Here is a 57078-nt window from a genome sequence, read left to right on the forward strand (position 1 = left end):
CAGCTACGCCGCCCGGCAACTGCGCGCCCTGTACCGCAGCCTCACCACCGCGCACGGCGAGCCCACCCCGCTGTTCGGCAGCTCCCGCCGCCGCTGGATCCGCCGCTTCCCGTACGCCGTCGCGCTGATCCTCCAGGTCCCGCTGATTTCCGCCGGGATCGCCTGCCTGCGCGGCTTCTACGACGTGGCCCTCCCGGTCGCCGCCGCGCTGACCCTCGCCCAGACCACGCCGCTGCTGCTCGCCATCACCCGGCCCCTGGCCGCCTGGTGGATCAGCGCGGCCACCCTGGTCACCACCGCCACCGTCACCGCCAGGCACCCGCACCTGATGGGCAGCTGGCCGTGGACGGCGCCGATGGTCATCGCGTACACCTTCGTGCTGCTCGCCCTCGGGCTGCGCGAGCGCCGGCCCACCGTGATCGCGGTCTGGTTCACCACCGTGCTGCTCACCGTCCTCACCGTCCTGCTCGGCCGGCCCCGGGCCGCGGACGGCACCGCCGTGCTGCTGATCGCGCTCAGCGGCGCCGCGCTGCTGCTCGGCTGGGCCGTGCGCGACCGCGCCGAGGCCCGGCGGCTGCTCAGCGAGCAGGAGCACATCAGCGAGGTCGAGCGCGAGCGGCGCACCCTGCTGGAGGAACGCACCCGCATCGCCCGGGAGTTGCACGACGTCGTCGCCCACCACATGTCGGTCATCGCGGTGCAGGCCGCCAGCGCGCCGTACCGGATCGAGGGCGTCCCGGCCGCGGTCGCCGAGGAGTTCACCGCCATCGCGGACGGCGCCCGCCAGTCCCTGTCCGAGATGCGCCGGCTGCTCGGCGTGCTGCGCAGCGAGGAGTCCGCCACCGAGAAGGCCCCGCAGCCCGGCCTGCCCCAACTCGCCCAGCTGGTCGAGACGGTGGCCCGGGCCGGGGTGCCCGCCGAACTCGCCGTCGAGGACGGGCTCGACGACCGGGTGCCGCAGGCCGCCGCCCTGTCCGCGTACCGGATCGTGCAGGAGGCGCTGGCCAACGTCGTGCGGCACGCGCCCGGGGCCCGCACCTGGGTGTCCCTGGCCTCCGACGGCCCGCAGCTGCGGGTGACCATCGTCAACGCGCCCCCCGCGGAGCGCACCGAGTCCCTGGAGGCCGCCGCCGAGGGCACCGGGCACGGGCTGGTCGGAATGGGCGAACGCGTCCGGCTGGCGGATGGCAGTCTGGACACCGGCCCGCTGCCGGACGGCGGCTTCAAGGTGGCCGCCGTCCTGCCGATCGAACCGCCCCGGGAGACAGCCGCATGACCATCCGCGTGATCATCGTCGACGACCAGGCCATGGTGCGGGCCGGCTTCGCCGCCCTGCTGAACGCCCAGAGCGACATCGACGTGGTGGGGGACGCGGCGGACGGCGCCGAGGCCCTGGAGGTCAGCGGCCGCACCCACCCGGACGTGGTGCTGATGGACGTGCGCATGCCCGTCATGGACGGCCTGGAGGCCGCCCGCCGGCTGCTCGACCCGGCGGTCCCTGGCACCCACCGGCCCAAGGTGCTGATGCTGACCACCTTCGACGTGGACGACTACGTGTACGAGGCCCTGCGCGCCGGGGCGAGCGGCTTCCTGCTCAAGGACGCCCCGCCCGCCGACCTGATCGCCGCCGTCCGGGTCGTCGCGGGCGGCGAGGCGCTGCTCGCCCCGAGCGTCACCCGCCGCCTGATAGAGGACTTCGCCCGCACCCGGCCCGCGAAGCGCCGCGACCCCAAGCTGCGGCTCAACGGCCTGACCCCGCGCGAGACGGAGGTGCTGGGGCTGATCGCCCGGGGCCTGTCCAACCAGGAGATCGCCGCGCAGCTGGTGCTCGCCGAGCAGACCGTCAAGACCCACATCGGGCGCATCCTCGCCAAGCTGGACCTGCGCGACCGGGCCCAGGCCGTCGTCCTCGCCTACGAGTCCGGCCTCGTGACGCCCGGCCAGTAGAGCCCCTCTGGCTCCCGGGTATCACCCCCGGCTTGGGCCCGCGGTGTGATGTCCGCGGGGGCGTCGCGTTCCTGCCTTCTTCCACGTCGCCGCAGGACGAACGGACGAGGGAGCACAGGGACATGGGGACGTATCGGGTCCGACGGGCCGTCGCCGCAGGAGCACTGGCGCTCGCCGCGGTGCTGGGCGCGGGCGGATGGACCGCCGCCGGCACCCAGTTCGTAGCCCCCGCGAGGTACCGGAGTCATACGCCGGGACTATGTCGTGCGGCGCGGGGTTCCCTTCGCCGGCATCGTCGAGCGACACCTTCGTCCTGGCCTACGACGAACACGACGCCAAGCCCTACCGCTGGACCTACGACGGCAGCCCACTCAAAGCCGCATGAACCCCCGAAGAATCAACGCGGCGCTGCACTAGATGTACTGACCACGGAGGTTGGTGACAGGGCTCACGGCGTGGTGATCTTGAAATGAGTGAGGGCCTTCTGGCTCGGTGTGGATTGCGACATCTGCACCTCAGCCAGAAAGGCCCTCATGCCACACCGTAACGCACCGCTGACCGAGACCGGACGCCTGCGCCTGGCCCGCTGCGTAGTCGACGACGGCTGGCCGTTGCGGCGGGCCGCCGAGCGCTTCCAGGTCTCGCCCACCACGGCCAAGCGCTGGGCGGACCGCTACCGCATGCTCGGCGAGGCCGGTATGAGCGACCTCTCCAGCCGCCCGCACCGCAGCCCTCGGCGGACCCCGTCGCGCACCGAGCGGCGGATCATCAAGGTCCGCGTCCTGCGCCGCTGGGGCCCGGCCCGCATCGCCTACCTGCTGAAGCTCAACCCAGCCACCGTGCACCGCGTCCTCACCCGCTACAGGCTCGCCCGCCTGGCCCACCTGGACCGCGCGACCGGCCGCGTGGTGCGGCGCTACGAGCACAGCGCGCCAGGCGAGTTGGTCCACGTCGACATCAAGAAGCTCGGCAACATCCCCGACGGCGGCGGCCACAAGATCCTGGGCCGTGAGGCCGGCCGCAACAACCGCTCCAAAGCCGGCTACAGCTACCTGCACAACGCCGTCGACGACCACTCCCGCCTGGCCTACAGCGAGATCCTGCCCGACGAACGCAAGGAGACCGCCACCGCCTTCTGGGCCCGGGCAAGCGAGTTCTTCGCCCGGGCAGGGATCACCGTCCAGCGCGTGCTGACCGACAACGGCTCCTGCTACCGCTCCCGGACCTGGCGCGATGCCCTCGCGGCCGAAGGCATCACGCACAAGCGAACCCGGCCCTACCGGCCCCAGACCAACGGCAAGGTCGAACGCTTCAATCGCACCCTGCTCGACGAATGGGCCTACGCCAGGCCCTACCGCACCGAACAGGAACGCCGCGACGCCTACCCCGCCTGGCTCCACACCTACAATCACCACCGCGGACACACCGCACTCGCAGGCAAACCACCCGCCAGCCGCGTCCCCAACCTCACGGGTCAGAACAACTAGATGGCGCAGTTGGCCGGCTCATGACCTCGTCCCCCCGGTCCAGCAACGGTTGCGGCGGCGGTGCGTCACTCCGATTCCGGTGAACGCGCCGCCGCCGCATGCTCGCCGGACGACCGGTGCTGCCTCTGAACCTCCTCGCCATCGGGAGTCAGGCTCGGCACGTGCGTCGGCGGAGGGGGTTCTACTCGTGGAACTCGAATCGCCAGGCCTGGCGCTGGTCCTCCGGCCGGTAGGGCCGCAGGGCGGTCCGGGGCGGGTAGATCAGCAGCAGGCTGAGGTCGAGGGCCAGCTCGATGCCGTCGATGGGGCCGCCGGGGACCACCACGTGGAAGGCGAAGGGCTCGGCGCTCTGGCGCAGGACCCACTCGGTGGGCGTGGGCCTGCCGACGACCGGCTTGTTGACCTGAGGAGCGCCCTCGTACCCCGCGTACGTGCCCTCCCGGAGGTTCTGGAGGGTGACGTTGCCGTTGGAGAGGCTCCGCAGACTCCACTCCTGAACGCCCGGCTCCCCGATGGGGGGCAGGACGATGACGGGGCCTTCGGGGGCCTCCAGGGTGAGGAGCTGGTCGCGCGGCTTGCTGATCGCGTAGACGCCCGGCGGGACGGGTGCGCGGAGGGTGCCGGCCGAGGGCTTGGCGGCGCCGGACGCCCCCATTGGCATCGGGTCGGGCGGCCGCGTCGTGGCAGCTTTGGCCGCTCCCGCGCTGAAGAGGGCAGCGGCGCCCGCTGCCGCTGCGGTGCCGAGCATTCGGCGTCGGCTCAGAGGTTCAGTCATGGAAGGATTGTGTGCGGACTGAGTCTTCGCCTGGGGGCAGCCAACTGGGAATGTCCCTCGGCCGGGTGACGCCGTGTCGCCTTGGGCCGCCCGAAGCGGCACCGGGTCGATCACCGCCCCACCCAGACCGTCGACGCTCAGTGGCCGGGCGCTGATATGGATACCGGCCTGAGGTCCTTGGCGTAGCAGATCTCCACGTACGGGCCGGTGCAGTACGGCGGGATCTCGGCGTAGCCGTGGCGGACGTACAGCGAACGGGCCTCGATCAGGTCGAGGCGGGTGTTGAGGACCATCCGGGAGGCGCCGAGCAGGCGTGCCTCGTGCTCCAGCAGCTCCAGCAGGAGGCCGGCGCCCTTCTTGCCACGGAAGGCGGGGCGCAGGTAGACGCGGGTGAGCTCGGCGCGCTCGGCGTCCAGCATCAGTACCCCGCCGCAGGCGGCGGCCTCGCCGTCGTACCGGCCGACGACGAACTGCCCCGTGGGCGGGGTGAGCAGCTCCACGCCGTCAGCGGTCAGGCCCTCGTCGATCTCCTCGGAGGTCGCGGGCCGCTTCCAGTAGCGGCTCGCGACCTCGTCGTAGTAGTCGCGGCGCAGGGCGGTCGCGTCGGGGGTGTCGAAGGCTTCGGGGGCGATGTGCCAGGTGGTCATAGGAGTTCTATAGCCGGGTGCGGCGCGCTCTGACCAGCGAATTCCGGCGGGGGAGCGGTCAGTCGACGCTCTGCTGGGCGGCGTACGCGACGAACTCGGCCCAGACGGTGGGGGAGAAGGCCAGCTGCGGGCCGTCCTTGTCCTTGGAGTCGCGGACGTGGATGGTGTTGGGGCAGGTGGCTACCTCGATGCAGGCGCCGCCTCCGGTGTCGCTGTGGCTGGACTTGTGCCAGGGGGCGGCGACCTCGATGCAGGCGCCGCCCTCGGTGCCGCTGTGGCTGGACTTGCGCCAGGAGACGGCGACTTCGATGCAGGCGCCGCCTTCGCCGTCACTGTAGCTGGACTTGCGCCACACCAGGTCGGTGCTCATAGTTCCTCCGACAACTTGCTGATGAATCGCGCTGATTCCTCAACGCTGAGGGCCTGCATGCGGATCATGCCATGGCGCTGAGTGAGGGCGCTGACCCTCTTCGGGTCACCGTATACTGCGCCCGACTCCGGGCCTTCGACATAAGCGAGTTGCTCATGATCGGAGGACTCCAGCAGGACGAACGGTCCACCCAGGCCGACTTGGATGGCCGTTTGAGTGGGAAGGACCTGGATCGAGACATTGCGCAACTCGCCTGTCTTCAACAGGTGCTGGAGCTGGCGCTTCATCGTTTCCGCTCCGCCCATCCCGGTTCGCAGGGCTGCCTCATAGATCACGAAGCTGAAGAGCGCTGGCGGCTTGCGCGTCAGCTTCTCCTGCCGCTGTAGCCGGGCTGCTACTCGTTCCTCGATGGTTTCATCGTCGAGGGGCGGGCAGAAGTCACTCATCAGGACTCGCGCGTACTCCTCCGTCTGTAGGAGGCCGGGGATCAGCACGGTCTCGTACCACTGCAGAGCGATCGCGTCGTCCTCTGCCGCCATGAACTCCTGCGTGCGGGCGGGAAACCTCTCCGGCTTCATGTAATCCGCCGCTGCGGCCAACAACCCGCCTGCGCCGCACATCTCGTCCGCGAGCTGAAGCACGCGCAGCATCGGCTTCCGCCGCCCCTGCTCCATCGACTTGATGGTCTCGTACTCGTACCCCGCAGCCTTGCCGAGCTCCTCGCGGGTCACGCCCGCCCGCTCGCGCCAGAGCTTGATCTGGTTGCCGCAGTACCGCCATGCCATCGGTGGCGGCGTTGCCTCGCTGGTCACCCGTGCCCCCTGTCCTCTCTCGGTACGACAACGGGGCGATCACGCTTTGTACCCACGTCGTGGCTCCTGAGGCTAAGGCCGCGAGGCGATCGTTAGAGGGCCGATCGAAGGAATCCACCCCTTCCGGATGACATCCGACGGCCCGTCCAGTGCCAGCCCGCAGTCCCGAGGACCCTGATGACCGTGCGCCCCGCCCCTCCCAGAGTTCCCGTCGCCGCGTCCCCGGAGGTCGCCGAATGGTGCCTGTCGCGTCACTTCCGCAGTGTCGGCCGCGCTCGCAGCCTGCTGCGCGACCAGGCCGCCACCTGGCAACTTCCTTCCGAGTCCGCCGAGATGGCGGTGCTGCTGCTCAGCGAGCTGATGACCAACGCCTGTTGGCACGCCCGTGTCCCCCAAGGCCGCCACATCACCGCCCGGTGCGTCCGGTACGCCGATCGTCTGCGGGTCGAGGTCTCCGACGCGAGCAGTGAGCTGCCCGAACCGCGCCAGGCGGCACCCGAGGACGAGTCGGGCAGGGGTCTCGCCCTGGTCGAGGCCCTCGCGGACGCCTGGGGCGCCCATCTTCGCGAGTGCGGCGTCGGCAAGACGGTCTGGTTCGAACTCGGGCTCCCGGCAGGCGAGTCGGGCTCCGCGTACCCGGTGGTGGACCGGTGATCCGCCCACCGGCCAAGGTCCGCCGGACGGCTCTCGCACTGGAGCGGCTGGCGGGCTACCGGGCCGCGATCACCTGGGCCCCGCGCCTGGGCTTCCGGATCACCGTCCAGGTCCCCCGGGATCTGGACGAGCCGCTCGCGCTGGTCGTACTCGCCGTCCTCGGCCAGGGCCGGCGCTACGGCCACCGGTACACGTCGACCCGGGAGACCGTCTGGACCGAACTGTCCCGCCACCCCGTCCTCGCCGCCGCCCGCCGACCGTCGGAGCACATCACCGACCCGAAGACCCCCGCCCAACGACTCGGCGGTGAGCGCCCGTTCAGCCCGGCTGTCAACCGTAGGACCCGAAAGCGCTGACCAGGGTCAACAGCTCAGCGCGCCATGACGGCGGCGTGCGGGGTGGCTCATCGGGTGCCCCGGCAGCAGAACAGGCACGAGCTGAAGTGATCGCGCGCCCGTGCAACCTGTCCGCCGGAGCGGGAGTACTTGTGGGTGGGAGAGGCGCCGCTCCCACGTTCATCCCTTACGCGAACGAGGAGAACCATGTCCCTGCCCAGTGGCAAGCGCTTCAGGACCGGCGCGGCGATCGCAGCGGTGATCACCCTGGCCGGCCTCGCCCTGAACGGCTCCGCCTCCGCCTCGACCACGCCCGCCCCCACGAAGACCGCCGCCGCACCGACCGTCGGCTCGCCCGCTCCGGTGGCGGCCGCGCCCACCGGCGGTGTGTCGAGGGTCGTCGGCGAGGGGGTGCTGGGCGGCACCGCCTGGTCCGTGTCGCTGACGTACTACCCGCACACCCCGGAGGACTTCGCCCCGGGTCACAATCCCGTGGGCCTGGTCTGCCTCAGCACGGTCGTCGGCGGTAAGAGCGTGAGCCCGTACGGCGACTGCTCGGGTGTGACCGGGCCCGGTGACAAGACCACGGCGCTCGGTATGTACGGGACCCGGACCCTCCCCGGCGGTGCCACCCTCTTCATCGCGCAGCCGAAGGAGAAGGTCGTCGCCGCCACCATGACCTATGCCGACGGTCACACCACCACGGTCGACAAGGTCACCATCCCCGATACCGCCTTCAGTGCCTACGTCATCCCCGTTCCCGCCGACCGGCACATGGCCGGCCTCGACGAGTACGACGCCCAGCACCACGTCGTCGCCCACCAGAACTTCTGACAGACGACCCCGACCCGGAGGATGCACATTCGTGCGCAGCGGTACGGAGCGCGGTCGGACGGTCCGAGGCAGCGACGACGCGGGCTTCAGCGAGTACGTCGCGGCTCGGTGGGGAGCGCTGGTGCAGACGGCCTATCTGCTCACCGGCGACTTCCACGAGGCTGAGGATCTCGTGCAGGTCACCCTCGCGAAGGCGTTTCCGCACTGGCGGCGGATACGTGAGGAGACGGTGACGAGTTACCTGCGCCGTGCGTTGGTGAACAACAACCGCAGCCGGGTACGGCGACGGCGGGTGACCCACCTGCTGATGCCCTTCCTACCGGACCGCCCGACGGCGTCGGCCGCCACCTGCCCCGGCGAGGACCGCGACCTGCTGGTCGTGGCCCTCGCCGGGCTGCCCGAGCGGCAGCGGGCCGTGGTGGTGCTGCGCTACTGGGAGGACCTGAGCGTCGAGGAGGTCGCCCACGAACTCGGTTGCAGTGTGGGCACGGTGAAGAGCCAGTCCTCCCGTGCCCTCGCCAAGCTCCGCGCCGATCCGGCCCTCATCGGGCACGCCGCCGAACTTCTGGGAGTCACCGCGTGACAGATCGCCTGGCGGCCGCACTCGCGCGTGCGGCGCAGCGGATCGAACCGTCGCCCGCCCCGCTCGAGGAGATCCTGCGGGCGGGCCGGTCCCGCCGCACCCGCCGCCGCGCGCTGCTGGGGACCGCGGGCGCCTGCGCCCTGGTCGCCGCAGTCGGCGTGCCCTGGGCCCTGCAGGCCGGGCCGGCGCCCTGGGCCGAGTACCTGCGACCGGCCGCGCCCACCGCCCCGGTGCTTCAGGGCGGTGTGTCGAGGGTCGTCGGCAAGGGGGTGCTGGGCGGTACCGCCTGGTCCGTGTCGCTGACGTACTACCCGCACACCCCGGAGGACTTCGCCCCGGGTCACAATCCCGCCGGTCTGGTCTGCCTCAGCACGGTCGTCGGCGGTAAGAGCGTGAGCCCGTACGGCGACTGCTCGGGTGTGACCGGGCCCGGTGACAAGACCACGGCGCTCGGTATGTACGGGACCCGGACCCTCCCCGGCGGTGCCACCCTCTTCATCGCGCAGCCGAAGGAGAAGGTCGTCGCCGCCACCATGACCTATGCCGACGGCCACACCACCACGGTCGACAAGGTCACCATCCCCGATACCGCCTTCAGCGCCTACGTCATCCCCGTTCCCGCCGACCGCCACATGGCCGGCCTCGACGAGTACGACGCCCAGCACCACGTCGTCGCCCACCAGAACTTCTGACAACGCCGCCCGCGTTACGCGGCGGCCTCGATGCCGAGCTCGGCGAGCAGGCCGCGGATGCGCTGCTCGATCTCGTCGCGGATCGGCCGGACGGCGTCCACGCCCTGGCCGGCCGGGTCCGCGAGCTTCCAGTCCAGGTACCGCTTGCCGGGGAAGTAGGGGCAGGCGTCGCCGCAGCCCATGGTGATCACCACGTCCGACGCCTGTACGGCCTCGGTGGTGAGGACCTTCGGCACCTCGGCGGAGATGTCGATGCCGACCTCGGCCATGGCCTGGACCACGGCGGGGTTGACGGTGTCGGCGGGGGCGGAGCCCGCCGAGCGGACCTCGACCCGCTCCCGGCCGAGGTGGGTGAGGAAGGCGGCGGCCATCTGGGATCGCCCGGCGTTGTGGACGCAGACGAACAGCACCGACGGCTTGGACTCAGACATGGGCGGGACCTTCGGGGACGGCGGCCGGTCGGCCGGTGACGGGCTGGGGGAAGAATCGGCGGGCGGCGAGGGCGACGTAGACGAGCCCGATGAGGACGGGGACCTCGATCAGGGGGCCGACGACTCCGGCGAGGGCCTGGCCGCTGGTGGCGCCGAAGGTGGCGATGGCGACCGCGATGGCGAGTTCGAAGTTGTTGCCCGCGGCGGTGAACGCGAGTGTGGTGGCCCGCGGGTAGTCCAGGCCCACCGCCCGGCCGAGCGCCAGGGAGCCGGCCCACATGAGGGCGAAGTAGACCAGCAGCGGCAGCGCGATCCGGGCGACCTGCCACGGCTGGGAGGTGATGGCCTCGCCCTGGAGGGCGAAGAGGATGACGATGGTGAACAGCAGCCCGTACAGGGCGAAGGGGCCGATGCGCGGCAGGAGCACGGCCTCGTACCAGGTGCGGCCCTTGGCCTTCTCGCCCAGACGCCGGGTCAGGTAGCCGGCGGCGAGCGCGATCGGCAGGGACACCCCGGTGACGGTCACCTTCGCCAGCGTGTCCCCCAGGCCGGGCACCAGACGTCCCAGCCCGAGGCCGAGGGCCATCGCGACCAGGATCCAGACCGCGAGGTAGCGGTCCGTGAACGACAGCCGGGCGGCCACCGGGGCGGACGCCCCAGCTTCGGTGCTCACGAGGCGGCCCCGGAGGGCGCGGGCAGCGGCTCACCCGCCGGGCGGGTGAGGATGCCGGCGAGGCGGTCGGTCATCTCGGAGACCAGCCAGTAGTACACCCAGGTGCCCCGGCGTTCGCAGTCGATCAGCCCGGCCTGCCGCAGCAGCTTCAGGTGGTGGGAGATCGTCGGCTGGGACAGCTCGAAGGCCGGGGTCAGGTCGCACACGCAGACCTCGCCACCGGCGCGGGAGGCGATCATCGACAGCAGTCGCAGCCGCACCGGATCACCCAGCGCCTTGAACACGCGCGCCAGCTCCACGGCCTGGTCCTCATCGAGCGGGGCGGTCAGCAGCCCTGGGCAGCACCCGTCCACGCCCTCGTCCTGGCCGAGCACCCGAAGTTCCTGATTCGACATGCTTCTATGTTGACGAACTTCGATCCAGGTCGCAAGGTTGCATCGACGGATATCGATCTAGGCTGTTGGAGGTCCCCGTGTCCCGTGTCCAGCTCGCCCTGCGCGTCGCCGACCTCGAAGGCTCCATCGCCTTCTACTCCAAGCTTTTCGGCGCCGAGCCCGCCAAGCGCCGCCCCGGCTACGCCAACTTCGCCATCACCGAACCGCCCCTGAAGCTCGTCCTCATCGAAGGCGAGAGCGGCGAGGACACCCGCCTCGACCACCTCGGCGTCGAGGTCGCGACCACCGAGCAGGTCGCCGCCGCGACCACCCGCCTCAAGGACGCCGGACTGGCCACCTTCGAGGAGAACGACACCTCCTGCTGCTACGCGCTCCAGGACAAGGTCTGGGTGACCGGCCCCGGCAAGGAGCCCTGGGAGGTCTACGTCGTCAAGGCCGACGCCGACGCTCTCGGCAAGAGCGCCGCCGTGCCGGCCGCCTGCTGTACGTCGGACGAGCAGGCCGCCGATCCGGTCGTCGAGTCGGCCGTCGAACCGGTCGTCGCTCTGGCCCGGAGTCGAGCTCAGAGTCCGGCCGAGGCGGAGGCCGTCACCGACTGCGCGTGCGGCAGCTGACGCTCGTCTCCGGCCCGGCGCCTCGCCAGGACCAGCCGGATCCAGAGCGGCGAATCCGCGCCCTCCGAAGACGGCATCCGCGCTCGGTGCGCCGCCCATGGCGCCGAATTCCCGCTGGGCGGAGGCGATTTCGCTTATCCACCTGTCGGAGGGGCCGCTCGTGAAAGCCCGAGGCTAAGCCCCCACGGGTTCCAGCCGCAGCCGCTGGATCGGCCAGGGCGGTGGCTCGGCCGGGCCGAACCAGACCCGGACGTCCTCCCCGGTGCGGACGGGCAGGAGGGGGTAGTCGTTATCGGCGTGCTCGGTGCGATGCAGCGCATGGACCGGGCCCAGGTTCCGGGCGGCGTAGGCGTCGAAGGCAGCCGCGTCGGTGGGGTGGCAGACGGTCGCGACCACCTCGCGGGTGCCCGGCCGCGGTGTGAAGCCGGGGCCGCGCAGCAGCAGGACGTCGTCACTGTCGACCATGGTGGCGTTGGCCGCGTCGCGGTGCTTCCGCCAGACCGGGCCCGTGTAGAACGCCTCCAGCGAGCGCCGACGCTGCGCCATGTCGGGGAACGCGCGCAGCCAGACGAAGCGGTCCGGGTCGTCCAGGTCACGGAAGCGGCCGCCGAGGGTGATGCCGACCGCCTGCTGGCCGGTCACGAACTCGCGCTCGAACAGGTCGATCAGCGTCTCCCGGGCTCCGGGGTGCAGGGTGTACTGCCGGAGTTCGACGATGGTCATGAGCCGGCCGCCCCGGTGTGGGTGAGGCCCACGGTCCAGTCACCGGTACCCCCGAACAGCGGCCGGTGGTCCGGAAAGTTCATCCGGGTGCCGGGGCCCGAGCCGAGCGGTGCGGCGGGACGGCGGTCGGCCATGTGCCAGGAGCCGTGCGGGATGTCGAAGTCGTCCATGCGCCGCAGGCTAGGGGCGCTCAACTGACATCTCCTGTCAGTGGATACTGAGCGGTATGCGAGCGAGTCGGCTGGTCACCCTGCTTCTCCTGCTCCAGAACCGGGGCCGGATGACGGCCCAGCAGCTGGCCGGGGAACTGGAAGTCTCCGTCCGCACGGTCTACCGGGACGTCGAGGCGCTCGCCGCCGCCGGTGTCCCGCTGTACGGCGAGGCCGGCCACGCGGGCGGCTACCGGCTGGTCGACGGCTACCGGACCCGGCTCACCGGACTCACCGCGGACGAGGCGCAGGCCGCGTTCCTCGCCGCACTCCCCGGCGCCGCCGCCGAGCTCGGCCTCGGCGAGGCGCTCGCCACCGCCCAGCTCAAGCTGCGGGCCGCCCTTCCGGCGGAGCTGCGCGAGCACGCCCGGCGGATCCAGGAACGTTTCCTGCTCGACGCCCCCGGCTGGTACGGCGAGGCCGACCGTACGCCGTACCTGGCCGCGGTCGCCGCCGCGCTGTGGGCACGGCGGGCGGTGGTCCTGGGCTACCGGCGCTGGCGGGCACCGGAGGAGATCGAGCGGCGGGTGGAGCCGTACGGGCTCGTACTCAAGTCCGGCCGCTGGTACCTGGTCGCCGGCGGCAGGACCGGGATCCGTACCTACCGGGTCGACCAGATCCTCGAACTCCGGCCGCTGGAGGAGGAGTTCGTCGTCCCGGACGGGTTCGAGCTGGCCGCGTACTGGAACGGCTATCTGGCCGACTTCCGGGCCCGGCTGCACACCGGGGAGGCCCTGGTACGGCTCACTCCGGAGGGCGCCCGCCGCCTCGGCGTGACACCCACGGGCGACGGATGGACGGAGGCGCGGGTGCCCATCGAGTCGATCGACCACGCCCACGGAGAGTTCCTGCGGCTGGGCGCCGATATCGAGGTCATGGCACCGGCCGAGCTCCGCGACCGGATCGCCCGGACGGCGCGGACCCTGGCCACCCGCTACGAGGACGACCCCGGCCGGAGGGCTCTCCCGACCGGGCAGCCGCCATCCGCAGGTCACAGCCCGGCCGACACCCGAGCACGTGTGTAGGGGCCGGTACGCCCCTTCGCCCGAGGGGTGCGGCTCTCTTGTGGAAGGCCGGACCGTCACCCGAACGGACCAGCGAACGTGGCGGCGCCAGTCGGCGGGCCTACGCTGTCAGGGCGGGCAGGGGAAAGGAAGGCGGGAATGCCCGAGGGGTCGGCGGGTGGGTGTGATGCCGTCAGGTCGCGGCTTTCACGGCTGCACCGCGCGGTACCCGCGTCCGTCGCACCCGGCAGGTGTTCGCCGCAGGATCCTCACCTCCCGCGAATGACCAGGGAACGGAGACACACCATGCGACGCATCGCAACGATTCCCGGCTCCGTCACACCCACCGCCGCCGCGCGCGGGGTCATGGTGACGAAGTAGCGGACGGTCTCCGCCCCCAAGCCGGCAGTGGGCCGGCTCGCGCTCGGCCGGGCGTTGTCCCGGCATGCGGTTCGGGCGACCCTGAGCCGGAGCGACGCCCACGGCGACGCGGCGGCGGCCCCGGCACGCATCCCTTCCCGGTTACGACTCTCCCAGAAACGCCGTCGGCTCATCAGCCGGCCACGGCAAGGGCCGTACCGCACCACCTCGGTGCACCTCGGCCCGCTGACCCGCCGAGCCCGCCACGGACCGCGTCCCTGCGACTCGGCGGGGGAAAACGACGAAACCGAAGGAGAGAACCATGAAGCGCTTCACCCTCGGCGTGGCCGCCCTCGGCGCAGCCGCCATGCTCACCGGAATCGCCGCGCCCACCATCAGCTACGCCGCGGAAACTCCCCCCGGGGTGAGCGTCTTCGTGTACGTGGACGGCGGCGGCAGACCCCACGCCATCAACCCCGCTGCCGGTCCGTGCTATCTGGCGAGCGGTTCCGGGGCCGCGATCAACGCAACGGATTACGACGCCTACACCTACCGGGCTTCGGACTGTCACGGAAGAGCTGACGTGATCCCGCACCGCAGCGCAGTCGGTTCCGTTCACTTCTCAAGCGTCAAGTTCGTCGGGCACTAGGCGGCGGCGCTCCCGATCACCGGCAGGCCCCGACCCGGGGCCTGCCGTCTCGCCTATTCAAATCCCCTCCGGACAGGCCGAGTTCGCGTCCCGGGTGGGACGCGGGTCACTCCGCCTCCGGCTTCTCCTCATCGTCGGCGTGGGCGTAGAGCTTCAGCACCGGAACACCCACCTTGTGACGGGCCCGGCTCGCCCAGTCCCGCTGGAAGAACTCCTCCACCAGGTGCGGAGCGGTCAGGACGATCACCTCGTCGGCATGCGTCTGCTCGACCACCGACCGCAGCAGATCCAGCGGGTGGGATTCGACGAGCTGGCCGACGGCCTCGCAGCCCGCCGCCCGCAGAAGCCTGAGCGAGTGCTCCAACGCGAGAGAAGCGGGCCGCAGGGCCTCCGCGCCTTCGGGCTCATCGCGCTCGTGGACCGCCTCCTCGAACTCGCCGAGTGCGACGTCGTCGACGGCACGCAGAAGCCGGTCCTGATCGCCCCGCGGCTGCATCAGGACGACGAAGGACATGTCGTCGTCGTGCAGGGTCGTGACGAAGTCGACGTCGGTCGCGGACAGCGGCTGCTCGATCAACAGGACGCTCGTGAACACCGTGGGCCCCTTACCGTCGACGCACCCCCGACGGGTGCGTACGGTGCGTAACCATAGCGGCACTTACTTTTCCGCCCCGTGCGGCCGCCCACTGAAGAGCACCGGGTTCGACGCGGGCGGCGCCGGGCGAGCACTCGGCGACGGTGCAGGTCGGTGCCGGCTTGGATCCTGGCCATGGCGCACAGCCGCTCACGGAGACCTTGGCCGGGTACCACCTTGTCGCACCCCTCCCCGTGGGCCGACCCGTTGGCGTGACGGCCGGTCAGCCGGTCAGGCGGTCAGCCGGTCAGGCGTTCCAGGAGTGCGGGATGGTCGGCGAGGGCCTGGCGAAGACGCTTCTGGCCCTGGGCGGCGTACTGGCCGGGGTTGGCGGCCTCCCAGTCGATCGGGCCGAACGGGGGGTGGGGGTCGTACTCGACGAACAGCTGGACCTTGCGCGCGATGTCCGGGCCGGCGAGCTCGCCGACCAGGTGGAGTGCCAGGTCGATGCCGGCCGACACCCCGGCGCAGGTGATGACGTTGCCGTCCTGGACCCAGCGCTCGGCCACCGGGAGCGCCCCGAACCTGGCCAGCAGGCTGCGGTACATCCAGTGCGAGTTGGCCCGGCGCCCTTCCAGGAGACCGGCGGCGGCGAGCAGCAGCGAGCCGGTGCACACGGAACCGACGATCTCGGACCGTGCGGCCGCGGTACGCAGCCTGTCCAGCAGCTTCTCGTCGGCCATCGCGGCGAGGGTGGGGGCTGTGCCACCGGGCACGATGAGCGCGTACGGATCGGGCATGGTCTCGAAGGTGTGGCTGGGAACCAGGGACAGCGGGGTGTCCGTGGCCATCGGTTCGATCCGCTCGCCGACCACGGCCGTGTCGTAGCCGGGGGCGAGATGGGACAGCTCGCTGAAGACCTGCAGTGGGCCGATGATGTCGAGCGGGGTGAGGCCCGGGTACTGGACGAAGGCGATGGTCTTCACCGGGGCTCTGTGCTGGGGGGCCGAGGATTCGGTCACGGGGGTGCTCCTGGTGGCTGAGCCGACCTGCGGGGGCTGTTGAGCTGCCCTCTCACCATGCGTGCTGCCGCGGACGGGGACAACAGGAGGGGCTGCGGAGTCCGAGCTCGGTGCTCTCGGTCTGGTTGGTAACGGTGTGCCGGCCGACGCCGGGCTGAAGCCTGGTCATGCATGACGCACGGTCACGAATGGAAACTTTGGTTTACATCCCATCGGGTGTTAACTAAAGTTGTCGCATGGATGCGACCGAGATCACCCCCGAGGAACGGATCGAGCTCGACAAGGCTCTCTACGATGCCCTCAATCCACTCGCATCGGCCCTGCGCTCCCGGGTGTCAGGGCTGTCCGAGGAGCGCATGTGGGGCGCGGATCCGACCGAAGTGGCCCTGTCCGTGCTGGCCGCATGGAAGGTGGTGGACGCGGAGGTCAAGCGGCTGACGGCGATCGCAGCGGGCACCGCCGGCTCCTACGGCGCGAGCTACGAACAGATGGGCGCGGTCTGGGGCATCACCCGGCAAGGCGCCCGCAAGAAGTGGCCCGATGCCGTCAACCGCTCGGCGAGCACGGCGGCACAGACGGGTCCCGCGCTCGAACTCTTCGGTGGGACGGCCGAGTTCGTGCAGGATCCCGCGTCCGGCGGCTGGAGGTGGACCGGCGACGGAGCCGACGGAACGCGTGGGGCGGCCGACGGTGACACCTGGTACGCGACCAGGGAAGAGGCCGCGGCCCACGCGGGGGTCTTCCTCAAGGAGCACGCCCTCGGCCGGCCATAGGGCCGGCGGCGCGCCCGGATGAGAATCGCGGCGAGGCGGGGTGCGGCCTGGAATGCGATGGCGAGCTTGGCGCATCACATCGCCACGCTGCAAACTCCTGGTGGTCGCTGATCGCCTGATCTGAGACCGACCGGGCCGGGCTCCCATGCCGGGGGCCCGGCCCTTCGACGTATCAGTCCGCGACCAGTACCGGCTCCGGCTCAGCAGGGACCACGACCGGCGTCCGCGACCACCACCAGGCGCCGGCCGACCCGCTGCAGGCGATCAGCACCAGCAGGCCGCCGCTGACGAGGAACGAGACCGCCGGGGCCCGTCCGGCCAGTGCGGGGATCACGAACATGGCCACGGTTCCGGCGGTGCGGATCACCGTCAGGTCGACCGTCATCAGCCGCAGTCGGGCGCCGGGCGCGAACGACGAGAGATGCGTGGACAGCGCCACCTGAAGGAACGGGTTCACAAGCCCGAGCACGACCGACAGGCCGAGCAGTGCCGGGACGGACCGGACGGTGCTGATCGCGGCGAGTACCAACCCGGAGGCCGCCCACAGGCCGCAGTACCAGCCGGGCAGGTTCCTCGGCAGCCGGACGTTGCCGGCGAAGCCGTTGCCGACCAGCGCGCCCAGCCCCGTGGCCGCCAGTGCCGCCGCATACGCCCCCGCCCCCGCATTCAGCCGCGAGGCCAGGAATGCCGGAAGTGCCAGGGCGACGGAGTGGGCGAAGATCCCCCCACCGTGAACCGCGATCGCCACTGCCGTGTCCGGCCGCGTCCGCAGCAGCACCCGCGCTCGAGGACGCATCCGTGAATCAGCGACGGCAGCCTGGTTCGGCCGTGCCGCGCGCCGTGCCGAGGGCAGCAGGAGCAGGGCCACGGCGGAGACGGCGAACGTGGCGGCGTCCAGCCAGAACAGCCCGGTCATCGGCATCACCGCGAGCAGCAGACCGGCGCTGCCCGGCCCGGCGAACCGGGCCACCCGTCCCGTCAGATCCATCAGGCCGTTGACGGCCTGGACCTCCTCCGGCCGCACCAGCTCGGGTACCAGAGCGCCCAGGTTCGGGTCGAAGAGCGCCCCGCCGATGCCGAGCAGCGCGGCGGACACCAGCAACCCCACAGCCCCGAATGCCTGCCAGGTCCACGGGAGCACGGCCACCAGCACCATCCGCACGACATCGACAAGAGCGAGGGCACGCAGCGCGGCGAACCGCTCCATGACCCTGCGGCCGACGGTGCCGAGCACGATGTACGGCACCGACTCGGCGACGGCCACCAGGCCCATCGCACCGGCGCCGGACTTCTCCCAGGCGATCCACATCACCGCCAAGGCATAGAGCCGGTCGCCGAAGACCGACAGCATCTGCGCGCCCCACAGGAGCAGCACCGGCCCCCGGTGCAGCAGCCGCACGTATCGCAAGATCGAACTCCGCCCGGAAAGACGAGGTCCCGGCGGCGAGATGCCATCGGTAACTCCCTTAACACTAGGGCAGGTTGAAGATCCTCTGTCGCAGACGCACCAGGCGACATCCATGGACCTGGACCCCGTGCCCCGTGCCGACGTCCGGCACGCTTCCGGCGGCGCGCCCGGAGGATTCCCGGGTCTCAGTGGAGCGCCTGGCCCGCCTGGGTCGCCACGCCGACCAGCTTGAGGATCGCCTGGCCCCACGGCGTCGCGGCGATCAGAACGCCGAACACGATGCAGCTGATCGCCGTCAGCTTCTCGTCCACCCGAGTACGGGCTTCCGTCCGCCGGGCCAGCCGGACCAGGATGATGATGCCGAGGAAGACCGAAGCGCTGACGGTGTACTGCAAGTCCCCACCCCTCGTGGACCGTTGGACAAGCACGAGGCCCCAGCAGCAGCCGGGGCCTCGTTCGTCTTGTCGAGCATGCCAGAACGCCGGGCTCGCGGGGCCCGGTTTCGCCAATCCCGAGTTCCAGGGAGGAACGCCGAGGCGACGCCGGGCCAGCGCCTCGGAACCCGTTCATCAGAACGGGTTACGGCTCAACGTCCGGCCCGCACAAGCCGAGTGACTGCTACCCGGGCCCGGCCCGCCCGGGGCGTCCTCATCCCGTCGTCTTCACGGCGGGCGGGACGGTGATCGTGCACAGTCGCTTGGTGGCCCGGGTGAGGGCGACGTACAGGTCGCGCTCGCCCCCGGGGCGGGCGGCGGTGATCCCGTCCGGGTCGACCACGACGACGGCGTCGAACTCCAGGCCGCGCGCCTGTGAGGCCGGCACCAGCCGGGCATGCTGCTCGATCCCCGCAGCCGCGAGCTCCTCCGTCCTGCCGTCGGCGCAGACCACCCCGGCCAACTCGCCCGGGTGCGCGGCGCCCTGCTCTCGCAGCTCCCGCACAAGGGCGGTGACGAGTGATTCAGGGGCCGCGGCAAGGGTTCGAGGCTCCTCGCCGCGCCGGATCGACCGGATCGGTGGCCGGTCCGGGGCGATCCGGGTGAGCAGGTCCTCTGTGACGGCGAGGATCTCCTGTGTGGTCCGATAGCTGACGGTCAGGGTGCGCAGGTCGAAGCGCCGTCCGAGGTGCGGGCCGAGTGCCTCCTGCCAGTCCCGGGCCGCCGTCGCCGGGCCTGCCTGGGCGAAGTCTCCGACCAGTGTCATCGACCTGCCCGGGCAACGGCGCACGATCATCCGCCACTGCATGGCGGTGAGCTCCTGTGCCTCGTCGACGACGACGTGCCCGAAGGCGTGCTCGGGCGGCCCGTCGACCAGGCTCGCCGCCTCGTCGAGAAGCGGCACATCGGCGTCCGTCCAGGGCGCACCAGGCGTTCGCCGCAGCAGGGCCCGCTGGTCGTCGGTGAACTGCCACAGGTACGCGGCCGGCGCGTCGCCGTCCGTCAGCAGGGCGCGGACCACGTCACCGGGCGTGAGCCGCGGCCACAGGCCCTCGACGGCCTGATCGAGCGAGGCATCGTCCAGGAGTTCGGCGCGCACGGCATCGGCGTCGAATTCGTCGGCACCTGTGGCGGGCGCGTCGTCAACACCGAGGCGGCGCAGGTCCGCTGCCGCGATCCGGTCGAGGTCGAGGCCGGTCAGTTGCGTGACCTGGGCGTCGATACGTTCAAGCGCCTCGGCACCGCTGCGGGCAAGCTCACGGACGAGGGCGTCGACCAGCAGCTCCTTGAACAGCCGACGCGCCCGGTTGTGCGCGAGACCACTGGTCTGCGCCGACTCCCGCGCCTGTGCGACATCCCCGTCCTGCAGATCGATCCACTCCTGCCCGACCCGGACGCCGAAGTCGCCGCCCGGGGCCTGCCGTGAGCGGACCACGGCGGCCAGCGCGTCGGCCAGTTCGGCACTCCCCTTCAGGCGCGCCACCTCGAAGGGGTCCGCGGCGCCCGGTACGACGCCGGCCAGTTCCTCGCAGGTCGCCAAGACGACGTCGTTCTCCCCGAGCGAGGGCAGGACCTGGCAGATGTAGTCGAGGAACCGCGCGTTCGGCCCCAGTACGAGCACACCGTGCTCGGCTGCCTTCGGGAACGCGTACAGCACATACGCGGCGCGGTGCAGCGCCACCACCGTCTTTCCGGTGCCCGGGCCACCCTGCACCACCGTCACCCCGCGGTGCGGCGACCGGACGATCGCGTCCTGCTCGGTCTGGAGCGTGGCGACCGCCGCACCCATCCGCCCCGTGCGCCTCTCCTGGAGCGCCGCCGTCAACGGACCGTCGCCGACCACGTCCTGTCCGGTGGGTGCGGAGCCGTCGAGCAGCTCATCGCTCAGCCCCACCACCGTGAGGCCCGACAGGCGCAGGTGGCGCCGCCGCCGCAGCCCCATGGGATGAACCGGTGTCGCCTCGTAGAAGGGCCGCGCGGCCTCGGCTCGCCAATCCACCAGCACCGGCAGCTCGTCCGAATCCCTTTGCAGCCCCAGGCGCCCGATCCGCAGGACGGTCCCGTCCGCCAGGTCGATCCGGCCGAAGACCAGCCCGCCCCTGGCCCCCTCCAGCCGACGGACCTCCCCCGCCAGCCGCCCGGCCGCCACTTCCCTCTCGTACGCCTCGCCCGCGCCGTCGGACGGCGACGCGAGCACGCGCGCCAGCTGCTCCCGCGCCCCGGCCAGCCGCTCGTCGAACAGCTCGCCTATGACGGAAACCTGAACTCGCTCAAGCTCCACCTCGCGCGCGGCGACATCGTTGATCTGAGACAAGAAAAGGCCCTCTCGGCTCGACCCACAAATATTTCGAGGCGTCACTATGCAGACGGATTCCGGAAAAGTAAATATTGACCGGACCCGGCGGAATGTGTCCTCCGATGCACCGCTGTTTCCTCAGCCCCGACGGCCGAAGCCCTCCGGGGTCTGAGCCGGTGCGGGCCGTGAACCGATCAACTCGTGACCACGGCGAGTTCGCGCGGCACCCGGCCTTTCGAAACCGCGCGGCAGGGGGTCAGCCGACCGATTCGAGCGCTGACGCCGGCGGGCTCGGGACGGCTTCCCCCATGGTGATCTCCGGTTGCACCGCCATGCCATCAGCACAGGGCCCAGCGGCCGAAGTCCCCGGCCCGCAGGGCGGACCGGGGACTTCGGCAGGGGCTTGCTCAGCGCGAGCGTGTCAGCACTCGATGACGTTGACCGCGAGCCCGCCGCGCGAGGTCTCCTTGTACTTGATCTTCATGTCGGCGCCGGTCTCCTTCATGGTCTTGATCGCCTTGTCGAGGGAGACGTGGTGGCGGCCGTCGCCGCGCAGGGCCATCCGGGCGGCGGTGACGGCCTTGACCGAGGCCATGCCGTTGCGCTCGATGCAGGGGATCTGGACCAGGCCGCCGACCGGGTCGCAGGTGAGGCCCAGGTTGTGCTCGATGCCGATCTCGGCGGCGTTCTCGACCTGCTCGGGGGTGCCGCCGAGGACCTCGGCCAGACCGCCGGCCGCCATCGAGCAGGCGGAGCCGACCTCGCCCTGGCAGCCGACCTCGGCGCCGGAGATGGAGGCGTTCTCCTTGAAGAGCATGCCGATCGCGCCCGCCGCCAGCAGGAAGCGGACGATGCCCTCGTCGTCGGCGCCCGGGATGAAGTTCAGGTAGTAGTGCAGGACGGCCGGGATGATGCCCGCCGCGCCGTTGGTGGGGGCGGTGACCACCCGCTGGCCGGAGGCGTTCTCCTCGTTGACGGCCATCGCGTAGAGGGTGACCCACTCCATCGCGTTCGCCGGGCCGATGCCCTCGGCGCGCAGCGCCCGCGCCCCGGCGGCCGCGCGCCGGCGGACCTTGAGCCCGCCCGGCAGGATGCCCTCGCGGGACATGCCGGCCGCGACGCACTCCTGCATCACGTGCCAGATCTCCAGCAGCCCGGCCCGGATCTCGGCCTCGGAGCGCCAGGCCTTCTCGTTCTCCAGCATCAGGCCGGAGATGGACAGGCCGGTCTCCCGGGTGAGGCGCAGCAGCTCCTCGCCGGTGCGGAAGGGGTAGCGCAGCACGGTGTCGTCCGGCTTGACCCGGTCCGCGCCGATCGCGTCCTCGTCCACCACGAAGCCGCCGCCGACCGAGTAGTAGGTCTTCTCCAGCAGCGGGACGCCATCGGAGTCGTACGCCGCCAGGGTCATGCCGTTGGCGTGGTACGGGAGGGAGCGGCGCCGGTGCAGGATCAGCTGGGTGTCGGGGTCGAAGGCGATCTCGTGGTCGCCCAGCACGCGCAGGCGCTTCTCGGCCTTTATCCGCTCCACGTCGAGGTCGGCCTGGTCGACGTCGACGGTGCGGGGGGAGTTGCCCTCCAGGCCGAGCAGCACGGCCTTGGGGGTGCCGTGGCCGTGGCCGGTGGCGCCGAGCGAGCCGAAGAGCTCCGCGCGGACCGAGGCCGTCTGGGCGAGCAGCCCCTCCGACTTCAGACGGCGCGCGAACATCCGGGCCGCCCGCATCGGGCCGACCGTGTGCGAGCTGGACGGGCCGATGCCGATGGAGAAGAGGTCGAAGACGCTGATGGCCACGGTGGACGTCCTTGTCTGGGTCTCGTGGAAGGACTTGCTGGCGGTACATGGTTCGGGGCACCGCGCTCACCGTCCAGTGTGCGCGGTGCCCCTTAACGTGAGGTGACGGCGGCGGAGTGAGGCCGGTCACCTCGGAGGGACTGCGGGTGGCTCCCCCGGGGGCTTACAGCTCCGGGTAGAGCGGGTACTTCACGGCCAGCGCGGTGACGCGGGCCTTGAGCGCGGTGGCCTTCTCCTCGTCGAAGGCGGGCAGCAGCGCCTCGGCGATGATGTCGGCGACCTCGCGGAAGTCCTCGGCCTGGAAGCCGCGGGTGGCCAGCGCCGGGGTGCCGATGCGCAGGCCGGAGGTGACCATCGGCGGGCGCGGGTCGTTCGGGACGGCGTTGCGGTTGACCGTGATGCCGACCTCGTGCAGCCGGTCCTCGGCGTCCTGGCCGTTCAGCTCGCTGTTGCGCAGGTCGACCAGGACCAGGTGGACGTCGGTGCCGCCGGAGAGGACGGAGACGCCGGCCGCGACGGTGTCGTCCTGGAGCAGGCGCTCGGCCAGGATCCGGGCACCCTCCAGGGTGCGGAGCTGGCGCTCCTTGAACTCCTCCGAGGCGGCGACCTTGAAGGACACGGCCTTGGCGGCGATCACGTGCTCCAGCGGGCCGCCCTGCTGGCCGGGGAAGACCGCGGAGTTGATCTTCTTGGCGTACTCGGCCTTGGAGAGGATCACACCGCCGCGCGGGCCGCCCAGGGTCTTGTGGGTGGTGGTGGTGACCACGTCCGCGTACGGGACCGGGGACGGGTGCAGGCCTGCGGCGACCAGACCGGCGAAGTGGGCCATGTCGACCATCAGCAGCGCGCCGACCTCGTCCGCGATCCGGCGGAACTCGGCGAAGTCCAGCTGGCGCGGGTAGGCGGACCAGCCGGCGATGATCAGCTTCGGCTGGTGCTCCTTGGCCAGGCGCTCGACCTCGGCCATGTCGACCAGACCGGTCTTCTCGTCCACGTGGTAGGCGGCCACGTTGTAGAGCTTGCCGGAGAAGTTGATCTTCATGCCGTGGGTCAGGTGGCCACCGTGGGCCAGGCTCAGGCCCAGGATGGTGTCGCCCGGCTGGATCAGCGCGAACATCGCGGCGGCGTTGGCCTGCGCGCCGGAGTGCGGCTGGACGTTGGCGTGCTCGGCGCCGAACAGCTCCTTGATCCGGTCGATGGCGATCTGCTCGACCACGTCGACGTGCTCGCAGCCGCCGTAGTAGCGCTTGCCGGGGTAGCCCTCGGCGTACTTGTTGGTGAGCACCGAGCCCTGGGCCTCCATGACCGCCACCGGGGCGAAGTTCTCGGAGGCGATCATTTCGAGGGTGGTCTGCTGGCGGTGCAGCTCGGCGTCGACCGCGGCGGCGATCTCGGGGTCGAGCGCGTGCAGGGACTGGTTCAGAACCGTCATGGAAATGGGTCTTCCTGTGGGGCGGGGCAGGGGACCTGAGGGGGTGCGGGCGGCCGCCGCGGTGCGGCCGCCCCAGGACCGGAGAGGTCAGGCGCCGATGAAGGTGTCGTACTCGGCGGCGGTGAGCAGCTCATCGGTCGCGGTGACCTTGACCTTGTACAGCCAGCCGCCGGTGAACGGCTCGCCGTTGACCAGCGCCGGGTCGTCTATCACGGCCTGGTTGGTCTCGACGACCTCGCCGGTGGCCGGCGAGAACAGGTCGCTGACCGACTTGGTGGACTCGAGCTCGCCACAGGACTCACCTGCGGTGACGGTGTCACCGACCTCCGGGAGCTGGACGTAGACGATGTCACCGAGCGCGGTGGCCGCGTGCTCGGTGATGCCGACGGTCGAGACACCGTTCTCGTCGGCGGCGGTCAGCCACTCGTGCTCCTTGCTGAACTGCAGGTGCGTGGGGTTGCTCATGGCGTCATTCTCCAGGATCGCAGGAGGGTAGGGCGAAGCCGTCCGCTGAGCGGACCGGACAGTCGGGGGATATGAGACGGCGGGGCCGGGCGCGGGCTCAGCGGGCGCGCTTGTAGAAGGGCAGCGCGACGACCTCGACCGGCTCGTGCTTGCCTCGGACGTCCACCGCGACCGCCGTACCGGGCGCGGCGTGTGCGGCGTCCAGGTACGCGATGGCGATCGGCTTGCCCAGGGTGGGGGAGGGAGCGCCGGAGGTGATCCGCCCGATCACCGTGCCCTCGGCGTCCACCACCGAGTACTCGGCGCGCGGCACCCGCTTGCCCTCGGAGACCAGGCCGACCAGCTTGCGCGGCGCCTTGGACTCGGCCTCGGCGGAGGCCTGCTCCAGCGCCTTGCGGCCGACGAACTCGCCGTTGTTGGTGGTCTTGTCGAAGCGGACCACCCGGCCGAGCCCGGCGTCGAAGGGGGTCAGCTCGGTGGAGAGCTCGTGCCCGTACAGCGGCATGCCCGCCTCCAGGCGCAGGGTGTCCCGGCAGGACAGGCCGCACGGGACCAGGCCCCGGTCGGCACCGGCCGCGCTCAGCGAGGTCCACAGGTGCTCGGCGTCCCCGGGGGTGCAGAAGATCTCGAAGCCGTCCTCGCCGGTGTAACCGGTGCGGGCCAGCCAGACCTGACGGTCGGCCACCGTGGCGGGCAGCAGCGCGTAGTACTTCAGGCCCGGCAGGTCGGCTTCGGTGAGCCCCGCCAGGATGCCGTTGGCCTCCGGCCCCTGGACGGCGAGCAGCGCGAAGGCGTCCCGGTCGTCGCGGACCACGGCGTCGAAGCCCTCCGCACGCTCGGTCAGCGCGTCCAGCACCACCTGGGCGTTGGAGGCGTTGGCGACCACCATGAACTCGTCCTCCGCCGTGCGGTAGACGATCAGGTCGTCCAGGATGCCGCCGTCCTCACGGCAGATCATGGTGTAGCGGGCGCGCAGCACGCCGAGCGCCGAGATGAAGCCGACCAGCGCGTGGTCGAGCATGTCGCCCGCCTGCGGCCCGGAGACGGTGATCTCGCCCATGTGCGAGAGGTCGAAGAGACCGGCCTTGGTGCGGACCGCGATGTGCTCCTCGCGCTCGCTGCCGTAGCGCAGCGGCATGTCCCAGCCGGCGAAGTCGGTCATGGTCGCACCGAGGGAGCGGTGCAGGGCGTCGAGCGCGGTGTGACGGAGGGACACGGCGGAACTCCTTGGCTGAGCACTCAGGGGCGCCCGTAACCTGCGTACGGGCACACGGGGGTGGAGTCTCCCCGTCTGTCGTCACAACCTGAGAGCTTCACCGCAACCAAGGATGGCGGCTTGCACCGTGGGTGGGCGCACGGCGCGGCCGTGTCCACTTTCCAGATCTGCCTCGCCCGTGCGGTAGGGGTGCCTGAGAGATTCCGGGGAGGACTTGCTCCTTCGGCGCCGGCCCGTGCCCGTGCGGGGCACTCCGGACTCTCCCGCGCGGGTTCGAACGGCCTGTATGAAGTTGGGCGCTGTGTATGCGGGCTCATCGTGACTCCTCCACCCCGCGAACGGGGCGGCTTCTCACTCGGCTCCACAGAGCCTCATGACGGCCAAGCCCTGACCGCTGCCCGAGAGCAGGGCCACAGCGTACTACGCCACTTCGCGTCTCAGGGGGGCAGATGACGTGTTCAGGCGTTCACCCTCGCGGTACAGGGGCGCATCGGGCACGGACCGCCGCCCGCTACCCTTCTGGCAGCGGTGAGACCGGGCGTCACTCGGTCAGGTTGGAGGAGCAGGGGCCGATGAGCTACCCCGCTGGCGAGACGCAGGCATGGGCAGAGCCCGGTACGGCCCCGGCGGGCAGCAGCTGGCCCGCCAACGAGCTGGAGCAGGTGCTCACCTCCGCACTCGGCGACCCGGGCGCGACCGCCAGGGTGGTCGAGGTGCTGGCCCGCAGTCAGGTGTGGATCCCGCTGCCGGCCGGCGCCGACCCGCAGGGCACCGCGCTGGACCTGCCGACCATCGAGCTGGCCGGTGCGCCGTACGTCCCGGTCTTCTCCTCGCAGGAGCTGTTCCTCCAGCACGCCCCGGGGATGCCGTTCGCCATCGCGCCGGTCTGGGAGTTCGCCCGGGGACTGCCGCTGGGTGTCGGGATCGCGGTCAACCCGGAGGCGCCGGTGGGCATCCCGATCCCGCCCGAGGGGGTCGGTGAGCTGCGGCGCGGCCCGCAGGGCGAGCGCTGGCAGGGGCAGCCGGACGGCGCCAAGGTGGCGCTGCGCGAACCCGGGCCGCACGAGGAGCCGTACGCCTTCCTGGCCGCCGCTGCCGCCGAACTCGCCGCACTTCCTGGTGTGTTGACGGCGCGCCGGGCCTGCGCCTCGGTGGAGGGGGAGGCCCCGGCGCTGTTCGTCGGGGTGCAGTTCGACCCGGGCCTGCCGACCGACCCGGCGCAGGCCAACGAGGCGCTCGGCCGCGCGCTGGGAACCGCCCCGCTGCCGTACGGCGTCCACCTGGTGCTGCTCGACCTGGTCGCCGACCCGGTGGTGGAGTGGCTGCTCGCCCGGGTGCAGCCGTTCTACGTCCGGGCCTGACCCGACCCGCCGGTGACCGGCGGTGGTGACAGGTCCGTCGGCGCCGCCCCATAGGCTGCTGCCCGGCAGCGGCGTACGGTCGGGTGAGCGGGCCGCCGGGGCAGTGGCAGTGCGTGACGGCGGCGGACGAGGACGGGGAGGACCCGACGTGAGCGAGCAGGGCATCGGGGCGACCGCCCCCCGCCCGGCGGCCGGGAGACACCCCCTGGCCGGGGTGAGGCAGCCGCGCGCTTCCGCCGCGCCCGGAGCGCTCGCCCCGCGGGTCCGGCCGGAGGCGGGCGAGTGAACGGCACAGCGGCGGACGGCGTACCGGACTGGGGGCCGCCCACGGCCGCGCGCCCCGCAGCCGACCCGGGCGCCATCGAGCACGCCCTTCGCGACGTCGGACCGGAGCGCTGGGAGGCGTACGAGAACCTGCTGCGCGCCCTGGCCGAGGGCCAGGTGTGGATGCTGCTCTGGCACGGCACGCCCGGCAGCCCCGACGCCCAGTACGGGAACATGGACATCGGCGGCCACGGCTACGCCCCCGCCGTCACCTCGCCCGAGCAGCTGACCGCGAGCGGCTGGGCCCGCGCCCATGAGGTGATCCCCGGGCTGGAGATCGCGAACGCGCTGTACCGCGCCCGCTGGGGCCTGTGGCTCAACCCCCATGTGCCGGGCGGCGGCGTCGGCGTCCCCTGGGCCGACCTGCGCCGGATCGCGGCCGGCCTGGACCGGCTGCCCGCGGGCCCGCTCCAGCTGGGCGAACCCCCGGTGCAGGCACCGCAGTTCTACGCGGTGCTGGAGCAGCAGGCCGGCGAGGTGCGCCCGCTGCGCTCGCTGCGCCAGGCCTGGGTGAGGCCGGCGCTCGGCGAGCCGTACCTGGCGATCGGCCTGGACCTGTACGACATGTCGCCACCCGCGATCGAGGCGGCCCGGGCGCTGGTGCAGCGGGCGTCCGCCCATGCTCCGCAGGGTCTCGCGGTCTCCACCGTGCTGATGGCCGACGAGCACGACCCGGTCGCCATGTGGCTGCGCGCCTGCGCCCACCCGTTCTTCGACCGCGACCACCGGAGCCGGCAGCCCTACCCCGCCCGCTGACCGGCGAGCACCGACTGACCGGCGAGCACCGACTGACCGGTGAGCACCGACTGACCGGTGAGCACCGACTGACCGGCGAGCAACGACCGGCCGGCGAGCGCCCGTTGACCGGGCGAGCGCCCCGGGAGGCGGGTGAGCGCGTGACCGGCCGCTCGTGGAGTCGCCGCCCCGCCCCGGGCGCCCCGCGTACGCCGAGCGCCCGAACTGCCCAGAACGGTGCGTCAGTTCGCGTACGTGTGGCACCTTACCGGCAGTGCTCCGAGTGGGTGGTGGGTCTCGTGCAGGTGGATTCACCATGCATGGCCGCAGATCACAGCTTTGCATCCTTCGGTTGCCAGGGGTGGCGCAAGACTGTCCGGATGGCGGAGAGTCTGCGCAAGCAATCACGGCGCCCGCCCCACAAGGGTGACACCGCGCCTACTGCCTGACCCCGCGCGCTGTGCACGCTGCGCGGCAGCACTTCGGCACCTCCTGCTCCGAACGCAACTCCCGCACCACTTCGCACCGTTCGCACCGCCACCGCGCGCCCGAAGACTGGCGCGGTGTCAAGTGCGCTGGCGAACAACCGATTTCTTCACTGCCGCACCGGGCACCACCGCACCGACGCACCGCACCACACCGCACATGTCGCGACAACCGGACCGTTCTCGGCCCGGGCCCCGACCGGGTCCGGTCACTCCGGGGACGGCCAGGACCGTGGGCCGGCCACCGTCGGCGAGGGGAACGAACTGACACATGAGCACACCCACCGAGACCACCGGGTCCGCCCCTGAGGCCGCACCCGCCGAGGCCCCGTCCAAGCGGATCGAGGGCCGCTCACCGGGCCGGATCGCCTGGAGCCGGTTGAAACGCGACAAGATAGCCATGGCCGGCGGCATCGTGGTGATCCTGCTGATCCTGGCGGCGGTCTTCGCGCCGGTACTGACCTCGCTGCTCGGTCATCCGGCGGACGAGCCGCACCCGGACCAGATCAACGCGGACACCGGCCTTCCCAACCACCCCTTCGGCGGGATCAGCGGCGACTACCTGCTCGGCGTGGACCCGGTCTTCGGCCGCGACGTCTTCAGCCGCATCGTCCACGGCGCCCAGATCTCGCTCACCGTGGCCTTCCTCTCCGCCGCCGTCTCGGTGGTGATCGGTGTGCTGATGGGCGTCGCCTCCGGCTACTTCGGCGGCTGGGTGGACGCGATCATCAGCCGGGTGATGGACGTCCTGCTGGCCTTCCCCCAACTGCTCTTCAGTATCGCGCTGGTCTCCGTGATGCCCGACAAGCTGCTCGGACTGAGCGGAACCGGCGTCCGGATGGCGGTCCTCGTCCTGGTGATCGGCTTCTTCGGCTGGCCCTACATCGGACGTATCGTCCGAGGCCAGGCCATGTCGATGCGCGAGCGCGAATTCGTGGACGCGGCTCGCAGCCTCGGTGCCGGCAGTGGCCACATCCTGCTGCGCGAGCTGCTCCCGAACCTGGTGGCACCGGTCCTGGTCTACGCGACCCTGATCATCCCCACCAACATCCTGAGCGAGGCGGCACTCAGCTTCCTCGGCGCCGGCGTCAAGCCGCCGACGCCCTCCTGGGGCCAGATGCTCTCCGACGCCACCAAGATCTACCAGGTCGATCCCACCTACATGGTGATCCCTGGCCTGGCGATCTTCATCACCGTGCTCGCCTTCAACCTCTTCGGTGACGGGCTGCGCGACGCGCTCGACCCCAAGGGCAACTGAGCCCGCTGCACCACCCAACTCCCCAGGCCGGCCGCCCATTTCCGGCCGCCACCCGACTCGGGTGCCCAACAGCCCCCGGCGGACCGCTCAGGCCCGCGCATCCTCGGAGGATCCGTACTGATGAAGCGAAACCGGACGCTCGCCGCCGCCGCCCTGGTGGCCACGCTGGCCCTCACCACCTCAGCCTGCGGCGGCACGAAGGGCGGTGGCACCTCGGACACCTCCGGTGCCTCCGGCGCCGGCTTCAACGCCGCCGTGGACAAGGTGGTCAACCCGTCCGACAAGAAGGGCGGCACCCTCAACCTCTGGACCAGCACCGACGCCGACTCCTGGGATCCGGCCCGCGCCTACTACGCCTCGGTCTGGAACATGGAGCGCTTCTACACCCGGACCCTGCTGTCCTATGACGCCAAGCCGGGCAAGGACGGTCTGAAGCTGGTGCCGGACCTGGCCACCGCGCAGCCCCAGGTCTCCGAGGACGGCAAGACCTACACCTTCAAGATGAAGAGCGGCCTGAAGTTCGAGGACGGCTCCCCGATCACCTCGAAGGACGTCAAGTACGGCATCGAGCGGCCGTTCGCCACCGACGTGATCGCCGGCGGCCCGACCTACCTGATCAACGAGCTGGACCAGGGCCAGAACTACAAGGGCCCCTACAGCGACACCGACCCCAACAAGCTGGGTCTGAAGTCGGTCGAGACCCCGGACGACACCACCATCATCTTCCACCTGGCCAAGCCGGACTCCTCGTTCCCGTACATGCTCGCGATGGGCCCCGCCGCGCCCGTGCCGCAGAAGCTGGACACCGGTGCCAAGTACGGTGACCACCCGATCTCCTCGGGCCCGTACAAGTTCAAGTCGATCGAGCCCGGCAAGGGCATCGAGCTGGTCCGCAACGAGAACTGGGACCCGGCCAGCGACCCGTTCCGCAAGGCGCTGCCGGACGTGGTCAAGCTGACCGTCACCACCAACTCGGACGACATGGACTCGCGTCTGCTCAACGGCACCGCGGACATCGACTACTCCCAGACCGGCCTCTCCCAGGCCGCCCAGGCCAAGGTCCTCGCGGACCCGAAGCTGAAGGCCAACACGGACGACCCGTTCACCGGCTTCATCCGCTTCATCTCGATCGTCCCGAAGGTCGCCCCCTTCGACAACGAGCACTGCCGCAAGGCCGTGATGTACGCCGCCGACACCACCGCGCTGCAGACCGCCCGCGGCGGTTCCTACGCCGGTGCGATCACCGGCAACATGCTGCCGCCCAACATCGCCGGCTACGACAACTACGACCCGTACGGCCTGACCAAGGGCAAGCCGCAGCTCGACAAGGCCAAGGAGGAGCTGAAGCTCTGCGGCAAGCCGGACGGCTTCAGCACCACCATCGCGGTCCGTGGCAACAAGGACAAGGAGGTCAACAGCGCCGTCGCCCTGCAGACCGCGCTGAAGGCCATCAACGTCACGGTCAACGTGGACCAGTACGACGGCAAGCTGTACCAGTCCGTGATCGGCGCGCCCGACGTGGTCCACCAGAAGGGCTACGGCCTGATCGTGATGGGCTGGGGCGCCGACTTCCCGAACGGCGCGGGCTTCCTGCAGCCGCAGGCCGACGGCCGGTTCATCACCAAGACGGGCAACGCCAACTACCCCGAGACCGACGACCCGCAGATCAACGCCTGGTTCGACCAGGCAGCGGCCGAGCAGGACCCGGCCAAGGCCGCGGAGATCTACAAGCAGATCAACCACAAGATCACGGACAACGCGACCTGGCTGCCGATCGTGGACGACAAGGCGCTGAACTACCGCAACCCGCGCCTGACCAACGTCTACTTCAACAACGCCCTGCAGGAAGTGGACTTCCAGGCCCTCGGCGTCTCCGACGGCAAGTGATCCGCACCGCCCGCGTCCCTAGTTCGCTCCGCTAGTCCGAAGGGCAGGTGAAGGCTCCGTCCGGGCCGGCCGGCACCCCTACCGGGGTCGGCCGGCCGGCTCCGGCGGCGCCGACCGCAGTGCTCGTGTATTTCATCCGACGGCTGGTCAACGTCGTCGTCATGCTGCTGGTGGTCTCTGCGGTCACCTTCGGCATCTTCTTCATGGTGCCCAAGCTCACCGGCAGTGACCCCGCGCTGCTGTACGTCGGCAAGATCGCCGACAAGGCCGCGGTCGAAGGCATCCGCCACAAGATGGGCCTCGACAAGTCGATCCCCGAGCAGTACTTCCTGTTCCTGAAGGGCCTGTTCGTCGGCCGCGACTACAGCACCGGCGTCGACGTCACCCACTGCGCCGCTCCGTGCTTCGGGTACTCGTTCAAGACCGAGCAGGCGGTCTGGCCGCTGCTGCTCGACCGGCTGGGCGTCACCGCCTCGCTCGCCGCCGGCGCCTCCGTCATCTGGCTGGTCTTCGGCACCGCCACGGGTGTGATCTCCGCCCTGCGCCGCCGCACCGCGCTGGACCGCATCACCATGACCACCGCGCTCGCCGGCGTCTCGCTGCCGATCTACTTCACCGGCATGCTGGCCAGTGCGATCTTCGTGTACCAGCTCGGCTGGTTCCCGCACGACTACGTCAACCTCAGCGACGACCCGGTCGCCTGGTTCCAGAACCTGGTCCTGCCCTGGATCACCCTCGCCTTCCTGTACGCGGCGACCTACGCCCGACTCACCCGGGCCACCCTCCTCGAAGTGCTCGGCGAGGACTACATCCGCACCGCCAGGGCCAAGGGCCTGAGCGAGCGGACGGTGATCGGCAAGCACGCCCTGCGCTCCACCCTCACCCCGATCCTCACCATCTTCGGCATGGACCTCGGCGCCCTGATCGGCGGCGCGGTGCTCACCGAGTCCACCTTCAACTTCCGTGGTCTGGGCTACGAGGCGGTCGCGGCGATCAGCGCCAGCGACCTTCCGGTGATCATGGGTGTGACGCTCTTCGCCGGCTTCTTCATCATCCTGGCCAACCTGCTGGTTGACGTTCTGTACGCCGTTGTCGATCCCCGGGTGAGGCTGGCATGAGCAAGACCGAGAAGACCCCCGCGCCCGCCCCGGAGCAGACCCCCAGGGAGCAGCCCTTCCTCTCCGTGCGCGACCTGCGGGTGCACTTCCCCACCGACGACGGCCTGGTGAAGTCCGTCGACGGCCTGAGCTTCGACCTGGCCAAGGGGAAGACGCTCGGCATCGTCGGTGAGTCCGGCTCCGGGAAGTCCGTCACCTCGCTCTCGATCATGGGCCTGCACCGCACCGGGACCAAGCGCGGCGCCCCTCAGATCAGCGGCGAAGTCTGGCTGGACGGCGAGGAGCTGGTCGGCGCCGGCCCCGACCGGGTCCGCCAGCTGCGCGGCCAGAAGATGGCCATGGTCTTCCAGGACCCGCTGACCGCGATGCACCCGTACTACACGGTCGGCGCCCAGATCATCGAGGGCTACCGGGCGCACCACCCCGGCGTCAGCAAGAAGGACGCCCGCAAGCGCGCCGTCGAGATGCTGGACCGGGTGGGAATCCCCCAGCCGGACAAGCGGGTCGACGCCTACCCGCACGAGTTCTCCGGCGGTATGCGCCAGCGCGCGATGATCGCCATGGCCCTGGTCAACGACCCCTCGCTGCTGATCGCCGACGAGCCGACCACCGCCCTGGACGTCACCGTGCAGGCACAGATCCTGGACCTGATCCGGGACCTGCAGAACGAGTTCGGCTCCGCCGTCATCATCATCACCCACGACCTCGGCGTGGTCGCGGAGCTGGCCGACGACATCCTGGTGATGTACGGCGGCAAGTCGGTCGAGCGGGGCCCGGCCGCCACCCTCTTCGAGTCGCCCGAACACCCCTACACCTGGGGCCTGCTGGGCTCGATGCCCCGGCTCGACCGCGAACTGCAGGACCGGCTGGTCCCGGTCAAGGGCACCCCGCCCAGCCTGATCAACGTGCCGTCCGGCTGCGCCTTCCACCCGCGCTGCCCGTACGCGGAGCTGACCGGCGGCAGGTCGAAGAGCGAACTCCCGCAGCTGACCGAGGCCGCGTCCGGACACTTCGCCGCCTGCCACCTGTCCGCCGACGAACGGCACCGGATCTTCACCGAAGAGATCGCGCCCCGGCTGTGAGTCCGCACCACCCCTCAGGAGAAGCACCCATGACGGACAGTCAGAGCGCGGCGACCACCGCGCCCGCACCGGCCTCCGATCGCCGGCCGCTGCTCAAGGTGACCGGGCTGACCAAGCACTTCCCGATCACCAAGGGCCTGTTGCGGCGCCAGACCGGTGCCGTGCGGGCCGTGGACGGGATCGACTTCACCGTGAACGCCGGGGAGACCCTCGGCGTGGTCGGCGAGTCCGGCTGCGGCAAGTCCACCATGGGCCGGCTGGTCACCCGCCTCGCCGAACCGACCGGCGGGGCCATCGAGTTCGACGGCAAGGACATCACCCACCTCAAGGTGGCGGCGATGCGCCCGATGCGCCGCGACATCCAGATGATCTTCCAGGACCCGTACTCCTCGCTGAACCCCCGGCACACCGTCGGCACCATCGTCGGCGCACCGTTCCGGCTGCAGAAGGTGGAGACCGAGCACGGGACCAAGCGGGCCGTCCAGGAGCTGCTGGAGCTCTGCGGTCTCAGCCCCGAGCACTACAACCGCTACCCGCACGAGTTCTCCGGCGGCCAGCGCCAGCGCATCGGCATCGCCCGCGCGCTCGCCCTCAAGCCCAAGATGATCGTCGCGGACGAGCCGGTCTCGGCGCTGGACGTCTCCATCCAGGCCCAGGTGGTCAACCTGCTGGACGACCTGCAGCAGGAGCTCGGCCTGACCTACCTGATCATCGCGCACGACCTGTCGGTGGTCCGGCACGTCTCGGACCGGGTCGCGGTGATGTACCTGGGCAAGATCGTCGAGATCGCCGACCGGGACTCGCTCTACCGGGCCCCGATGCACCCGTACACCAACGCCCTGATGTCCGCCGTCCCGGTGCCCGACCCCCGCCGCAAGGAGCGCCGCGAGCGCATCCTGCTCACCGGCGACGTCCCCTCGCCGATCAACCCGCCCAGCGGCTGCCGCTTCCGCACCCGCTGCTGGAAGGCCCAGGACATCTGCGCGAGCGAGGAGCCCCCGCTGGCGGTGGCGAAGGAGGGGCACCAGGTGGCGTGCCACTTCCCGGAGAACCCGCCCGAGTAGGGCTCCCGGAGGGTGGGGAGCCGCACCGCCCCCGCGGTTCCCCACCCCTCACGAAGGCCTGAGCCCCGCCCCGGGGCGGGCGGGTCCCGGAAAGGGTCGCGGTCCAGGTAAGAATTGACGGTGACCTCGCAGCTCTTCCCGCCCCATGTCCAGCAGGCGCTGGACCTCATCGGCATATTCGTCTTCGCCCTGTCCGGCGGCCTGCTGGCCGTTCGCAAGAACATGGACATCTTCGGTATCTGTGTGCTCGCCGAGGCGACCGCACTCGGCGGCGGGGTCATGCGCGACCTGGTGATCGGGGCCACACCGGTGGTGGCGTTCACCAACCTCGGATACTTCGTGACCCCGCTGGTGGCCGGGGTGGTGGTGTTCTTCCTGCACCCCCAGGTGGAGCGGATCAACCGCAGCGTGCAGACCCTGGACGCGCTCGGCCTCGGCCTGTTCTGCGTCACCGGCACCGCGAAGGCGCACGACTACGGACTCGGCTCGGTCGCCGCGGTGGCCCTGGGCATGCTCACCGCCGCCGGGGGCGGGGTGATCCGGGACGTGCTGGCCCACGAGATGCCCTCGCTGCTGCGCTGGGACCGCGAGATCTACGCCGTGCCCGCGCTGGTCGGCGCCGCCCTGGTGGCGATACTGATCTCGATCGGGCACCTGAGCACCGTCACCGCCTCGGCCGCCGCGCTGGCCGCCTTCGGCCTGCGGATGCTCGCGCTCAAGTACGGCTGGCGCGCACCGCGTGCCTGGCACCGCAACGGTTCTCGCACCAGCGAGGAGTAGGCGAGCCGCCGTACGCCAGTGAGATCGCCTCGGCCGTGCAGAGCAGTTCGGGCAGTAACCGGCTCAGTTCGCCGAGCGGGGCGAGCCGGGCCGGCGCGGAGACGGAGCAGGCCGCGATGGCCCTGCCGTCGGTGCCGACGATCGGAGCGGCCAGGCAGTTGACCGTCTCCTGGTGCCCCGCCTGGTCCACCGCCCAGCCCCGGAGCCGGACCGAGGCCAGTTCGCTGCGGAACTCCTCGGCGGCGCGGCAGCCGGGCCGGGTGCGGCCGGGCTGGTCCAGCGGCTCCAGAAAGACCGCCAGCTGATCCTCCGGCAGGTCGGCCAGGAGCACCTTGCCGACCGCCGTCGACACCGCGGGGGCCCGGTGGCCGATCCGCCCGTCCGGGTCGGGCGAGGAGCAGGGGCGCCCCGGCCGGCGGCTCTCCACCCGGTCCAGATAGAGCACCTCGCCCTCCTCCAGTACCGCCAGCTGCACGGTGCACCCGTACCGCCCGTTGAGCGCGGCCAGGTACGGAGCCGCGACCTGGCGGACGTCGATGCCCTCCAGCGCCTGCCTGGCCAGCGCGAACATCCGGCCGCCGAGCCGGTAGCGGTGGTCCGCCTGGCGGTGGACCAGGCCGTGTTCCTGCAGGGTGCGCAGCAGCCGCAGCGCCGTCGACTTGTGGACTCCGATCCGGGTCGCCGCCTGCTCCAGCGTGGCGGGCCCCTCGCCGAGCGAGGCGAGGATCGTCAGCGCCCGGTCCACCGTCTGCGACATACCGTCCACCCCTCTGTGCCCAGCAGTGGGCAGGAGGCTAACCGCGTGTCTGTGGGCGTGCAATGGCCAGAACGTGACCGAGACGGGGACGCCGGGATCGGGCCCCGGGGTTGCCCCTACACTGGATCCGCTATGCCATATCTCGACCACGCAGCCACCACTCCGATGCTGCCCGAGGCGATCGCCGCGATGAGCGCGCACCTCGGGGTCGTCGGCAACGCCTCCTCGCTGCACGCCGCCGGCCGCCGGGCCAGGCGCGTGGTGGAGGAGTCCCGGGAGTCGCTGGCGCTGTCGCTGGGCGCGCGGCCCAGCGAGATCGTCCTCACCGGCGGCGGTACCGAATCGGACAACCTCGCGGTCAAGGGCCTGTACTGGGCCCGGCGGGACGCCGATCCGGCGCGGTGCCGGGTGCTGTGCAGCCCGGTCGAGCACCACGCGGTGCTGGACGCGGTGCACTGGCTCTCCGAGCACGAGGGCGCGCAGGTCGAGTACCTCCCGGTGGACTCCTACGGCCGGGTCCACCCCGAGGCGCTGCGCGAGGCGATCGAGCGCGATCCGGCCTCGGTGGCGCTGATCACCGTGATGTGGGCCAACAACGAGGTCGGCACCATCCAGCCGATCACCGAACTGACGGCCGTCGCCCGCGAGTTCGGCATCCCGATGCACGCCGACGCGGTGCAGGCGCTGGGCCAGGTCCCGGTCTCCTTCGCCGAGTCCGGACTGGACGCGCTGACCGTCACCGGGCACAAGATCGGCGGCCCGTACGGGGTCGGTGCGCTGCTGCTGTCCCGCAGCGCGGCTCCGGTGCCGCTGCTGCACGGCGGCGGCCAGGAGCGCGACGTCCGCTCCGGCACGCTGGACGTTCCCGCCGCCGCCGGCTTCGCCGCCGCCACGGCCATCGCGGTCGAACGGCGGGCCGAGCACGCGGAGTTCGTCGCGGGCCTGCGGGACGAACTGATCGCGGGCGTGCTCGCGGAGGTGCCCGACGCGGTGCTCAACGGAGACCCGAGCGCTCAGGGGCGGCTGGCCGCCAACGCGCACTTCTCCTTCCCCGGCTGCGAGGGGGACGCGCTGCTGATGCTGCTGGACGCCCAGGGCATCGAGTGCTCCACCGGCTCCGCGTGCTCGGCCGGGGTGCCGCAGCCCAGCCACGTGCTGCTCGCGATGGGGGCCGAACCGCGCCTGGCCAGGGCCTCCCTGCGCTTCTCGCTCGGCCACACCTCGACCCGCGAGGACGTCGCGGCGCTGGTCGACGCGATCGAGCCGGTGGTCCGCCGCTCCCGCAGCGTCGGGCTGGCGGCCGCGGCCCGCTGAACCGGCCTGCGGCCGGACCCGTCGTAACCCGCACCGGGAAACTTCCGGGGCAGCTCCGGAACGACCCTTTGGGGCAGTCGGGTTGCACAACAGGGGCGCGGGGAACTGCGCGCTGCGGAAGATGACCGTAAGCAGCCGGGCCTGGTCGGCCAGTTGCACTCCGAAGCCCCCGGTGGGGCGGTGCACCCCGAAGCCCTCGGTGGGGCGGTGCACTCCGAAGCCCCCGGTGGGGCGGTGCATCTTTCCGCCGGAGGGTGAGTGCGGGTCGGTGCCTCCCGCCTCGCGCAGTTCCCCGCGCCCCTGATGCTGCCCTCCCGTGCCTCCCGCGTCTCTGAGGCTGTCCTCCCGCGTCTCTGAGACTGCCCTCCCGCGCCCCCCGAGGGCGCGCGAGCACGTACGCTTGGGGTCATCATGACTGAGTTCCCTGGCGCCCCCACTGGTCCCAATGACGGCCGTCGACTGCGTGTGCTGGCCGCGATGTCGGGCGGGGTGGACTCCGCCGTCGCCGCCGCCCGAGCCGCCGAGGCGGGGCACGAGGTGACCGGGGTGCACCTGGCGCTCTCGTCGAACCCGCAGTCGTTCCGGACCGGCGCCCGCGGCTGCTGCACCATCGAGGACTCCCGTGACGCCCGCCGGGCGGCCGATGTGATCGGCATCCCGTTCTACGTCTGGGACCTCGCCGAGCGCTTCCGCGAGGACGTGATCGACGACTTCGTCGCCGAGTACGCGGCCGGCCGCACCCCGAACCCCTGCCTGCGCTGCAACGAGAAGATCAAGTTCGCCGCGCTGCTGGACAAGGCGATCGCGCTGGGCTTCGACGCGGTCTGCACCGGCCACTACGCCAGGATCGTCGATCTCCCGTCCGGCGAGCGGGAGTTGCACCGCGCGGTGGACATGGCCAAGGACCAGTCGTACGTCCTCGGCGTGCTCACCGCCGACCAGCTCGCCCACTCGCTGTTCCCGCTCGGCGACACCACCAAGGACGTGATCCGCGAGGAGGCGGAGCGCCGCGGTCTGGCGGTCGCCAAGAAGCCGGACAGCCATGACATCTGCTTCATCACGGACGGCGACACCCAGGGCTTCCTGGCCCGCCACCTCGGCACCGCCAAGGGCGACATCGTGGACACCGACGGCACCAAGCTCGGTGAGCACGACGGTGCGTACGGGTTCACCATCGGCCAGCGCAAGGGCCTGCGGATCGGCCGTCCGGCCGCCGACGGCAAGCCCCGCTACGTGCTGGACATCTCGCCGGTGAACAACACCGTCACGGTCGGCCCGGCCGAGGGTCTGGACGTGCTCGCGCTGACCGCCGTCAAGCCGCGCTGGTGCGGGGCCGAGCCGGTGGGCGCGGGCGAGTACACCGCGCAGCTGCGCGCCCACGGCGAGGAGGTCCCGGTGACCGCCGAGATGACCGACGGCGGGCTGAACGTCCGCCTCGCCACCCCGGCCCGGGGCATCGCGCCCGGCCAGGCCGTGGTGCTCTACGACGGCACCCGGGTGGTCGGCTCGGCCACCATCGCCACCACCGAGCGGCGCCCGGTCGACGCCTGACGCGCCCCGCCGGGCGCGGGGGCGGACCCCCGTGCGGGGCGGGAGGGCGAGGTGGTAGACCTGGTGACCACTATGAACATCACTGTCTTCTGTTCCGCGTACTCCCTCGACGAGCGCTACACCGCCCCGGCCGCCGAGTTCGCCCGCCTGCTCGGCGAACGCGGTCACACCCTGGTCTGGGGCGGCTCGCACACCGGACTGATGGGGCTGCTCGCCGACGGCGTCAAGGAGGCCGGCGGCCGGCTGGTCGGGATCTCGGTCGAACTGCTCGCGCACAAGGCGTACGAGGGCGCCGACGAGATGGTGATGACGCGCGATCTCGCCGAGCGCAAGGCCCTGCTGCTGGAGCGGGCGGACGCGGTGGTGGTGCTGGTCGGCGGCCTCGGCACGCTGGACGAGGTCACCGAGGTGCTGGAGCTGAAGAAGCACGCCCTGCACGACAAGCCGGTCGTGGTGCTCGACACCGAGGGCTTCTACCAGGGCCTGCGCGTCCAGCTGGAGCGGATGGACGCCGAAGGCTTCCTGCCCCGCCCGCTCGCCGAGCTGATCCACTTCGCCGCCGACCCGGCCGGGGCCCTGGCGCACCTCGAAGCCTGAGGCCGGTCGGTCCGAGCCCACCCCCCACACCAGCAAGGAGCCCTGTCATGGGTGCACACCTGATCACCGGCGCCGGGTCCGGCATCGGCGCCTCCGTCGCCGCCAGGCTCGCCGAACGCGGCGAGCAGCTCTGGCTGCTGGCCCGCGACGCCCGCCGCGCCGCCGAGCTGCGCGAGCGCTTCCCCGGCGCCCGTACCCTGGTCGGCGACCTGGGCGAACCGGGCAAGCTGTCCTGGGCCTTCGGCCACCAGGAACTCCCCGTCGAGCTGGACTCGCTGCTGCACATCGCCGGTGTGGTCCGGCTCGGCGAGGTCGGCGAACTGCCGGTCAAGGCCTGGCAGGAGCAGCTGAACGTCAACCTGGTCGCCCCGGCCGAGCTGACCCGGCTGCTGCTGCCCTCGCTGCGGCTCGCCAAGGGCCACGTGGTGTTCGTCAACTCCGGTGCCGGACTGAACGCGCACGCCGTCTGGGGGGCGTACGCGGCCAGCAAGCACGGGCTGCGGGCGCTCGCCGACTCGCTGCGGCAGGAGGAGCACGGCCACGGCGTCCGGGTCACCTCGGTGTACCCGGGACGGACGGCGACCGCGATGCAGGTCGCCGTGCACCAGCAGGAGGGCAGGGAGTACGACCCGTCCCGCTGGATCGACCCCGAGTCGGTGGCCACCGCCGTCCTGACCGCCGTCGACCTGCCCCGCGACGCCGAGATCACCGACATCACGGTCCGCCCCGGCCGCTGAGCCGGCCACCGTCCAACGGCCCTGCGGCGGGAGCACCCCGAGCGGGATCACCCGACCACCCCCACAGGGCCTACGCTCGACCCCGTGAGTAGCGACTTTCCCTTCCCCGAGCTGATCGGCGCCGCGACGGGCGTCGGGTCGATGCCAGGCACCGACGCCCGTGAGGCCGCGAAGACCGCGGTCGGCGCGCTGGAGCAGCTGCCGTACCTGCCGGAGCTGCCCGCGCGCGGGCCCGGCGCCGACATGATCGGCCGCGGCGCGGGCCTGCTGGTCGAGCTGTCCGCACAGCTGGAGCCGAGCGGCTGGCGGTTCGCCGACCGGCCGGGCCGGGACACCCGGCGGGCGCAGTCCTGGCTGGGCGAGGACCTGGACGCGCTGGAGGAGTTCACCCAGGGCTACCGGGGCGCGCTGAAGCTGCAGGCGGTCGGCCCGTGGACGCTGGCGGCGTCGGTGGAGCTGAGGCACGGGGAGAAGGCGCTCTCCGACCCGGGCGCCTGCCGGGACATCGCACAGTCGCTGACCGAGGGCCTGCGCCGGCATCTGGCCGAGGTCCGCAGGCGGGTACCGGGCGCGCAGCCCGTACTGCAGCTCGACGAGCCCTCGCTGCCCGCCGTACTGGCCGGTGCGGTGAAGACCGCCAGCGGCTTCCAGCGGCTGCGCGCGGTGGACCGGCAGGTGGCCGAGGAGCAGCTGCGCGACCTGGTCCGGGCCCTGGACGTCCCGGTGGTGGTGCACTGCTGCGCTCCGCTGGTGCCGCTCGCGCTGCTGCGCCGGGCCGGGGTGGCCGGGGTGTCACTGGACTTCTCGTTGCTGACGGAGCGTGAGGACGAGGACCTGGGCGAGGCGGTGGAGGCGGGCACGGCGATCCTCGCCGGTGTGGTGCCGTCCACCGGCCCGGGATTGTCGGACCCGGCCGGTAGTGTCCAGGGTGTCAGGAGGTTGTGGCGCAGGCTCGGGCTGGCTCCGGAGCTGCTGGGCCGCCGGGTGCTGGTGACACCGGCCTGCGGGCTGGCGGGGGCTTCACCCGAGTACGCGCGCAAGGCGCTGTCACTCAGTGTGAAGGCGGCGCAGAGCCTGGTGGACAACCCGGAGTAGTACGGCAGTTGAGACGAAGGAGGCGGCGTGGTGGCTGTCGAGGGCTGGGAGGACGTGCCGGTGGAGGTGCGCAAGCGGCACGCCGAGCTGGCAGTCGAGATCGAGGAGCACCGCGTCCGCTACTACGAGCAGGACGCACCGACGGTCAGCGACGCCGAGTTCGACCGGCTGATGCGTGAGCTGGAGGCGATCGAGGCCGAGCACCCGGTCCTGGTCACCCCGGACTCGCCCACCCAGAAGGTCGGCGGCGCTCCGGCCGAGGGCTTCGCCAAGGTCGAGCACCGCGAGCGGCTGCTCAGCCTGGACAACGCCATGGACGACGAGGAGCTGGCCGCCTGGGCCGAGCGGGTCGCCCGGGAGCTCGACGGCCTCACGTACCACTACCTGTGCGAGCTCAAGGTGGACGGCCTGGCGGTCAACCTCACCTATGAGAACGGCCGGCTGGTCCAGGCCGCCACCCGGGGCACCGGCCGGGTCGGCGAGGACATCACCGCCAACGTCCGCACCATCAAGGAGATCCCGCACCGGCTCAAGGGCGACAACATCCCCGAGCTGGTGGAGATCCGCGGCGAGGTCTACCTGCCCACCGAGGCCTTCGAGGAGCTCAACGCCGCGCTCGCGGCCGAGAACGAGCGCCGCAAGACGGAGAACGAGCAGCGCGCCAAGGAGGGCAGACGACCGCAGGCGCTGGTCAAGCTGTTCGCCAACCCCCGTAACGCGGCCGCCGGTTCGCTCCGCCAGAAGGACCCGCTGGTCACCGCGTCCCGTCCGCTGCACATGGTGGTGCACGGCATCGGTGCCCGGGTCGGCTTCGACATCGACTGCCAGTCGCACGCCTACCGGCTGCTGCACGACTGGGGCCTGCCCACCGCCCGGCACAACAAGGTGGTCGGCACCCTCGACGAGGTGCGGGCGTTCATCAGGCACTACGGCGAGCAGCGCCACTCGGTCGAGCACGAGATCGACGGCGTGGTGGTCAAGGTGGACGAGATCGCCCTGCAGGGCCGGCTCGGCGCCACCTCCAAGTCGCCGCGCTGGGCGATCGCCTGGAAGTACCCGCCGGAGGAGGTCACCGGCAGGCTGGCCAGCATCCAGGTCGGGATCGGCCGCACCGGCCGGGCCACCCCGTTCGCGGTGCTGGCCGAGCCGGTCAAGGTCGCCGGCTCGATGGTGCAGTACGCGACGCTGCACAACCAGCAGGTGGTCAAGGCCAAGGGCGTGCTGCTGGGCGACACCGTCGTGCTGCGCAAGGCCGGCGACGTGATCCCCGAGATCCTCGGCCCGGTGGAGGACCTGCGGGACGGCACCGAGGAAGAGTTCGTGATGCCCTCGCACTGCCACGAGTGCGGCACCGAGCTGCGCCCGATGTCCGAGGGCGACATCGACCTGCGCTGCCCCAACGCCCGGGCCTGCCCGGCCCAGATCCGCGAGCGGATCGCCTACCTGGGCGGGCGCGAGTCGCTGGACGTCGAGGGCCTGGGCTATGTCGCGGCCACCGCGCTCACCCAGCCGCTGGAGCCCGCCGAGCCGCCGGTCGGGAACGAGGGCGACATCTTCGGGCTCACCCTGGAGCAGCTGCTCCCGATCAAGGTGAAGGTGCGCGACCAGAAGTCCGGCCTGCCCAAGCTGGACGACCGGACGGGCAAGGAGAAGGTGGTCACCTTCTTCGCCAATCTCAAGGGCGAGCCGAAGAAGACCGCCACCCTGCTGCTGGAGAACCTCGACAAGGCCAGGGACCGCCCGCTCTGGCGCTACCTCAACGGCCTGTCGATCCGCCATGTCGGCCCGGTCGCCGCCCAGGCGCTGGCCCGTGAGTTCCGTGACCTGGACGCGATCTTCGCGGCGAGCGAGGAGCAGCTGGCGGCCACCGAGGGGGTCGGCCCGATCATCGCCCGCTCCATCAAGGAGTGGTACGAGGAGGAGTGGCACCGGGAGATCCTGGAGAAGTGGCGGGCCGCCGGGGTCCGCTTCACCGAGGAAGCGGCCGAGGCCACCGGGCCGCGTCCGCTGGAGGGCCTGACCGTGGTGGTGACGGGCACGCTGGCCGGGCACACCAGGGACGGCGCCAAGGAGGCGCTGACCTCGCGCGGTGCGAAGGTGACCGGGTCGGTCTCGAAGAAGACAGATTTCGTTGTAGTCGGTGACAATCCAGGGTCCAAGTACGACAAGGCGGTTCAGCTCGGCCTTCCGGTGCTGGACGACGCCGGCTTCGCCGTCCTGCTCGACCAGGGCCCCGAGGCCGCCCGCGCCCACCTCGGCCTGGAGGCGTGACCCCGCTCCGCCCGGAGCGGTCGCGGAGCCGGCCTCCGTTACCGTCCTGATGTCGTGAGACCCGGGTTCCTGCCCGGGAAAGAGGGCATTCTGTCACTGAGCGGCATCGATCGACGGGTGGCGCGCTCAGGGATGTCCGAAAGTCCGCCCTCACGGCGTACACCGGCATACCCTGGTGCGCAACAGAGTGTCAGCAGGGGTTGGCGGCATCGGACTTCCAGGCCGGTTCCGCAGGGGACGCCCCGTCAACTGGCGCCCACCGGCACCAGCGGGTGCCGCACCGAAAGGCGGCCTGACGGGGCGGGCCCGACGGAGGACAGGGCATATGGATCGTACGACCGGCGGTGCGCCCACACGCCCGCCGCAGGGGGTGGCAGGTGCGGTCCTGCTACTCGGCGTGCTGCTGGCCGGCGCCGCGCCGCTCATACCGCTGGCCGTCCTGGTCTACCGGTACGAGCCCGAGCTGCTGCCGCTCTTCGCGGTGCCGCTGGCCGTGCTGGTCGCCGCCTGGCGGATGGCGCGGGACCGCGCCCGGGATCAGCTCACCGACCCGCTCACCGATCTGCCGAACCGCCATGCCCTGCTGCTGGCGGCCCAGGAGGCGATCGCCGAGCACGACGGTGAGGAGGACTACAGCGTCGGGCTGATTCTGCTCGATCTGGACCGGTTCCGATCGCTCAACGACGCTCTCGGGCACACCGCGGGCGATCGCTTACTGGTGCACATCGGTCGCCGGCTGCACCGCGCGCTGCGCGCCGGTCCCCACCACCACCCGGGGCATCCCGGCCGGGACGACCCGGATGACGCCTTCTCCAGCCTCCCGCCCACCATGCAGAACGGCTGCCGCCCGGTGGTCGCCCGGCTGGGCGGCGACGAGTTCGCGGTCCTGCTGCCCGGGGTCGGCCGCCCCGAGACCCTGGAACGGGTGGCCAAGGCCCTGATCGCCGAGCTCGCCGCACCGATCAGGCTCGACGGCCTGCTGCTGGTCCTGGAGGCCAGCGCCGGGGTCTGCGTCTACCCCGAGCACGCCCAGGACGCGGAGGCCCTGCTGCGCCGCGCCGACGTCGCCATGGGCCACGCCCAGCACCGGCGCAGCGGCGTCGAGCAGTACGACGAGGCCCGCGACATCGACACCCCGTACCGGATCGGCCTGCTCGGGGACCTGCGGCGGGCCCTGGAGACCGGCGAGGTGCTGCTGCACTACCAGCCCAAGGTGGCCTTCGACGGCCGGGTGGTCGGTCTGGAGGCCCTGGTGCGCTGGGAGCGGCCCGGGCAGGGCAAGGTGCCGCCGGACGAGTTCATCGGGCTCGCCGAGTCCAGCGGCCTGATGCCCCGGCTCACCGACTACGTACTGGAGGCGGCCGTCGGCCAGCTCGCCGCCTGGCGGGCCCAGGGCCTCCAGGTCCAGGTCGCCGTCAACGTCTCACCGCGCGACGTGCTCAACCCCGGCTTCGCCGGCCGGGTCGCCGACCACCTCGACCGGAACCAGGTCCCCGCGCACGCCCTCCAGCTGGAGATCACCGAGCGGCTGCTGCTGGACGACTCCCGGCTCGCCGCCGACACCCTCGCCGAGCTGCGGCGGTACGGCGTCGGCATGTCGCTGGACGACTTCGGCACCGGGCACTCCTCGCTGGTGCGGCTGCGGAGCCTGCCGGTCGGCGAGCTGAAGATCGACCGCTCCTTCGTCTCCCGGATGGTCGCGGACGACCATGACGCCGCCGTGGTCCGCTGCTCGGTCGAGCTGGCGCACTCGCTCGGGCTGACCGTGGTCGCCGAGGGCGTCGAGGACGACGAGACCTGGGAGCGGCTGCACGGCCTGGGAGTGGACGCCGTCCAGGGCTGGCTGGTGTCCGCCGCGCTCCCCGCCGACCAGGCCACCGCCTGGCTGATGGTCCACCGCACCGGCGCCGCGCCGGCCCAGGTCGAGCTGGTGTCCGCCCCTCCGGTCCCCAAGCCCCGCCCGGCCCTCGGGCAGGCCGTCCCCACCGTCGCCCAGCCGGAATAGCGCCGGGGCCGGTGTTGCTCCGGCGGTGGCTCAGAGGGCCCCTCTCCGCCTCCGAGGGCTCGCCGTCCGGCCCCTGGAACGGCCCCGCCCGGATAAGTCGCAGCTGGCGCCGAGCGGCTACCCAATAGGATGTGCCTAGACAAGAGGACGGGTGTGCCCTGAGGACCCCGCCCGGGTCGGGCACCCGGTGCCCGGCCTCATCCAGAACTCACCTTGAGGATCGCTGCATGCCTGGCATCACGCGCGAGGAGGTCGCCCACCTCGCTCGGCTGTCGCGTCTTGAGTTGCAGGCCGAAGAGCTGGACCACTTCGCCGAGCAGCTCGACGTGATCATCGGCGCGGTCGCCCGCGTTTCCGAGGTCGCCGGACAGGACGTCCCGCCGACCTCCCACCCGCTTCCGCTGACCAACGTCATGCGGGCGGACGAGGTGCGACAGTCGCTCACCCCGGAACAGGCGCTCTCCGGCGCCCCGGCCGCCGAGGAGCAGCGTTTCCGTGTGCCGCAGATCCTCGGGGAGGACTGACCGACCGTGACTGATCTCATTCGCTACACCGCAGCCGAGACCGCCGCCGCCATCGCCAAGGGCGAGGTGAGCGCGGCCGAGGTGACCCAGGCCCACCTGGACCGGATCGACGCCGTCGACAAGAAGGTCAACGCCTTCCTGCACGTCGACACCGAGGGCGCTCTCGCGGCCGCCAAGGCCGTGGACGAGAAGCGCGCCAAGGGCGAGGAGCTGGGCCCGCTGGCCGGTGTCCCGCTGGCCCTGAAGGACGTCTTCACCACCAAGGGCGTCCCGACCACCTGCGGCTCCAAGATCCTCGAAGGCTGGATCCCGCCGTACGACGCCACGCTGACCTCGCGTCTGAAGGACGCCGGCGTGGTCATCCTCGGCAAGACCAACATGGACGAGTTCGCGATGGGCTCCTCCACCGAGAACTCGGCGTACGGCCCGACCGGCAACCCGTGGGACCTCTCCCGGATCCCGGGCGGCTCCGGCGGTGGCTCGGCCGCCGCGCTGGCCGCCTTCGAGGCCCCGCTGGCGATCGGCACCGACACCGGCGGCTCCATCCGCCAGCCGGGTGCCGTCACCGGCACCGTCGGTGTGAAGCCGACCTACGGCGCGGTCTCCCGCTACGGTCTGGTCGCCTTCTCCTCCTCGCTGGACCAGGGCGGCCCGTGCGCCCGTACCGTGCTGGACGCGGCCCTGCTGCACGAGGCGATCGCCGGGTACGACCCGATGGACTCCACCTCGATCAACGCGCCGGTCCCGGCCGTGGTCGAGGCCGCCAAGCTGCGCGACGTGCGCGGCATGCGGATCGGCGTGGTGAAGGAGTTCGCCGGCGAGGGCTACCAGGCCGGTGTGATGCAGCGCTTCAACGAGAGCGTCGAGCTGCTGCGCGAGCTGGGTGCCGAGGTCGTCGAGGTCTCCTGCCCGTCCTTCACCCTGGCGCTGCCCGCGTACTACCTGATCGCGCCGAGCGAGTGCTCCTCCAACCTGGCCCGCTTCGACGCCATGCGCTACGGGCTGCGGGTCGGCGACGACGGCTCGCGCAGCGCCGAGGAGGTCACCTCGCTGACCCGCGAGGCCGGCTTCGGCCCCGAGGTCAAGCGCCGCATCATGCTCGGCACGTACGCGCTCTCCTCGGGCTACTACGACGCGTACTACGGCTCGGCGCAGAAGGTCCGCACCCTGATCTCGCGCGACTTCGACGCCGCCTTCGCCGGGGTCGACGTGCTGATCTCGCCGACCACGCCGACCACCGCCTTCCCGATCGGCGAGCGCGCCGACGACCCGATGGCGATGTACCTGGCGGACCTGTGCACCATCCCCTCGAACCTCGCGGGCAACGCGGCCATGTCGCTGCCCTGCGGGCTGGCTCCGGAGGACAACCTCCCGGTCGGCCTGCAGATCATCGCCCCCGCGATGGCGGACGACCGCCTCTACCGGGTGGGCGGCGCCGTCGAGGCCGCACTCAACGACAAGTGGGGACACACCCTGCTGGAGGAGGCACCGGCACTGTGAGCAGCACCGTGGCAAAGGCGAAGGGCTTCAAACACAGCAGGCCCGGACTGTGGCTGTCCATCGGTTCCAGCGCCTTCGGCGCGGTCGGGATCGTCAAGGACGTCAAGAAGGCCCGTCTTGAGAACGACACGCTGATGCTGGTCAACGCCGTGGTCGGCGCGGTGGCCCTGGTCACCGGCACCGCCCTGCTGGTGCGCGAGCTCCGGCAGCTGACCAGCGACGACGTCCTCCTGGGCTGATCGCCCGTACCGCCAAGACTTTTAGTGAAGGGGACGCTGTGAGCGTCGAAAGCCTGGTCTCGTACGAGGATGCTCTTGCCTCGTACGACCCGGTGATGGGCCTTGAGGTCCATGTCGAGCTGGGTACCAAGACCAAGATGTTCTGCGGGTGCTCGACCGAGCTCGGGGCCGAGCCGAACACCCAGACCTGCCCGACCTGCCTGGGACTCCCGGGCTCGCTGCCGGTGGTCAACGCGACCGGTGTGGAGTCGGCGATCAAGATCGGCCTGGCGCTGAACTGCGAGATCGCCGAGTGGTGCCGGTTCGCCCGGAAGAACTACTTCTACCCGGACATGCCGAAGAACTTCCAGACCTCGCAGTACGACGAGCCGATCGCCTTCAACGGCTACCTCGACGTGCAGCTGGAGGACGGCGAGATCTTCCGGGTGGAGATCGAGCGCGCCCACATGGAGGAGGACACCGGCAAGTCCTCGCACATCGGCGGTGCGACCGGCCGGATCCACGGCGCCGAGTACTCGCTGCTGGACTACAACCGGGCCGGCATCCCGCTGATCGAGATCGTCACCAAGCCGATCACCGGCGCGGGTTCGCGCGCGCCCGAGGTCGCCAAGGCGTACGTCACCGAGCTGCGCGAGCTGATCCGGACGCTGGGCGTCTCCGAGGCCCGGATGGACCGCGGCCAGATGCGCTGCGACGTCAACCTGTCGCTGCGTCCGCACGGCCGGGAGAAGTTCGGCACCCGGAGCGAGACCAAGAACGTCAACTCGCTGCGCAGCGTGGAGCGGGCGGTCCGGTTCGAGATCCAGCGGCACGCCGGAGTCCTCGACGAGGGCGGGACGATCGTCCAGGAGACCCGTCACTTCCACGAGGAGAACGGCAGCACCACCTCGGGCCGGATCAAGGAGGAGGCGGAGGACTACCGCTACTTCCCCGAGCCCGACCTGGTGCCGATCGCCCCCGCGCGCGAGTGGGTGGAGGAGCTGCGGGCCGCGCTGCCCGAGCTGCCCCGGGTGCGCCGGGCCCGGCTGCAGGCCGAGTGGGGCCTGTCCGACAAGGACATGCAGTCGGTGCTCAACGCCGGTGCGGTGGAGCCGATCCAGGAGACCATCGCGGCCGGTGCCCCCGCCGACCAGGCCCGCAAGTGGTGGATGGGCGAGCTGGCCCGTCGCGCCAACGAGACCGGCACCGAGCTGGCCGAGCAGCCGATCACCCCGGCCCAGGTGGCCCGGGTCTGCACGCTGGTCGCCGAGGGCAAGCTCAACGACAAGCTGGCCCGCCAGGTCATCGAGGCCGTGCTGGCCGGTGAGGGCGAGCCGGACGAGGTCGTCGAGAAGCGCGGACTCGCCGTGGTCTCCGACGACTCGGCGCTCGGCGCGGCCGTGGACGCGGCCATCGCGGAGAACGAGGCGATCGCCGCCAAGATCCGTGACGGCAAGATCGCCGCGGTCGGCGCACTGGTCGGCGCGGTCATGAAGGCCACCCGCGGCCAGGCGGACGCCGCCCGGGTCAAGGACCTGATTCTTGAGCGTCTGGGCGTTCAGGCCTAAGGATCCTTAGCCGGAGGTCGTACCTACTTAGGTATCCGAGCCCGTGCCCGCCCCCCTTGCTGGGGGGCGGGCACGGGCTCTCTAAGGTTCCGGGGCCCGGCATGATCAGGAATGCTGCCGATGTGCGGCACCCCTCCGGGAGAGGAAGCTCTTACCAGGACGAGGGAGGACCGGCCGAAGGGGCCGGCCCCGTCCGGCAGAGGGGGAGAATCCGGATGATCGAGTACCAGCTCATCCAGGCACGCGGTGAGGAACTGCGCCGCGAGGCCGAGCACCACCGCCTGGTCCGCGAGGCCCGCACCGCCCGTACGGCCCGTCAGCGCCAGGGCGTCCTGGCCCGGTTGGCCCGGGGCATCCGCCGTCCGGCCGTCCGCCGGCACAGCGCACGGCTCGGCGAGTGCTGACGGCGGAGCCCTCACCGGAAGGCGCGCCGAAAGCGCCCGCGGATGAGGGGAGGCGGAGAGGGGAGGTTGCCGACGGCACCTCCCCTCCGGGCTTTTCCGCCCCCGGATAACCCCTCCGCCGCCTTCCTCGGCCTGTGGCATGCTCGCCGGTGTGGAGCAGATATCGATCAGTCCCGTCTTCGTCGGCCGCGGTACCGAGACCGAGGCGCTCGCCGGGGCGCTGCGCAGGGCCGAGGCGGGGGAGCCGCAGACCGTCCTGATCGCCGGTGAGGCGGGGGTCGGCAAGACCCGGTTGGTGGAGGAGTTCCTGGCGTCCGCCGGCGGCCGGAGTGTGGTCACCGCCCTGGGCGGCTGCCTGGAGGTCGGCGCCGAGGGACTGCCGTACGCGCCGCTGGCCACCGCGCTGCGCCGCCTGCACCGGAGTCTGGGTGCCGAACTCGAACGGGCCGCCGAGGGCATGGAGGGCCATCTGGCGCGGCTGCTGCCGGAGTTCGGCGACACCGGTGCCGAGCCCAACGACGAGTTCGGCCGGGCCCTGCTGTTCGAGCACACCGCCCGGCTCTTCGAGCGGATCGCCGCCGACCGGACCCTGCTCCTGGCCGTCGAGGACCTGCACTGGTCCGACCGCTCCACCCGGGAACTGCTCGCCTACCTGATCCGGACGCTGCACCGCTCCCGGGTCCTGATCGTCGCCACCTACCGCAGCGACGACCTGCACCGCCGCCATCCGCTGCGCCCGTTCCTGGCCGAACTCGACCGGCTGCGGACCGTACAGCGACTGGAACTGGCCAGATTCGGGCGTCATGAGGTCGCCGCACAGCTGGCGGGGATCCTCGGCAGCGGCAGCGCCGAAGACCTCGACCGCGACCTGGTCGACCGGATCCACCGCCGCTCCGAGGGCAACCCGTTCTTCGTCGAGGAACTCGCCACCGCGCACCAGGACGGCTGCCCCGCCGGGCTGACCGACTCGCTCCGCGACATCCTGATGGTCCGGGTCGAGGCGCTGCCCGACGAGACCCAACGCGTGGTCAGAATCGCGGCGGAGGGCGGCTCCTGCATCGAGCACGCCCTGCTGTCCGCCGTGCTGGACGAGGGCGAGGAACCGCTGATCGAGGCGCTGCGCAACGCGGTCGGCGCCAACGTGCTGCGCCCGGACACCGACGGAGAGGGCTACCGGTTCCGGCACGCCCTGGTCCGCGAGGCGGTCTCGGACGACCTGCTGCCCGGCGAGCGGTACCGGATCAACCGCCGCTACGCCACCGTGCTGGAGGCCAACGAGGTCCTGGTCGGCAGCGAGAAGCGTCCGGCGAGGCTGGCCAACTACTGGTACCACGCGCACGATCCGGCGCGCGCCCTGCCGGCCGCGCTGGACGCCGCCAGGGCGGCCCGCCGCCGCAACGCCTTCGCCGAGCAACTGCGCATGCTGGAGCGGGCGCTGGAGCTCTGGGACGAGGTCTCCGAGGAGGTGCTGGAGAACACCCTGCGCCCGTACGACTGGGCCGAGACCTACCCGCCGTGCAGCTGTGAGCCGGGCACCCACGACGAGTCCTGCGAACGGCTCCAGCTGGTGGACGTGCTCGCCGAGGCCGTGGTGGCCGCCCGCCGCACCGGTGATCGCGAGCGCGGACTGAGCCTGGCCAGGCGGGCGTTGAAGCTGGTGGACGAGGAGCGCGACCCGGAGCGCGCCGCCTGGTTCCGGATGAGCCGGGCGCGCATGCTCGTCCACCTGCACCGCACCGGCGGGGACGAGGAGATCGAGCACGCCCAGCGGCTGGTGGCCCGGCTGCGGCCGTCGGCCGTGCAGGCGGAGGTGCTGGCCCTGGCCGTCTCGCACAACATGCTGGGCCGCCCGGCGGTGACCGACATCGCGCTCGCCGAACAGGCGGTGGAGATCGCCAGGCAGGTCGGTGCGGCCGGGGTCGAGCAGCACGCCCGGATGACCCTGGGCGGCCTGCACGCGTTCTTCGGCGACGTGGACAAGGGCCTGGCGCTGCTGGCCGACGCGGTCGAGAAGTCCCGGAAGCTGGGCGCCGACGTGTACTGCCGCGGCCTCAACAACCTGGCCAGCCACCTGCTCGCGGTCGGCCGGGCCACGGAGGCCGAGCAGGTGGCCGGAGCGGGCCTGGAGGCGGCCGGCAGCCTCGGCCTGCTGGCCAACACCGGAGCGATCCTGACCGGCAACCTGGTCGAGACGCTGATCCGGCTGGGCCGCCTCGCCGAGGCCGCGGAGCGTCTCTCGGCCTGGGCCGAGCGGTCCGGCGGCGACGCGCACCACGAGTTCCTGGACCGGTTGCGCGGCGACCTCGCCCTGGAACTGGGCGATCCCGAGGCCGCCACGCGGTACCTGGCCAAGGCCAGGTCCTCGGCCAAGGCGGTGGAACCGCAGCACGAGGTGCCCAACATCCGGCTGGCGATCCGGATCGCTGCCCGCACGGGCCGGCCGCTGGAGGCCAGGGCCGAGCTGCTGGGCGTCCTGAGCGCCGGCTTCGAGCGGTACGCGATCCCGTCCGGGGAGCTGCTGGACGGTGTCGCGGGCTGGCTGCTGCCGCTGCTGACCGACGGGGCGGCGATCGAGGCGGACCTGAGGGGCCTGCCCGCCGCGGAGCCCGGCCGGCCCGAGGTGCTCGCGCGGATCGCCGCCACCGCCGCCCGGCTCCGTCCCACGGCGCCGCTGCTCATCGGCTGCCTGCGGCTGCTGGAGGCGGAGCTGGCCCGGGCCGAGGGGGCCGGCACCCCGGCGCACTGGACGGCGGCGATCGAGGCGCTGCGCGGGAGCGGGCCGACCGAGCCGCTGCTGACCGCCCTGTACCGGGGTGCCGAGGCGGCGGCCGGTGCCGGGCGGCGGGCCGCGGCGGGAGAACTGCTGCGCGAGGCCCGCGAGCTGGCGCTGGCCCGGGAGAACCGTCGGATGGAGCGGGAGATCGCCCGGCTGGCCGGGCGGACCGGGCTCGCCATCGGAACGGACCCGGCCGAAGAGGCCTCGACCAGGCCTGGACACGGCCCGGAGCGCGGCCTTGACCGCGGCCCGGAGCCGGCCGAGGCCTTCGGCCTGACCCCGCGCGAGCGGGACGTGCTGCGACAGCTCGCCCGGGGCCGGACCAACCGGCAGATCGCCGAGGAGCTGTACATCTCCCCCAAGACCGCCAGCGTGCACGTCTCCAACATCCTGGCCAAGCTGGAGGTCTCCTCCCGCGGTGAGGCGGCGGCGCTCGCGCACCGGCTGAGGCTGTTCGCGGACGAGGAGTTGGTGCCCGCAGGGGCGTAGCACCGCAGGGCCGTGCGCCCCGGTCGTGCGCCGCTGCCAACCGGGGCGATCCCGCCGAGACCGGGGCACATCACCACGCACAGGCCATTACTCTAAGTTTAGAGTGCGTGTCGTTGAGTGACGGAAGTGGTGTAGTGTCCCAAGTGGGAACGCCGGTACGGCGAAGCGGAGCGACTCCCTCCAACCCCCTTGTGGGTATCGGGAGCAGCCTGCGGGGATGCTGTGGTGACGTGGCGTCAGATCACTTCACGCGGTGGCACGGCCGAGGCTCGGGCGCGTGCGCGCCCCGGGCCGGAGGGGGAGATGTCGAGTGAACTCCACCGATGCGGTGCTGCCCGCCGCGCCCCCGGTCGGCCGTGGCGACCCCCGTGGCGGCGACCCGCACGGCGACGGCGCCCGCGGTGACGGCACCCGCGGTGACGATCCCCGCGGCCGGGTCCCCGGCGCACTGCTGACCACGCTCTGCCTGGGCTATGCGCTCGGCGCCTCGTTCGGCTGGGGATCGGCCGGACTCGGGCTGTTCATGGGCGACTTCGGGCTGGCCGGGGCGGCGCTGGCGGCCGCGTTCTCCTGCCTGCTGTACGGCTGCACGGCGGGCGGCCCGTACCGGCCGGCCTGGCTGCTGTTCGGCCTCTCCTCCCTGATGGTGACCGTCGGCAACGGCACCTGGGGCTGGTACGAGGTGGTGCTGCGCGCCCCCGTCCCGCCCAACTCCGTCGCGGAGTACGCCTTCCTGCTCTTCGCCCCACTGGCGATCACCGGCGTGGTGGTGCTCGCCCAGCGCCCCCGCACGGCCGTCGGCTGGCTCTGCCTGCTGCTGGACGGCTGGCTGGTGGCGAGTTCGCTGTTCACGCTCAGCTGGAGCCTGGCGCTCGGCCGGGTCGCGGCGGGGGACGGCTCCTCGCCGCTCTGCCTCGCTCTCGGCCTGGCCTACCCGGTGCTGGACATCATGCTGGTCAGCCTGGTGATGGGTCTGCGCTTCCGGTGCCGGGACGGGAACCGCGCGGCGGTGCACACCGCGATGGTCGCGCTGGCCGTCACGGTGGTCTGCGACGCCCTGTTCACCTCGCCCGAACTGCGCAGCAGCTACCACTCCGGTGAGCTGCTGGACGCGGGCTGGTTCGCCGGCAGTGTGCTGCTCGCCTGGGCGCCCTGGTCGGCCGACCGCGGCCGCCCGCACCGCGAGCACCCGTCCGCCGGAGGCGCCCCGCGCCGCCGGGTGGCCACCACCTTCAGTGCGCTCACCCCGTACGTGGCGGCGGCCGTCTGCGTCGCGGGCATCGTCTACAACGCCATGGGCGGACGGCCGTTGGACCGGGTGATGGTCGTCTCGGCCTCGACCTTCGGCCTGGTGCTGCTGGTGCGCCAGGGGGTGATGCTGCTGGACAACCTCTCGCTGGCACAGGAACTCGCCCAGAAGGAGGCGCACTTCCGCTCGCTGGTGCAGGGCTCCAGCGACGTCATCATGATCGCCGACGCCAACGGGGTGCTCTCGTACGCCAGTCCGGCCACCCTCACGGTCTACAGCCGCGACCCCGAGGAGCTGGTCGGCGGCAACCTGCTCAACCTGGTCCACCCGGGCGACGTGGAGCGGGTCCTCGGCGAGGTGCGGAGACTGATGGTCCGTCATGCCGCCAGATGGGGCGCCGACACCGTCTCCACCGAACCCTCGGCCCGGGTGGAGTGCCGGGTCCGGTCGGGGGACGGCCACTGGCTGTACGTCGAGTCCACCGTCAACCGCTACCGCGACGGCCTGATCCTCAACAGCCGGGACGTCACCGAGCGGGTGACGCTGCAGGCCCAGCTGCACCACAACGCCTTCCACGACCCGCTCACCGACCTGCCCAACCGCGCCCTGTTCGTCCAGCGGGTCCGCGCCGCCCTAGGCGAGTGCCCGGACCGCGGCCCGGCCCGGGGAGAGCGGCCCGCCGAGAGCGCCCGGGAGCACCCCGAGGGCGAGGAACCCGCCGTGGCGGTGCTCTTCCTCGACCTGGACGGCTTCAAGGCGGTCAACGACACCTCAGGCCACCAGGTCGGCGACGAACTGCTGGTCCAGGCCGCCCGCCGGCTCCAGGGCGCGGTCCGGGCCGGGGACACCGTGGCCAGGTTCGGCGGCGACGAGTTCGCCGCGCTGGTCTGCGGGCGGCTCGGCCGCGCCCAGGTGCACGACCTGGCCGAGCGGGTGCGGGCCGCGCTCTCCGAGCCGTACTGGATCGGCGGCGCCGAACTCGGTGTCGCCGCCAGCATCGGCATCGCCTTCGGCCCGCGTGGCCACGCCCCCGACGCCGACCCCAAGGCCGCCACCGACGAGCTGATGCGCAACGCGGATCTCGCGATGTACCGGGCGAAGTCCGAGGGCAAGGGCCGGGTGGTGCTCTACACCCCGGCCATGCGGGCCGAGTTGGAGCGCCGGGCCGAACTGGAGGAGCGGCTGCGCCTGGCGGTCAGGGACGGCACCTTCACCCTGTTCCACCAGCCCGTGGTGGACCTCGCCACCGGCGTGATCACGGCGGTCGAGGCGCAGGCCAGATGGCGATCGGCGCAGGGCCTGGTGCTCACCCCGGCGGAGTTCCTGCGCACCGCGGAACAGGGCGACGCCGCGACCCGCTTCGCCCGCTGGCTGCTCCAGGAGGCCGTCACCGCCGCCGCCGCCCGCCGCCGGTCGGCGGGCGCGCCGTGCGCCGTCCCGGTCGCCGTGCGGCTGAGCGCCGAGCGGCTGTGCGCGCCCGGGATCTACGAGACCATCGTCGGTGTGCTGCGGGAGACCGGCCTGCCCGCCGAACAGCTGGTGATCGAGCTGGCCAGGACCGCGCCGGACTGCGACGCGGACGAGATCGGCCGGCGGCTGGCCGCGCTGCGCCGCCACGGGGTGTCCACCTCGGTGGCCGGCTTCGGCACGGGTGCCGGCTCGCTGGGCGTGCTGGCCCGGCTCCCGTTCGACTCGCTCAAGCTGGACCGCAGCCTGGTCCAGGACCTCGCCGAGTCCACCCTCACCAGAGCGCTCGCCGGGCACGCGCTGCGGCTGGGCAGGGACCTCGGCCTGGTCACCGTGGCGGAGGGGGTGGACCAGCCGCGCCAGCTCGCGGTGCTCCAGGAACTGGGCTGCCGCCAGGGCCAGGGGCTGGCCTTCGCCCAGCCGCTGGACGAGCAGCGGCTGGGCCGGGCGCTGGCCCGCCGGGCGTATCCGCTGGCGAGGCAGGCGCGCTCGCTCTCGGCACGGCGCGGGTACCGGGCCATGGACACCCGCTCGGGCGGCCGTCCGGAGCCGGGCGGCGAGGGCGCCGGCCCCGCCGAGGGCTGTGAGGGGGTTTCCTCCGCCGGGGGCTGGGAGGGGGTGTCTCCGGAGGGCTGGGAGGGGGTTCCCCCCGCCGGGGGCTGGGAGGGGGTCTCCTCCGCCGGAAGTTGGGACGGGGCCTCCCCGACCGGAGGCTGGGGGAGGGTCCCCCCGATCGGGGGATGGGCTGGGGTCCCCTCCGCCGGGGGCTGGGATGGGGTCCCCCCGGCCGGAGGCCGGGGGAGGGTCGTACACCGGCACACCCCCCTGGACCTGCCCGAACGCCGTTCGGTGCCGAAGG

Annotated in this window: 52 protein-coding genes, 1 pseudogene and 1 riboswitch (2 of these 54 cut by a window edge); of the genes and pseudogenes, 34 read left to right on the forward strand and 19 right to left on the reverse strand. The window is 71.8% G+C overall.

What is annotated here, in order from left to right:
• From ACSMTC_RS24125 to ACSMTC_RS24135, 3 genes are all read left to right on the forward strand, one after another.
• Positions 1–1276: the 3' portion of a sensor histidine kinase gene (locus tag ACSMTC_RS24125; RefSeq protein ID WP_436561803.1), read on the forward strand. It extends 29 nt beyond the left edge of the window; the window shows 1276 of its 1305 coding nt (coding positions 30–1305); its start codon lies beyond the left edge, outside the window; its stop codon occupies positions 1274–1276.
• The gene (locus tag ACSMTC_RS24130) at positions 1273–1947 is read left to right on the forward strand and encodes a response regulator (RefSeq protein WP_436561804.1); all 675 of its coding nucleotides are present in this window, start codon (positions 1273–1275) and stop codon (positions 1945–1947) included. The genes ACSMTC_RS24125 and ACSMTC_RS24130 overlap by 4 nt, the downstream gene beginning before the upstream one ends.
• 533 nt (positions 1948–2480) lie before the next feature.
• Positions 2481–3434: an IS481 family transposase gene (locus ACSMTC_RS24135; protein WP_436561805.1), complete on the forward strand. Its 954-nt coding sequence runs from the start codon at positions 2481–2483 to the stop codon at positions 3432–3434.
• Positions 3435–3615: 181 nt separating this feature from the next.
• Here the strand turns inward: ACSMTC_RS24135 and ACSMTC_RS24140 are convergent, their stop codons facing one another.
• From ACSMTC_RS24140 to ACSMTC_RS24155, 4 genes are all read right to left on the reverse strand, one after another.
• Positions 3616–4209 carry a hypothetical protein gene (locus ACSMTC_RS24140; RefSeq protein WP_436561806.1) on the reverse strand — a complete coding sequence of 198 codons (594 nt, stop codon included), beginning with the start codon at positions 4207–4209 and terminating at the stop codon, positions 3616–3618.
• Positions 4210–4346: 137 nt separating this feature from the next.
• Positions 4347–4856, reverse strand: coding sequence for a GNAT family N-acetyltransferase (locus tag ACSMTC_RS24145; RefSeq protein WP_436561807.1), 510 nt, complete (start codon positions 4854–4856; stop codon positions 4347–4349).
• 58 nt (positions 4857–4914) lie between these two features.
• A complete protein-coding gene (locus tag ACSMTC_RS24150; RefSeq protein ID WP_436561808.1) occupies positions 4915–5226 on the reverse strand; it encodes a DUF397 domain-containing protein in 312 nt (103 codons plus the stop codon).
• The gene (locus tag ACSMTC_RS24155) at positions 5223–6038 is read right to left on the reverse strand and encodes a helix-turn-helix domain-containing protein (protein WP_436561809.1); all 816 of its coding nucleotides are present in this window, start codon (positions 6036–6038) and stop codon (positions 5223–5225) included. Before ACSMTC_RS24155 ends, ACSMTC_RS24150 begins: the two co-directional genes overlap by 4 nt.
• Before the next feature lie 177 nt (positions 6039–6215).
• Between ACSMTC_RS24155 and ACSMTC_RS24160 the strand changes: the two genes are divergently transcribed.
• The 5 genes from ACSMTC_RS24160 to ACSMTC_RS24180 all read left to right on the forward strand — a co-directional run bounded on the left by ACSMTC_RS24160 (position 6216) and on the right by ACSMTC_RS24180 (position 9136).
• Complete coding sequence (locus ACSMTC_RS24160) at positions 6216–6692, forward strand: ATP-binding protein (RefSeq protein ID WP_436561810.1); 477 nt, start codon at positions 6216–6218, stop codon at positions 6690–6692.
• Positions 6689–7048 carry a hypothetical protein gene (locus tag ACSMTC_RS24165; RefSeq protein WP_436561811.1) on the forward strand — a complete coding sequence of 120 codons (360 nt, stop codon included), beginning with the start codon at positions 6689–6691 and terminating at the stop codon, positions 7046–7048. Before ACSMTC_RS24160 ends, ACSMTC_RS24165 begins: the two co-directional genes overlap by 4 nt.
• Positions 7049–7234: 186 nt before the next feature.
• The gene (locus tag ACSMTC_RS24170; RefSeq protein ID WP_436561812.1) at positions 7235–7861 is read left to right on the forward strand and encodes a hypothetical protein; all 627 of its coding nucleotides are present in this window, start codon (positions 7235–7237) and stop codon (positions 7859–7861) included.
• Between the two features lie 31 nt (positions 7862–7892).
• Positions 7893–8444, forward strand: a complete 552-nt coding sequence (locus tag ACSMTC_RS24175; RefSeq protein WP_436561813.1) for a SigE family RNA polymerase sigma factor — start codon at positions 7893–7895, stop codon at positions 8442–8444.
• Positions 8441–9136, forward strand: coding sequence for a hypothetical protein (locus tag ACSMTC_RS24180; RefSeq protein ID WP_436561814.1), 696 nt, complete (start codon positions 8441–8443; stop codon positions 9134–9136). The genes ACSMTC_RS24175 and ACSMTC_RS24180 overlap by 4 nt, the downstream gene beginning before the upstream one ends.
• 14 nt (positions 9137–9150) lie before the next feature.
• On the opposite strand, the gene ACSMTC_RS24185 is transcribed toward ACSMTC_RS24180, so the two are convergent.
• From ACSMTC_RS24185 to ACSMTC_RS24195, 3 genes are read right to left on the reverse strand one after another with little or no spacing between them, the layout of a single operon-like run.
• Complete coding sequence (locus ACSMTC_RS24185; RefSeq protein WP_436561815.1) at positions 9151–9567, reverse strand: arsenate reductase ArsC; 417 nt, start codon at positions 9565–9567, stop codon at positions 9151–9153.
• Positions 9560–10240 (reverse strand): arsenic resistance protein, encoded by a 681-nt coding sequence (locus ACSMTC_RS24190; RefSeq protein WP_436561816.1) that lies wholly within the window; start codon positions 10238–10240, stop codon positions 9560–9562. The genes ACSMTC_RS24185 and ACSMTC_RS24190 overlap by 8 nt, the downstream gene beginning before the upstream one ends.
• Entirely contained in the window at positions 10237–10635 is a 399-nt protein-coding gene (locus tag ACSMTC_RS24195) for an ArsR/SmtB family transcription factor (RefSeq protein WP_436561817.1), read from the reverse strand. Before ACSMTC_RS24195 ends, ACSMTC_RS24190 begins: the two co-directional genes overlap by 4 nt.
• Positions 10636–10712: 77 nt before the next feature.
• Here ACSMTC_RS24195 and ACSMTC_RS24200 point away from each other — a divergent pair, with 77 nt between their 5' ends.
• Positions 10713–11249 (forward strand): ArsI/CadI family heavy metal resistance metalloenzyme, encoded by a 537-nt coding sequence (locus tag ACSMTC_RS24200; RefSeq protein ID WP_436561818.1) that lies wholly within the window; start codon positions 10713–10715, stop codon positions 11247–11249.
• A 174-nt stretch (positions 11250–11423) separates the two neighbouring features.
• Here the strand turns inward: ACSMTC_RS24200 and ACSMTC_RS24205 are convergent, their stop codons facing one another.
• On the reverse strand, positions 11424–11972 hold the full coding sequence (locus ACSMTC_RS24205; protein ID WP_436561819.1) for an NIPSNAP family protein: 549 nt from the start codon (positions 11970–11972) through the stop codon (positions 11424–11426).
• A complete protein-coding gene (locus ACSMTC_RS24210; RefSeq protein WP_436561820.1) occupies positions 11969–12166 on the reverse strand; it encodes a hypothetical protein in 198 nt (65 codons plus the stop codon). Before ACSMTC_RS24210 ends, ACSMTC_RS24205 begins: the two co-directional genes overlap by 4 nt.
• A 32-nt stretch (positions 12167–12198) precedes the next feature.
• Between ACSMTC_RS24210 and ACSMTC_RS24215 the strand changes: the two genes are divergently transcribed.
• Together ACSMTC_RS24215 and ACSMTC_RS24220 are read left to right on the forward strand one after the other, a co-directional pair.
• Positions 12199–13206 (forward strand): helix-turn-helix transcriptional regulator, encoded by a 1008-nt coding sequence (locus ACSMTC_RS24215; RefSeq protein WP_436561821.1) that lies wholly within the window; start codon positions 12199–12201, stop codon positions 13204–13206.
• 661 nt (positions 13207–13867) lie between these two features.
• Complete coding sequence (locus ACSMTC_RS24220) at positions 13868–14194, forward strand: hypothetical protein (RefSeq protein WP_436561822.1); 327 nt, start codon at positions 13868–13870, stop codon at positions 14192–14194.
• A 106-nt stretch (positions 14195–14300) separates the two neighbouring features.
• Here ACSMTC_RS24220 and ACSMTC_RS24225 read toward each other — a convergent pair whose 3' ends face one another.
• Together ACSMTC_RS24225 and ACSMTC_RS24230 are read right to left on the reverse strand one after the other, a co-directional pair.
• A complete protein-coding gene (locus tag ACSMTC_RS24225; protein ID WP_436561823.1) occupies positions 14301–14789 on the reverse strand; it encodes an indole-3-glycerol phosphate synthase in 489 nt (162 codons plus the stop codon).
• 278 nt (positions 14790–15067) lie between these two features.
• Positions 15068–15790: a DJ-1/PfpI family protein gene (locus ACSMTC_RS24230; protein ID WP_436561824.1), complete on the reverse strand. Its 723-nt coding sequence runs from the start codon at positions 15788–15790 to the stop codon at positions 15068–15070.
• Positions 15791–16026: 236 nt separating this feature from the next.
• Between ACSMTC_RS24230 and ACSMTC_RS24235 the strand changes: the two genes are divergently transcribed.
• Positions 16027–16563, forward strand: a complete 537-nt coding sequence (locus ACSMTC_RS24235) for a hypothetical protein (protein WP_436561825.1) — start codon at positions 16027–16029, stop codon at positions 16561–16563.
• A gap of 172 nt (positions 16564–16735) precedes the next feature.
• On the opposite strand, the gene ACSMTC_RS24240 is transcribed toward ACSMTC_RS24235, so the two are convergent.
• The 7 genes from ACSMTC_RS24240 to gcvT all read right to left on the reverse strand — a co-directional run bounded on the left by ACSMTC_RS24240 (position 16736) and on the right by gcvT (position 25603).
• Complete coding sequence (locus tag ACSMTC_RS24240; protein ID WP_436564795.1) at positions 16736–17962, reverse strand: MFS transporter; 1227 nt, start codon at positions 17960–17962, stop codon at positions 16736–16738.
• 194 nt (positions 17963–18156) lie between these two features.
• Positions 18157–18366, reverse strand: a complete 210-nt coding sequence (locus ACSMTC_RS24245) for a hypothetical protein (protein WP_436561826.1) — start codon at positions 18364–18366, stop codon at positions 18157–18159.
• Between the two features lie 253 nt (positions 18367–18619).
• The gene (locus ACSMTC_RS24250; protein WP_436561827.1) at positions 18620–20719 is read right to left on the reverse strand and encodes a HelD family protein; all 2100 of its coding nucleotides are present in this window, start codon (positions 20717–20719) and stop codon (positions 18620–18622) included.
• Between the two features lie 403 nt (positions 20720–21122).
• Positions 21123–22490, reverse strand: a complete 1368-nt coding sequence (locus tag ACSMTC_RS24255; protein WP_436561828.1) for an L-serine ammonia-lyase — start codon at positions 22488–22490, stop codon at positions 21123–21125.
• Positions 22491–22653: 163 nt separating this feature from the next.
• Entirely contained in the window at positions 22654–23922 is a 1269-nt protein-coding gene (gene glyA, locus ACSMTC_RS24260) for a serine hydroxymethyltransferase (RefSeq protein WP_436561829.1), read from the reverse strand.
• Positions 23923–24009: 87 nt separating this feature from the next.
• Positions 24010–24387 carry a glycine cleavage system protein GcvH gene (gene gcvH, locus ACSMTC_RS24265; protein WP_436561830.1) on the reverse strand — a complete coding sequence of 126 codons (378 nt, stop codon included), beginning with the start codon at positions 24385–24387 and terminating at the stop codon, positions 24010–24012.
• A gap of 97 nt (positions 24388–24484) precedes the next feature.
• Positions 24485–25603, reverse strand: a complete 1119-nt coding sequence (gene gcvT / locus ACSMTC_RS24270; RefSeq protein WP_436561831.1) for a glycine cleavage system aminomethyltransferase GcvT — start codon at positions 25601–25603, stop codon at positions 24485–24487.
• A gap of 171 nt (positions 25604–25774) precedes the next feature.
• Positions 25775–25879, reverse strand: a riboswitch (glycine riboswitch).
• A gap of 296 nt (positions 25880–26175) precedes the next feature.
• On the opposite strand from gcvT, the gene ACSMTC_RS24275 reads away from it, so the two are divergent.
• The 8 genes from ACSMTC_RS24275 (at position 26176) to ACSMTC_RS24310 (ending at position 35697) form a co-directional block, all read left to right on the forward strand.
• On the forward strand, positions 26176–26964 hold the full coding sequence (locus ACSMTC_RS24275; protein WP_436561832.1) for an enhanced serine sensitivity protein SseB C-terminal domain-containing protein: 789 nt from the start codon (positions 26176–26178) through the stop codon (positions 26962–26964).
• Positions 26965–27246: 282 nt separating this feature from the next.
• Positions 27247–28044: an enhanced serine sensitivity protein SseB C-terminal domain-containing protein gene (locus tag ACSMTC_RS24280; protein ID WP_436561833.1), complete on the forward strand. Its 798-nt coding sequence runs from the start codon at positions 27247–27249 to the stop codon at positions 28042–28044.
• Positions 28045–28779: 735 nt separating this feature from the next.
• Entirely contained in the window at positions 28780–29766 is a 987-nt protein-coding gene (locus tag ACSMTC_RS24285) for an ABC transporter permease (protein WP_436561834.1), read from the forward strand.
• A 120-nt stretch (positions 29767–29886) separates the two neighbouring features.
• Positions 29887–31653: an ABC transporter substrate-binding protein gene (locus ACSMTC_RS24290; RefSeq protein WP_436561835.1), complete on the forward strand. Its 1767-nt coding sequence runs from the start codon at positions 29887–29889 to the stop codon at positions 31651–31653.
• 119 nt (positions 31654–31772) lie between these two features.
• Positions 31773–32771 (forward strand): ABC transporter permease, encoded by a 999-nt coding sequence (locus ACSMTC_RS24295; protein WP_436561836.1) that lies wholly within the window; start codon positions 31773–31775, stop codon positions 32769–32771.
• Positions 32768–33853, forward strand: coding sequence for an ABC transporter ATP-binding protein (locus tag ACSMTC_RS24300; RefSeq protein WP_436561837.1), 1086 nt, complete (start codon positions 32768–32770; stop codon positions 33851–33853). The genes ACSMTC_RS24295 and ACSMTC_RS24300 overlap by 4 nt, the downstream gene beginning before the upstream one ends.
• A 29-nt stretch (positions 33854–33882) precedes the next feature.
• Positions 33883–34917: an ABC transporter ATP-binding protein gene (locus ACSMTC_RS24305; protein ID WP_436561838.1), complete on the forward strand. Its 1035-nt coding sequence runs from the start codon at positions 33883–33885 to the stop codon at positions 34915–34917.
• Between the two features lie 120 nt (positions 34918–35037).
• Positions 35038–35697 carry a trimeric intracellular cation channel family protein gene (locus ACSMTC_RS24310; protein WP_436561839.1) on the forward strand — a complete coding sequence of 220 codons (660 nt, stop codon included), beginning with the start codon at positions 35038–35040 and terminating at the stop codon, positions 35695–35697.
• Here the strand turns inward: ACSMTC_RS24310 and ACSMTC_RS24315 are convergent.
• Positions 35633–36454: an IclR family transcriptional regulator gene (locus ACSMTC_RS24315; protein ID WP_436561840.1), complete on the reverse strand. Its 822-nt coding sequence runs from the start codon at positions 36452–36454 to the stop codon at positions 35633–35635. The genes ACSMTC_RS24310 and ACSMTC_RS24315 overlap by 65 nt on opposite strands.
• A gap of 132 nt (positions 36455–36586) precedes the next feature.
• Here ACSMTC_RS24315 and ACSMTC_RS24320 point away from each other — a divergent pair, with 132 nt between their 5' ends.
• From ACSMTC_RS24320 to ACSMTC_RS24385, 14 genes and pseudogenes are all read left to right on the forward strand, one after another.
• Positions 36587–37768, forward strand: a complete 1182-nt coding sequence (locus tag ACSMTC_RS24320; RefSeq protein ID WP_436561841.1) for a cysteine desulfurase family protein — start codon at positions 36587–36589, stop codon at positions 37766–37768.
• A 411-nt stretch (positions 37769–38179) separates the two neighbouring features.
• Positions 38180–39319: a tRNA 2-thiouridine(34) synthase MnmA gene (gene mnmA, locus ACSMTC_RS24325; RefSeq protein ID WP_436561842.1), complete on the forward strand. Its 1140-nt coding sequence runs from the start codon at positions 38180–38182 to the stop codon at positions 39317–39319.
• 72 nt (positions 39320–39391) lie between these two features.
• Positions 39392–39916, forward strand: a complete 525-nt coding sequence (locus ACSMTC_RS24330; RefSeq protein ID WP_436561843.1) for an LOG family protein — start codon at positions 39392–39394, stop codon at positions 39914–39916.
• A 47-nt stretch (positions 39917–39963) separates the two neighbouring features.
• Positions 39964–40653, forward strand: coding sequence for an SDR family oxidoreductase (locus ACSMTC_RS24335; protein WP_436561844.1), 690 nt, complete (start codon positions 39964–39966; stop codon positions 40651–40653).
• Between the two features lie 84 nt (positions 40654–40737).
• Positions 40738–41748 carry a methionine synthase gene (locus ACSMTC_RS24340; RefSeq protein ID WP_436561845.1) on the forward strand — a complete coding sequence of 337 codons (1011 nt, stop codon included), beginning with the start codon at positions 40738–40740 and terminating at the stop codon, positions 41746–41748.
• Between the two features lie 30 nt (positions 41749–41778).
• Complete coding sequence (gene ligA / locus ACSMTC_RS24345) at positions 41779–44019, forward strand: NAD-dependent DNA ligase LigA (protein WP_436564796.1); 2241 nt, start codon at positions 41779–41781, stop codon at positions 44017–44019.
• Between the two features lie 388 nt (positions 44020–44407).
• Positions 44408–46024: pseudogene (locus ACSMTC_RS24350) on the forward strand (putative bifunctional diguanylate cyclase/phosphodiesterase); the annotation flags it as partial.
• 227 nt (positions 46025–46251) lie between these two features.
• Positions 46252–46548, forward strand: coding sequence for an Asp-tRNA(Asn)/Glu-tRNA(Gln) amidotransferase subunit GatC (gene gatC / locus ACSMTC_RS24355; protein WP_344640136.1), 297 nt, complete (start codon positions 46252–46254; stop codon positions 46546–46548).
• A gap of 6 nt (positions 46549–46554) precedes the next feature.
• On the forward strand, positions 46555–48048 hold the full coding sequence (gene gatA / locus ACSMTC_RS24360) for an Asp-tRNA(Asn)/Glu-tRNA(Gln) amidotransferase subunit GatA (RefSeq protein WP_436561846.1): 1494 nt from the start codon (positions 46555–46557) through the stop codon (positions 48046–48048).
• The gene (locus tag ACSMTC_RS24365; protein WP_436561847.1) at positions 48045–48287 is read left to right on the forward strand and encodes a hypothetical protein; all 243 of its coding nucleotides are present in this window, start codon (positions 48045–48047) and stop codon (positions 48285–48287) included. The genes gatA and ACSMTC_RS24365 overlap by 4 nt, the downstream gene beginning before the upstream one ends.
• Positions 48288–48325: 38 nt before the next feature.
• Positions 48326–49834, forward strand: a complete 1509-nt coding sequence (gatB, locus tag ACSMTC_RS24370; RefSeq protein WP_436561848.1) for an Asp-tRNA(Asn)/Glu-tRNA(Gln) amidotransferase subunit GatB — start codon at positions 48326–48328, stop codon at positions 49832–49834.
• 215 nt (positions 49835–50049) lie between these two features.
• Positions 50050–50238: a hypothetical protein gene (locus ACSMTC_RS24375; protein ID WP_436561849.1), complete on the forward strand. Its 189-nt coding sequence runs from the start codon at positions 50050–50052 to the stop codon at positions 50236–50238.
• A gap of 151 nt (positions 50239–50389) precedes the next feature.
• Positions 50390–53503, forward strand: coding sequence for a helix-turn-helix transcriptional regulator (locus ACSMTC_RS24380; RefSeq protein ID WP_436561850.1), 3114 nt, complete (start codon positions 50390–50392; stop codon positions 53501–53503).
• A gap of 310 nt (positions 53504–53813) precedes the next feature.
• Positions 53814–57078: the 5' portion of a putative bifunctional diguanylate cyclase/phosphodiesterase gene (locus tag ACSMTC_RS24385; RefSeq protein ID WP_436561851.1), read on the forward strand. Its footprint extends 56 nt past the window's final position; 3265 of the gene's 3321 nt are visible here — the first part of the coding sequence; it begins with the start codon at positions 53814–53816; the stop codon falls past the right edge of the window.

The organism is Kitasatospora sp. HPM-01-4, from assembly GCF_051374625.1.
In the GTDB taxonomy this organism is placed as follows: domain Bacteria; phylum Actinomycetota; class Actinomycetes; order Streptomycetales; family Streptomycetaceae; genus Kitasatospora.

Bases quoted from the DNA above. Each gene is read 5' to 3' on its own strand.
- ACSMTC_RS24205 (WP_436561819.1), bottom strand. From the start codon at position 11,972: ATGACCATCGTCGAACTCCGGCAGTACACCCTGCACCCCGGAGCCCGG.
- ACSMTC_RS24305 (WP_436561838.1), top strand. From the start codon at position 33,883: ATGACGGACAGTCAGAGCGCGGCGACCACCGCGCCCGCACCGGCCTCC.
- glyA (WP_436561829.1), bottom strand. From the start codon at position 23,922: ATGACGGTTCTGAACCAGTCCCTGCACGCGCTCGACCCCGAGATCGCC.
- ACSMTC_RS24140 (WP_436561806.1), bottom strand. From the start codon at position 4,209: ATGACTGAACCTCTGAGCCGACGCCGAATGCTCGGCACCGCAGCGGCA.
- ACSMTC_RS24195 (WP_436561817.1), bottom strand. From the start codon at position 10,635: ATGTCGAATCAGGAACTTCGGGTGCTCGGCCAGGACGAGGGCGTGGAC.
- ACSMTC_RS24300 (WP_436561837.1), top strand. From the start codon at position 32,768: ATGAGCAAGACCGAGAAGACCCCCGCGCCCGCCCCGGAGCAGACCCCC.
- ACSMTC_RS24335 (WP_436561844.1), top strand. From the start codon at position 39,964: ATGGGTGCACACCTGATCACCGGCGCCGGGTCCGGCATCGGCGCCTCC.
- ACSMTC_RS24130 (WP_436561804.1), top strand. From the start codon at position 1,273: ATGACCATCCGCGTGATCATCGTCGACGACCAGGCCATGGTGCGGGCC.
- ACSMTC_RS24330 (WP_436561843.1), top strand. From the start codon at position 39,392: ATGAACATCACTGTCTTCTGTTCCGCGTACTCCCTCGACGAGCGCTAC.
- ACSMTC_RS24375 (WP_436561849.1), top strand. From the start codon at position 50,050: ATGATCGAGTACCAGCTCATCCAGGCACGCGGTGAGGAACTGCGCCGC.
- ACSMTC_RS24135 (WP_436561805.1), top strand. From the start codon at position 2,481: ATGCCACACCGTAACGCACCGCTGACCGAGACCGGACGCCTGCGCCTG.
- ACSMTC_RS24285 (WP_436561834.1), top strand. From the start codon at position 28,780: ATGAGCACACCCACCGAGACCACCGGGTCCGCCCCTGAGGCCGCACCC.
- ACSMTC_RS24315 (WP_436561840.1), bottom strand. From the start codon at position 36,454: ATGTCGCAGACGGTGGACCGGGCGCTGACGATCCTCGCCTCGCTCGGC.
- ACSMTC_RS24320 (WP_436561841.1), top strand. From the start codon at position 36,587: ATGCCATATCTCGACCACGCAGCCACCACTCCGATGCTGCCCGAGGCG.
- mnmA (WP_436561842.1), top strand. From the start codon at position 38,180: ATGACTGAGTTCCCTGGCGCCCCCACTGGTCCCAATGACGGCCGTCGA.
- ACSMTC_RS24160 (WP_436561810.1), top strand. From the start codon at position 6,216: ATGACCGTGCGCCCCGCCCCTCCCAGAGTTCCCGTCGCCGCGTCCCCG.
- gcvH (WP_436561830.1), bottom strand. From the start codon at position 24,387: ATGAGCAACCCCACGCACCTGCAGTTCAGCAAGGAGCACGAGTGGCTG.
- ACSMTC_RS24215 (WP_436561821.1), top strand. From the start codon at position 12,199: ATGCGAGCGAGTCGGCTGGTCACCCTGCTTCTCCTGCTCCAGAACCGG.
- gatC (WP_344640136.1), top strand. From the start codon at position 46,252: ATGCCTGGCATCACGCGCGAGGAGGTCGCCCACCTCGCTCGGCTGTCG.
- ACSMTC_RS24275 (WP_436561832.1), top strand. From the start codon at position 26,176: ATGAGCTACCCCGCTGGCGAGACGCAGGCATGGGCAGAGCCCGGTACG.
- ACSMTC_RS24170 (WP_436561812.1), top strand. From the start codon at position 7,235: ATGTCCCTGCCCAGTGGCAAGCGCTTCAGGACCGGCGCGGCGATCGCA.
- ACSMTC_RS24185 (WP_436561815.1), bottom strand. From the start codon at position 9,567: ATGTCTGAGTCCAAGCCGTCGGTGCTGTTCGTCTGCGTCCACAACGCC.
- ACSMTC_RS24290 (WP_436561835.1), top strand. From the start codon at position 29,887: ATGAAGCGAAACCGGACGCTCGCCGCCGCCGCCCTGGTGGCCACGCTG.
- ACSMTC_RS24145 (WP_436561807.1), bottom strand. From the start codon at position 4,856: ATGACCACCTGGCACATCGCCCCCGAAGCCTTCGACACCCCCGACGCG.
- ACSMTC_RS24235 (WP_436561825.1), top strand. From the start codon at position 16,027: ATGGATGCGACCGAGATCACCCCCGAGGAACGGATCGAGCTCGACAAG.
- ACSMTC_RS24150 (WP_436561808.1), bottom strand. From the start codon at position 5,226: ATGAGCACCGACCTGGTGTGGCGCAAGTCCAGCTACAGTGACGGCGAA.
- ACSMTC_RS24220 (WP_436561822.1), top strand. From the start codon at position 13,868: ATGAAGCGCTTCACCCTCGGCGTGGCCGCCCTCGGCGCAGCCGCCATG.